The sequence below is a fragment of the Streptomyces lincolnensis genome (assembly GCF_021173675.1).
Taxonomy (GTDB): Bacteria; Actinomycetota; Actinomycetes; order Streptomycetales; family Streptomycetaceae; genus Streptomyces; species Streptomyces lincolnensis_B.
This window is the reverse complement of the sequence record NZ_JAIHON010000008.1, coordinates 505,910-561,883: the sequence shown is the minus strand read 5'-3', so window position 1 is coordinate 561,883 and position 55,974 is coordinate 505,910. Positions and strand designations below refer to the sequence as shown.

At 71.3% G+C, this 55,974-nt stretch carries 53 protein-coding genes (2 of these 53 only partly in view); 26 read left to right on the top strand and 27 right to left on the bottom strand.

The features are described 5' to 3' along the window. Both K4B79_RS26355 and K4B79_RS26350 read right to left on the bottom strand, forming a co-directional pair. Positions 1-999, bottom strand: the 5' portion of a protein-coding gene (locus K4B79_RS26355; RefSeq protein WP_232029387.1) for a sugar phosphate nucleotidyltransferase. Its footprint begins 84 nt before the window's first position; 999 of the gene's 1,083 nt are visible here — the first part of the coding sequence; its start codon is at positions 997-999; the stop codon falls past the left edge of the window. Positions 1,000-1,202: 203 nt separating this feature from the next. After that, a complete protein-coding gene (locus tag K4B79_RS26350) occupies positions 1,203-2,732 on the bottom strand; it encodes an N-acetylmuramoyl-L-alanine amidase (RefSeq protein ID WP_374208515.1) in 1,530 nt (509 codons plus the stop codon). Between the two features lie 121 nt (positions 2,733-2,853). Between K4B79_RS26350 and K4B79_RS26345 the strand changes: the two genes are divergently transcribed. The 5 genes from K4B79_RS26345 (at position 2,854) to K4B79_RS26325 (ending at position 11,101) form a co-directional block, all read left to right on the top strand. Then, entirely contained in the window at positions 2,854-3,609 is a 756-nt protein-coding gene (locus K4B79_RS26345; protein WP_232029385.1) for a TIGR03089 family protein, read from the top strand. Positions 3,610-4,154: 545 nt separating this feature from the next. Further along, complete coding sequence (locus tag K4B79_RS26340) at positions 4,155-5,471, top strand: LCP family protein (RefSeq protein WP_232029384.1); 1,317 nt, start codon at positions 4,155-4,157, stop codon at positions 5,469-5,471. A 228-nt stretch (positions 5,472-5,699) separates the two neighbouring features. Further along, complete coding sequence (locus K4B79_RS26335) at positions 5,700-7,466, top strand: LCP family protein (RefSeq protein ID WP_232029383.1); 1,767 nt, start codon at positions 5,700-5,702, stop codon at positions 7,464-7,466. Positions 7,467-7,542: 76 nt separating this feature from the next. Beyond that, positions 7,543-9,225, top strand: coding sequence for an LCP family protein (locus K4B79_RS26330; RefSeq protein WP_232029382.1), 1,683 nt, complete (start codon positions 7,543-7,545; stop codon positions 9,223-9,225). A gap of 151 nt (positions 9,226-9,376) precedes the next feature. Then, positions 9,377-11,101: an LCP family protein gene (locus K4B79_RS26325; RefSeq protein ID WP_232029381.1), complete on the top strand. Its 1,725-nt coding sequence runs from the start codon at positions 9,377-9,379 to the stop codon at positions 11,099-11,101. Positions 11,102-11,152: 51 nt separating this feature from the next. On the opposite strand, the gene K4B79_RS26320 is transcribed toward K4B79_RS26325, so the two are convergent. Next, positions 11,153-12,199, bottom strand: coding sequence for a glycosyltransferase family 2 protein (locus K4B79_RS26320; protein ID WP_232029380.1), 1,047 nt, complete (start codon positions 12,197-12,199; stop codon positions 11,153-11,155). Between the two features lie 139 nt (positions 12,200-12,338). Here K4B79_RS26320 and K4B79_RS26315 point away from each other — a divergent pair, with 139 nt between their 5' ends. Further along, entirely contained in the window at positions 12,339-13,790 is a 1,452-nt protein-coding gene (locus tag K4B79_RS26315) for an LCP family protein (protein ID WP_232029379.1), read from the top strand. Between the two features lie 22 nt (positions 13,791-13,812). Here K4B79_RS26315 and K4B79_RS26310 read toward each other — a convergent pair whose 3' ends face one another. Further along, entirely contained in the window at positions 13,813-14,370 is a 558-nt protein-coding gene (locus K4B79_RS26310; protein ID WP_232029378.1) for an acyl-CoA thioesterase, read from the bottom strand. Positions 14,371-14,489: 119 nt separating this feature from the next. On the opposite strand from K4B79_RS26310, the gene K4B79_RS26305 reads away from it, so the two are divergent. Both K4B79_RS26305 and K4B79_RS26300 read left to right on the top strand, forming a co-directional pair. Beyond that, positions 14,490-15,806 carry an LCP family protein gene (locus K4B79_RS26305; protein ID WP_232029377.1) on the top strand — a complete coding sequence of 439 codons (1,317 nt, stop codon included), beginning with the start codon at positions 14,490-14,492 and terminating at the stop codon, positions 15,804-15,806. Next, positions 15,799-16,476: an HAD-IA family hydrolase gene (locus K4B79_RS26300; RefSeq protein ID WP_232029376.1), complete on the top strand. Its 678-nt coding sequence runs from the start codon at positions 15,799-15,801 to the stop codon at positions 16,474-16,476. Before K4B79_RS26305 ends, K4B79_RS26300 begins: the two co-directional genes overlap by 8 nt. Here the strand turns inward: K4B79_RS26300 and K4B79_RS48680 are convergent. The 3 genes from K4B79_RS48680 to K4B79_RS26290 form a co-directional block, all read right to left on the bottom strand. Beyond that, positions 16,469-16,795, bottom strand: a complete 327-nt coding sequence (locus K4B79_RS48680; RefSeq protein ID WP_374208511.1) for a CbrC family protein — start codon at positions 16,793-16,795, stop codon at positions 16,469-16,471. The genes K4B79_RS26300 and K4B79_RS48680 overlap by 8 nt on opposite strands. Before the next feature lie 38 nt (positions 16,796-16,833). Beyond that, a complete protein-coding gene (locus K4B79_RS26295; RefSeq protein WP_232029375.1) occupies positions 16,834-17,196 on the bottom strand; it encodes a four-helix bundle copper-binding protein in 363 nt (120 codons plus the stop codon). A 191-nt stretch (positions 17,197-17,387) separates the two neighbouring features. Further along, the gene (locus K4B79_RS26290) at positions 17,388-18,545 is read right to left on the bottom strand and encodes an acyl-CoA dehydrogenase family protein (RefSeq protein WP_269463905.1); all 1,158 of its coding nucleotides are present in this window, start codon (positions 18,543-18,545) and stop codon (positions 17,388-17,390) included. Positions 18,546-18,735: 190 nt separating this feature from the next. Between K4B79_RS26290 and K4B79_RS26285 the strand changes: the two genes are divergently transcribed. The 6 genes from K4B79_RS26285 (at position 18,736) to K4B79_RS26260 (ending at position 24,876) form a co-directional block, all read left to right on the top strand. Beyond that, entirely contained in the window at positions 18,736-20,079 is a 1,344-nt protein-coding gene (locus K4B79_RS26285) for a UDP-glucose dehydrogenase family protein (protein ID WP_232029374.1), read from the top strand. 419 nt (positions 20,080-20,498) lie between these two features. Further along, a complete protein-coding gene (locus K4B79_RS26280) occupies positions 20,499-21,110 on the top strand; it encodes a hypothetical protein (protein ID WP_232029373.1) in 612 nt (203 codons plus the stop codon). Further along, the gene (locus K4B79_RS26275) at positions 21,107-22,441 is read left to right on the top strand and encodes a copper resistance CopC/CopD family protein (protein WP_232029372.1); all 1,335 of its coding nucleotides are present in this window, start codon (positions 21,107-21,109) and stop codon (positions 22,439-22,441) included. Before K4B79_RS26280 ends, K4B79_RS26275 begins: the two co-directional genes overlap by 4 nt. Before the next feature lie 27 nt (positions 22,442-22,468). Further along, on the top strand, positions 22,469-23,491 hold the full coding sequence (locus K4B79_RS26270; protein ID WP_232029371.1) for a cupredoxin domain-containing protein: 1,023 nt from the start codon (positions 22,469-22,471) through the stop codon (positions 23,489-23,491). Between the two features lie 120 nt (positions 23,492-23,611). After that, on the top strand, positions 23,612-24,163 hold the full coding sequence (locus tag K4B79_RS26265) for a hypothetical protein (protein ID WP_232029370.1): 552 nt from the start codon (positions 23,612-23,614) through the stop codon (positions 24,161-24,163). Next, the gene (locus K4B79_RS26260; RefSeq protein WP_232029369.1) at positions 24,160-24,876 is read left to right on the top strand and encodes a cupredoxin domain-containing protein; all 717 of its coding nucleotides are present in this window, start codon (positions 24,160-24,162) and stop codon (positions 24,874-24,876) included. The genes K4B79_RS26265 and K4B79_RS26260 overlap by 4 nt, the downstream gene beginning before the upstream one ends. Before the next feature lie 94 nt (positions 24,877-24,970). Here the strand turns inward: K4B79_RS26260 and K4B79_RS26255 are convergent, their stop codons facing one another. Continuing rightward, entirely contained in the window at positions 24,971-25,477 is a 507-nt protein-coding gene (locus K4B79_RS26255) for a CGNR zinc finger domain-containing protein (protein WP_232029368.1), read from the bottom strand. A 103-nt stretch (positions 25,478-25,580) separates the two neighbouring features. Between K4B79_RS26255 and K4B79_RS26250 the strand changes: the two genes are divergently transcribed. Both K4B79_RS26250 and K4B79_RS26245 read left to right on the top strand, forming a co-directional pair. After that, entirely contained in the window at positions 25,581-25,940 is a 360-nt protein-coding gene (locus K4B79_RS26250; RefSeq protein ID WP_232029367.1) for a VOC family protein, read from the top strand. A 15-nt stretch (positions 25,941-25,955) separates the two neighbouring features. Next, entirely contained in the window at positions 25,956-26,348 is a 393-nt protein-coding gene (locus tag K4B79_RS26245) for a VOC family protein (protein WP_232029366.1), read from the top strand. A gap of 31 nt (positions 26,349-26,379) precedes the next feature. Here the strand turns inward: K4B79_RS26245 and K4B79_RS26240 are convergent, their stop codons facing one another. Then, a complete protein-coding gene (locus K4B79_RS26240; RefSeq protein WP_232029365.1) occupies positions 26,380-27,558 on the bottom strand; it encodes a dipeptidase in 1,179 nt (392 codons plus the stop codon). Positions 27,559-27,689: 131 nt separating this feature from the next. Here K4B79_RS26240 and K4B79_RS48355 point away from each other — a divergent pair, with 131 nt between their 5' ends. After that, positions 27,690-28,382, top strand: a complete 693-nt coding sequence (locus K4B79_RS48355) for a response regulator transcription factor (RefSeq protein WP_232029364.1) — start codon at positions 27,690-27,692, stop codon at positions 28,380-28,382. 26 nt (positions 28,383-28,408) lie between these two features. Here the strand turns inward: K4B79_RS48355 and K4B79_RS26230 are convergent, their stop codons facing one another. Further along, positions 28,409-28,768, bottom strand: coding sequence for a MerR family transcriptional regulator (locus tag K4B79_RS26230; protein WP_232029430.1), 360 nt, complete (start codon positions 28,766-28,768; stop codon positions 28,409-28,411). A gap of 79 nt (positions 28,769-28,847) precedes the next feature. On the opposite strand from K4B79_RS26230, the gene K4B79_RS26225 reads away from it, so the two are divergent. Continuing rightward, complete coding sequence (locus tag K4B79_RS26225) at positions 28,848-29,990, top strand: alkene reductase (RefSeq protein WP_232029363.1); 1,143 nt, start codon at positions 28,848-28,850, stop codon at positions 29,988-29,990. Here the strand turns inward: K4B79_RS26225 and K4B79_RS26220 are convergent. From K4B79_RS26220 to K4B79_RS26210, 3 genes are read right to left on the bottom strand one after another with little or no spacing between them, the layout of a single operon-like run. Continuing rightward, complete coding sequence (locus tag K4B79_RS26220) at positions 29,939-31,135, bottom strand: dipeptidase (protein WP_232029362.1); 1,197 nt, start codon at positions 31,133-31,135, stop codon at positions 29,939-29,941. The genes K4B79_RS26225 and K4B79_RS26220 overlap by 52 nt on opposite strands. A gap of 5 nt (positions 31,136-31,140) precedes the next feature. Beyond that, complete coding sequence (purE, locus tag K4B79_RS26215) at positions 31,141-31,665, bottom strand: 5-(carboxyamino)imidazole ribonucleotide mutase (protein ID WP_232029361.1); 525 nt, start codon at positions 31,663-31,665, stop codon at positions 31,141-31,143. Then, a complete protein-coding gene (locus K4B79_RS26210; RefSeq protein WP_232029360.1) occupies positions 31,662-32,801 on the bottom strand; it encodes a 5-(carboxyamino)imidazole ribonucleotide synthase in 1,140 nt (379 codons plus the stop codon). Before K4B79_RS26210 ends, purE begins: the two co-directional genes overlap by 4 nt. Before the next feature lie 152 nt (positions 32,802-32,953). Between K4B79_RS26210 and K4B79_RS26205 the strand changes: the two genes are divergently transcribed. After that, positions 32,954-33,508, top strand: coding sequence for a GtrA family protein (locus K4B79_RS26205; protein WP_232029359.1), 555 nt, complete (start codon positions 32,954-32,956; stop codon positions 33,506-33,508). 56 nt (positions 33,509-33,564) lie between these two features. Here K4B79_RS26205 and K4B79_RS26200 read toward each other — a convergent pair whose 3' ends face one another. Together K4B79_RS26200 and K4B79_RS26195 are read right to left on the bottom strand one after the other, a co-directional pair. Next, a complete protein-coding gene (locus K4B79_RS26200; protein WP_232029358.1) occupies positions 33,565-34,842 on the bottom strand; it encodes an ATP-binding protein in 1,278 nt (425 codons plus the stop codon). Between the two features lie 107 nt (positions 34,843-34,949). Beyond that, entirely contained in the window at positions 34,950-35,627 is a 678-nt protein-coding gene (locus tag K4B79_RS26195; RefSeq protein WP_232029357.1) for a response regulator transcription factor, read from the bottom strand. Between the two features lie 298 nt (positions 35,628-35,925). Between K4B79_RS26195 and K4B79_RS26190 the strand changes: the two genes are divergently transcribed. After that, positions 35,926-37,464 carry a peptide MFS transporter gene (locus tag K4B79_RS26190; protein ID WP_232029356.1) on the top strand — a complete coding sequence of 513 codons (1,539 nt, stop codon included), beginning with the start codon at positions 35,926-35,928 and terminating at the stop codon, positions 37,462-37,464. 112 nt (positions 37,465-37,576) lie between these two features. Here the strand turns inward: K4B79_RS26190 and K4B79_RS26185 are convergent, their stop codons facing one another. From K4B79_RS26185 to K4B79_RS26160, 6 genes are all read right to left on the bottom strand, one after another. Then, positions 37,577-38,866 (bottom strand): hypothetical protein, encoded by a 1,290-nt coding sequence (locus K4B79_RS26185; protein ID WP_269463985.1) that lies wholly within the window; start codon positions 38,864-38,866, stop codon positions 37,577-37,579. Positions 38,867-38,868: 2 nt separating this feature from the next. Further along, on the bottom strand, positions 38,869-40,011 hold the full coding sequence (locus K4B79_RS26180) for a hypothetical protein (RefSeq protein WP_232029355.1): 1,143 nt from the start codon (positions 40,009-40,011) through the stop codon (positions 38,869-38,871). After that, the gene (locus K4B79_RS26175; protein WP_232029354.1) at positions 40,008-40,886 is read right to left on the bottom strand and encodes a hypothetical protein; all 879 of its coding nucleotides are present in this window, start codon (positions 40,884-40,886) and stop codon (positions 40,008-40,010) included. The genes K4B79_RS26180 and K4B79_RS26175 overlap by 4 nt, the downstream gene beginning before the upstream one ends. A gap of 33 nt (positions 40,887-40,919) precedes the next feature. Further along, positions 40,920-41,639: an LPXTG cell wall anchor domain-containing protein gene (locus K4B79_RS26170; RefSeq protein WP_232029353.1), complete on the bottom strand. Its 720-nt coding sequence runs from the start codon at positions 41,637-41,639 to the stop codon at positions 40,920-40,922. Positions 41,640-41,841: 202 nt separating this feature from the next. Continuing rightward, positions 41,842-42,378: an ATP-binding protein gene (locus tag K4B79_RS26165; RefSeq protein WP_232029352.1), complete on the bottom strand. Its 537-nt coding sequence runs from the start codon at positions 42,376-42,378 to the stop codon at positions 41,842-41,844. A gap of 224 nt (positions 42,379-42,602) precedes the next feature. Then, entirely contained in the window at positions 42,603-42,989 is a 387-nt protein-coding gene (locus tag K4B79_RS26160; RefSeq protein ID WP_232029351.1) for an STAS domain-containing protein, read from the bottom strand. Between the two features lie 238 nt (positions 42,990-43,227). Here K4B79_RS26160 and K4B79_RS26155 point away from each other — a divergent pair, with 238 nt between their 5' ends. Next, positions 43,228-44,157, top strand: a complete 930-nt coding sequence (locus tag K4B79_RS26155) for an RNA polymerase sigma factor SigF (RefSeq protein WP_232029350.1) — start codon at positions 43,228-43,230, stop codon at positions 44,155-44,157. A 208-nt stretch (positions 44,158-44,365) separates the two neighbouring features. Further along, positions 44,366-45,922 (top strand): RICIN domain-containing protein, encoded by a 1,557-nt coding sequence (locus K4B79_RS26150; RefSeq protein WP_232029349.1) that lies wholly within the window; start codon positions 44,366-44,368, stop codon positions 45,920-45,922. Between the two features lie 4 nt (positions 45,923-45,926). Here K4B79_RS26150 and K4B79_RS26145 read toward each other — a convergent pair whose 3' ends face one another. Both K4B79_RS26145 and K4B79_RS26140 read right to left on the bottom strand, forming a co-directional pair. Continuing rightward, entirely contained in the window at positions 45,927-46,829 is a 903-nt protein-coding gene (locus K4B79_RS26145) for a hypothetical protein (RefSeq protein WP_232029348.1), read from the bottom strand. A gap of 33 nt (positions 46,830-46,862) precedes the next feature. Continuing rightward, complete coding sequence (locus K4B79_RS26140; RefSeq protein WP_232029347.1) at positions 46,863-47,276, bottom strand: ATP-binding protein; 414 nt, start codon at positions 47,274-47,276, stop codon at positions 46,863-46,865. 179 nt (positions 47,277-47,455) lie between these two features. Between K4B79_RS26140 and K4B79_RS26135 the strand changes: the two genes are divergently transcribed. Both K4B79_RS26135 and K4B79_RS26130 read left to right on the top strand, forming a co-directional pair. Beyond that, the gene (locus tag K4B79_RS26135) at positions 47,456-48,307 is read left to right on the top strand and encodes a helix-turn-helix domain-containing protein (protein WP_232029346.1); all 852 of its coding nucleotides are present in this window, start codon (positions 47,456-47,458) and stop codon (positions 48,305-48,307) included. 8 nt (positions 48,308-48,315) lie between these two features. Then, positions 48,316-48,504: a DUF397 domain-containing protein gene (locus tag K4B79_RS26130; protein ID WP_232029345.1), complete on the top strand. Its 189-nt coding sequence runs from the start codon at positions 48,316-48,318 to the stop codon at positions 48,502-48,504. On the opposite strand, the gene hutI is transcribed toward K4B79_RS26130, so the two are convergent. The 4 genes from hutI to hutU are packed head-to-tail and all read right to left on the bottom strand — an operon-like array spanning position 48,490 to position 53,994. Beyond that, a complete protein-coding gene (hutI, locus tag K4B79_RS26125) occupies positions 48,490-49,785 on the bottom strand; it encodes an imidazolonepropionase (protein WP_232029344.1) in 1,296 nt (431 codons plus the stop codon). The two genes, K4B79_RS26130 and hutI, sit on opposite strands and share 15 nt — an antisense overlap. Beyond that, positions 49,782-51,119, bottom strand: a complete 1,338-nt coding sequence (locus K4B79_RS26120) for a formimidoylglutamate deiminase (protein ID WP_232029343.1) — start codon at positions 51,117-51,119, stop codon at positions 49,782-49,784. Before K4B79_RS26120 ends, hutI begins: the two co-directional genes overlap by 4 nt. Beyond that, the gene (locus K4B79_RS26115; RefSeq protein ID WP_232029342.1) at positions 51,116-52,333 is read right to left on the bottom strand and encodes an allantoate amidohydrolase; all 1,218 of its coding nucleotides are present in this window, start codon (positions 52,331-52,333) and stop codon (positions 51,116-51,118) included. The genes K4B79_RS26120 and K4B79_RS26115 overlap by 4 nt, the downstream gene beginning before the upstream one ends. Then, a complete protein-coding gene (gene hutU, locus K4B79_RS26110) occupies positions 52,330-53,994 on the bottom strand; it encodes a urocanate hydratase (protein WP_232029341.1) in 1,665 nt (554 codons plus the stop codon). The genes K4B79_RS26115 and hutU overlap by 4 nt, the downstream gene beginning before the upstream one ends. A gap of 154 nt (positions 53,995-54,148) precedes the next feature. On the opposite strand from hutU, the gene K4B79_RS26105 reads away from it, so the two are divergent. Then, positions 54,149-55,555, top strand: coding sequence for a diaminopimelate decarboxylase (locus K4B79_RS26105; protein ID WP_232029340.1), 1,407 nt, complete (start codon positions 54,149-54,151; stop codon positions 55,553-55,555). A gap of 169 nt (positions 55,556-55,724) precedes the next feature. Next, positions 55,725-55,974 carry the 5' portion of a hypothetical protein gene (locus K4B79_RS26100; RefSeq protein WP_232029339.1) on the top strand. 212 nt of this gene lie beyond the right edge of the window, so the window shows 250 of its 462 coding nt (coding positions 1-250); its start codon is at positions 55,725-55,727; its stop codon lies beyond the right edge, outside the window.

Sequence of the window (55,974 nt, the reverse complement as noted above, 5' to 3'; positions counted from 1 at the left end):
GGGGCCGATGACGGCGCCGTCGCCGATGACGGTGTTGGTGAGGACGGAGCGTTCGCCGACGCGGGCGCGGGTGCCGATGAGGGAGTCGGTGATGACGGCGCCGGGTTCGATGACGGCGCCGGGGAGGATCGTGGAGCCGAAGACACGGGCCCCCTCAGCGATGAAGGCGCCCTCGCCTACCACCGTGCCGCCGGTGAGCTTGGCGTCAGGGGCCACGCGGGCGGTGGGCAGGACCAGGCGGTCGCCGCAGCGGCCGGGGACCGCGGGGGACGGGGCGCGGCCCAGGACCAGGTCGGCCGAGCCGCGGACGAAGGCCGCCGGGGTGCCGAGGTCCAGCCAGTAGGTGGAGTCGACCATGCCTTGCAGGTGGGCTCCGGCCGCCAACAGGTCCGGGAACGTCTCGCGTTCCACCGAGACCGGGCGGCCCTGCGGGATCGTGTCGATGACCGAGCGACGGAAGACGTAGGCGCCCGCGTTGATCTGGTCGGTGACGATCTCCTCGGGGGTCTGGGGCTTTTCGAGGAACGCCAGGACCTTGCCCGTCTCGTCCGTGGGGACCAGGCCGTAGGCGCGGGGGTCGGTGACCTTGGTGAGGTGCAGCGACACGTCCGCGGAGGTGCGCTCGTGGGTGTCCACCAGGGCCCTGATGTCCAGGCCGGTCAGGATGTCGCCGTTGAAGATCAGGACCGGGTCGTCGGGAGCCGAGTGCAGGCGGGAGGCGACGTTGCGGATCGCGCCGCCGGTGCCGAGGGGCTCCTCCTCGGTGACGTACTCGATGTGCAGGCCCAGGGAGGAGCCGTCGCCGAAGTACGGCTCGAAGACCTCCGCCAGGTAGGAGGTGGCGAGGACGATGTGGTCCACGCCCGCCGCTCTCGCTCTGGCCAACTGGTGCGTGAGGAAGGGGACCCCGGCCGCGCGGACCATGGGTTTCGGCGTGTGCACCGTGAGGGGGCGCAGCCGGGTTCCCTTGCCGCCGACCAGGAGGATCGCTTCTGTCACGTCGTCTCCGCTTCCTGCCGGGACCGGCCGAACTGACTCCGAACTGACTTTCGGCCGGTCAGTGTATGCAGACCGTTGTGTGGCGCCTTCGTTGGCCGTGCGGCATTCAGCCTCTTGTCCCCCGACGGCGAAGAACGTACCCCCCGAACAGACTGTCCGGCGCCCCACACGGTTCCCGGATCACGGCCCCGACCTGGCCCGTTCTAGCGCCCCTGGAGACGGGCCGCCTTCGTGCGGGTCGTGTCGAGCTTCCGGTAGAGCTGCCAGCCGGGGCACTCCGTGGCGAAGCCGTCCCGGTGACCGGAGATCACGTTCAGTCGTACGTTCTTTCCCTTTCGGTAGAGATTGCCACCGCCGGACTTCAGATATGTCTTTCCGCGGGGATTGGCGCCGTGCAGTCCGAGCTTCCACGCGGTGAGCCGGGCGATGGCCTTCACGGTGGCGGCGGGCGGCTTGGTGGCTCCGTGGCTGCCGAGGACGGCGATCCCCATGCTGTTGGTGTTGAAACCGAGCGTGTGTGCGCCCAGAACCGGCTTCGCCACGCCCCCGGCCCGGCCCTCGTAGATGTTTCCGCACTTGTCGACGAGGAAGTTGTAGCCGATGTCACGCCAGCCCATGCTCTTGACGTGGTAGCGGTAGATACCGCGAATGACGGAGGGCGCCTGCGCGCAGCGGTATCCGTTGCCGGAGGCCGTGTGGTGGACGAAGGCGGCCTTGACCTTCTTCGTGTAGACGAACTTCCTCTCCCGCAGCTTCTCGTTCGCGCCCCAGCCGCGCCGCGTGACGATCCGCGGCCGTGGGCCGATGTACGGCTTCGCGCGCTGCGCCGGCGTCAACTGGCCGTCCCTCAGGGCGAGCAGTTCGCGTTCGGTCGTCCGCCGGTCGAGGGCGGGGATCTCGGTGGCGCCGAGCGGGGCCGACAGTTCGAGGTTGACGGCGGAGGCGTCGACGGCGGCGAGGGCCTCGGCCGGTTCGGCGGTCGGGGCGATGTGGTCGGGGGCCGCGATCGCGCGGGCCCGTTGGACCGAGGGGGGCTCGGCCGAGGGGGCCTCCACCGGGGGAGGCTCCACCGGGGTCTCCTCGCCCGGGTCGACCAGTTCGAGGCGGAGGCCTGCCGGGAGGGGGGTGACGGGGGTCGCCGTGCGGGGGCCGCGGGCCGTGTCCTCGGTCCGCGGTCCCGTCTCCGCGCGGACCCGTACCTCCACGCCGTCCGAATCGCCCACCCACAGGGGTGCGGTGGCGCCCCGGACGCGGCCCGAGGTGCGCTCGGCGGTGTCCGGGTCGGCCGCGTGGTCGGCGTTGTGGGTCTCGACGTCCTGCCAGCCGGACCAGACGTCCGTGCCGGCGGCGCGGGTACGGACCTGGACGCGGCCGTGCAGTTCGACGTCCGGGTCGTCCCAGATGACGCCGACGAGCGAGAAGTGCCGTACGTCCTGGCGGAACAGGCCCTGTTCGGTGGCGGGGCCGAGGGTGCGGTCGTGGGTGCGGGGGGCGAGGGGGAGCGACTGGGTGCCGCCTCGTACGTCCGGCGCCGATCCGTTCCGCGCCGGGTGTGCCGGGGCCGGTCTCGCCGCCGCGGTCGACGCCGGTCTCGCCGCCGTGGCCGACACGCTCGCCGGGACCGGGGCGTGCGCCGCGGTCGCCGGCGGGGTCAGCGGGAGGGCCAGAGCGGCCGCACAGGTGACACCGATCGAGGAAGCAAGAAGTCCACGCATGCCCCTGATCTTGGACATAGTCATACATATCTGTCCATCGGGGAACTGACGGGCCGTTGGGCGGCGTTCCGCCGAACCGGTGGCCGTGCGGGGGCTCGGGGCTCGATCCGGGGGCCGGGGCCCGCGTACGCTTCTGCGGGTGACTGCCACCGATCGCACCCCTGCCGACCTGCTGCGTTCCGCGCTCGCCGCGGATCCCGGACGTCCCCTGGTGACCTTCTACGACGACGCCACGGGCGAGCGGGTCGAATTGTCCGTCGCCACCTTCGCCAATTGGGTGGCCAAGACCTCGAACCTTCTCCAGTCGGACCTCGCGGCGGCGCCCGGGGATCGGGTGGCGCTGTTGCTGCCCGCGCATTGGCAGACGGCGGTGTGGTTGCTGGCGTGTTCGTCGGTGGGGGTGATCGCGGACGTCGGCGGGGACGCAGGGGCGGCGGATGTCGTGGTGAGCGGGCCCGACTCGCTCGACGCGGCTCGGGCCTGTTCCGGGGAGCGGGTGGCGTTGGCGTTGCGGCCGTTGGGCGGGCGGTTTCCGCAGACGCCGGACGGGTTCGTGGACTATGCCGTCGAGGTGCCGAGTCAGGGGGACCGGTTCGTGCCGTTCACTCCCGTGGATCCCGAGGAGCCCGCGTTGATCGTGGCCGGGCGGGAGTTCAGTGGGGCGGAGGTTGTGGAGCGGGCTCGGGCGGAGGCGGTGGGGCTGGGGCTCACGGGGCCGGGGTCGCGGTTGTTGTCGGGGTTGCCTTATGACACGTGGGAGGGGCTCAACGCGGGGTTGTTCGGGCCGCTGGCCACGGGTGGGTCCGTGGTGTTGTGCCGGCATCTGGAGCGGCTGGGCGAGGAGGCGTTGGCCAAGCGGATCGAGAGTGAGCGGGTGAGTGTTACCGCGCGGTAGGCTCCGCCGGTTGCGCGGGTGGGGTGGGTGGGGTGACCGTCCCTGGGGGCTGTGCCCCCAGACCCCCGGGCTTTTTCGCCCCCGCCGCCCCTACCCGTCCCATCACCAGGGGCTGCCGCCCCTTCGACCCCGCCCAGGGGGCTCCGCCCCCTGGACCCCCGATCGGCCCTGAAGGGGCCTCGTCCTCAAACGCCGGACGGGCTGGCAGTGCGGGCTTGTTCTCAAACGCCGGACGGGCTGACAGTGCGGGCTTGTTCTCAAACACCGGACGGGCCGGCAGTGCGGGACCGGCTGAAAGTGCGGGTGGGTGGGGGATCGGGACGGCGTCAGCTCGTCCTCGAACGCCGGACGGGCTGACAGCGCGGGCTGGTTCTCAAACACCGGACGGGCCGAGAGGGCCTGGACCGGGATTGAGATACGCCCCCGCCCACCGCCCCATCCACCCGTTCGGCCCAGCTCCACCCACCCCCCTCCCCCCGCCCACGGCATCGTCGTAGGAGGAGCCCGCACTGCACGCTCGTATGCCATGAGGGGTGGATTTCGACGTGAGCGAGACCGGAGGTGGTGGGGTCGGGCTCGGGCCCGGGGTGGGGGCGTCGGCCGGTGGGGGTGGGCTGAGGCGGCGGCGTCGGCGGCGGTGGGTGCGGGGTGGGGGGATCGCGGTGGTGGTGGTCGTGGTGGCGGCCGCCGGGGTGGGGTGGGGGGTCTACGCCAAGCTGGACGGGAACATCAGGTCGGACGACGCGGCCGCGACGGAGCTGGCGCGGTACGAGAAGGAGCGGCCGACGGCGCTGGTGCGGGGTGCGCAGAACATTCTGCTGATCGGGTCGGACTCGCGGTCGGGGGACGGGAACCGGCGCTACGGCAGGGATTCCGGGACCGAACGGTCGGACACGACGATCCTGTTGCACCTGGCGGCGGGGCGGCGCAGCGCCACCGCGGTGTCGTTGCCGCGGGACCTGATGGTGGACGTGCCGGGGTGCGCGCGGCCGGACGGCAGTCGTACCGAGCCGATGTTCGCGATGTTCAACCAGGCGTTCCAGGTCGGGGGTTCGGCGTGCACGATCCGGACCGTGGAGCGGTTGACGGACATCCGGGTGGATCACCACATGGTCGTCGACTTCCACGGGTTCAAGGACATGGTGGACGCGGTCGACGGGGTCGAGGTGTGTCTCGCGGAGCCGATTCGCGACAAGGCTGCGAAGCTGCGGCTGCCGGCGGGGCGGGTGAAGCTGAACGGGGAACAGGCGCTCGGGTACGTGCGGGCGCGGAAGTCGTTGGGCAACGGCAGTGACACCGACCGGATGGACCGGCAGCAGCGTTTTCTCGGGGCGCTCGTCAACAAGGTGCGCGGCAACGACGTCCTGCTGAATCCGGTGAAGCTCTATCCCGTGCTGGACGCGGCCACGTCGTCGCTGACGACCGACCCGGGACTGGCGAGCTTGCGTGGTTTGTACGAACTCGTGCGCGGCCTGCGTCACATCCCCACCGAACGTGTGCAATTCCTGACGGTGCCGCGGGAGTCGTATGTCTACAACGCCAATCGCGACCAACTCGTCGAGCCCGAGGCGGAAAGGTTGTTCGAACGATTGCGCGCGGACGCGCCGGTCGAGGTGACACGGAACACGTCCCGGGATTCGGCGACGGAGGACGGCCATGCGACCGACACAGAACGCGAAGGCGGAGAAAACGGGAGTTTGTGCGAGTGCTCCGACTACGGGGAGTACACCGATCGCGACCTGAGCGGTAGTTCGGGCGAGGACGGGAAGGCGGAAAACAAGCGGCCCGACGAGCCCGCCCCGATTCCGTCCCCGACGCCCACCTTCCGTGGAAACACCGCTGCCCAGGACTCCTGCGGGTAAAGCGTTCACCAAGGCGACGAACCACCGTCCGAGAGAATGGGCGAATTGCCCGGTTGTAGGGACGTGGAATGCGTCACCGGCGTCCCTCCGCGTCATAAACGGCGGTTAGTGTGAGCGATCCGGTGCAACCGGCCAGAGGTCCGTCCTGGGGTCGAGCACTGTGACCGAGACCCGGGCGCCCTGGAGGGGGAGGGTGCCGCGCTGCCCCGACGGAGGAATCGGACAATCGTGGACGCGCAAGGCCGTGGGCGGGCGGACGACATCGACCCCGCAGACCAGTGGGTGCTCAATCCGAACACCGGCGAATACGAACTGCGACTGACCCCATCCGCACCGCAGTCGGCGGTCCCCGGACCCCGCAGATCCCCCGTGCGTGGAGCGGGCGGCGCGGACGGCGTGATCGGCGGCAGGGCGGTCAACCGTACGGCGGCCCCCGGGCGCGCGGCTCCCGCGGCGCCCGGTCGTGACGTGCCGCCCCCGCGCAGGCGGCGCGGTGTGCCGGAGGAGCCGCTGCCCGGGCGGCGCGGACGCCGGCCGGTGAAGAAGAAGTCCAAGGGCAAGAAGGCCCTGCTGTGGACCGGCGGGACGATGGCGTTCCTGCTGGTGGCCGCGGCGGGCGGCGCCTACCTCTACATCGAGCACCTCAACGGCAACATCACCTCCGTCGCCGACGACGGCGCGAGCACCGGTGGCTTCCAGAAGGACAAGGCGATCAACATCCTGTTGATCGGCACGGACAAGCGCACGGGCTCCGGCAACGAGGGCTACGGCGACGCGGGCAGCGTCGGCCACGCGGACACCACGATCCTGCTGCACGTCTCCAAGGACCGGACGAACGCGACCGCGCTGAGCATCCCGCGCGACCTGATCACGGACATCCCGGACTGCCCGACCACGCAGGAGGACGGCACCCAGAAGGTCATCCCGGGCACCGAGGGCGTCCGTTTCAACACCAGCCTCGGCCAGGACGGCCGGACGCCGAGCTGCACCATGCGGACCGTCACCGAGCTGACGGGCGTCACTCCCGACAACTTCATGGTGGCCGACTTCAACGCCGTCAAGACGCTGACCACGGCGGTCGGCGGCGTCGACGTGTGCCTGGGCAAGGACATCGACGACCCGGACTCGCATCTGAACCTGAAGAAGGGGATGCAGCACATCTCGGGCGAGACGGCGCTCGCGTTCGTGCGCACCCGGCACGCGGTCGGGTTCGGCGGCGACCTGAGCCGGATCACGCTCCAGCAGAACTTCCTCAGCGCGCTGATGCGGAAGCTGAAGTCCAACGACACGCTCACCAGCCCCTCGAAGATGATCAAGCTGGCCGAGGCGGGCACCAAGGCGCTCACCGTGGACTCCCAGCTGGACAGCATCACCAAGCTCAAGGACCTGGGGATGGAGCTGGGCAAGCTCAACGTCAAGAACCTCACCTTCACCACGGTCCCGGTGATCGACAACCCGGCGGAGAAGGTCAAGGCGACCGTCGTCGTCAACCCGACGTCCGCTCCCCAGGTCTTCGACATGATCAAGAACGATGTGTCGTTCACCGAGGTCAAGGCGGAGAAGAAGAAGGAGGCGGCCGCCGTCGCCGCCCGTCTGAAGGGCACCAAGGCCGACGCCTCCGAGGTCCGGGTGCAGATCATGAACGGCGGTGCGGAGGCCGGCAGCGCGCAGGCGGAACTGGAGTACCTCCAGAACAGCGAGGGCGTGCTGAAGTCGGAGAACGCGGGCAACGCACCGGCGGAACTCACGAAGACCACCCTTGAGTACGCTCCCGACCAGGCCGACCAGGCCCGCCGTCTCGCGGACATCCTGGGGCTGTCCGGCTCGGCGATGAAGCCGGGCGAGAGCGTGACCAACTCCCAGGGTCTGCCGACGATGACCCTGACCCTGGGCAAGGACTTCAAGGGCGCCGGAGTGAAGCTCAACTCCTCGTCCGGGGCAACCCCCGAGGGGGTTCAGAAGTCCACTGCTGACAAGGTCGAGTGCGCCAAGTGACCTGACGGGCCTGTCGTACGTCTAACGGGACGTACTGGCAGGCCCGTTCGACGGCGCGAGGGTGGGGAGACAGGGGATGACGCACAGCAGTGTGCACGGGGAGGGGACCCGGCCGGACGTCCGGGAGAGCCGTCGTGGGGGCGACGGACCCGGCCGGGACGAGGACGGCGGCAGACCGGAGGGCTCCGGGAGCGACGGCGCCAAAAGCACCGGCGGTGGGCACGGCGGGCGGCGTGGCCGTCCCAAGGCCGGACGCAAGCACCGCGTGCTCCGCTGGTCCGCGACGACGCTCGCGGTGCTGATACTGGGGACGGCGGGCGCCGGTTACCTCTACTACCAGCACCTCAACGGCAACATCGAGAAGGGCGAGCGCAGCAGCGGCGACTCCAAGGCCCACAAGGCGGAGCCGAACGCGGCCGGGCAGACGCCGGTGAACATCCTGCTGCTCGGCTCCGACAGCCGTAACTCCGACGAGAACGTGGCGCTCGGCGGCAGCCGGGACAACCGCGGCAACCCGCCGCTGGCGGACGTGCAGATGCTCATCCACCTGTCCGCGGACCGCAAGAGCGCCGCGGTGGTGAGCATTCCGCGCGACACCCGCGTGGACATCCCCGCGTGCGAGGACCCGGAGACGGGTGAGAAGTTCCGGGCGACCAACCGGATCATCAACGAGTCGCTGGCCCGCGGCGGTGCCGGCTGCACGCTGGCCACCTGGGAGAACCTCACCGGCATCTACATCGACCACTGGATGACGATCGACTTCGCGGGCGTGGTGAGCATGGCGGACGCCATCGGCGGCGTCGAGGTCTGTGTGAACCAGAACGTGTGGGACCGCCCGCTGCCAGGCTCATCCGGCGGCTCCGGTCTGAAGATGAAGGCCGGCACGCGGAAGGTCGAGGGCAAGCAGGCGCTCCAGTGGCTGCGCACCCGGCACGCCTGGGGCAGCGACCCGCTGCGGGCGCGGGCCCAGCACATGTACATGAACTCGATGATCCGCACGCTGAAGGACCAGAACGTCTTCACCGACGGCGGCCGGCTGATGGACCTGGCCGAGGCGGCCACCGACTCGCTGAAGGTCTCCGAGGAACTCGGCTCGGTCAAGGAGCTCTACGACCTGGCGATGCAGCTCAAGACGGTGCCCACGGACCGCATCACCATGACGACGATGCCGACCGTCCAGGACCCCCAGGACATCAACCACCTGCTGCCGGCCACGGACGACGCCGAGAAGATGTGGGCGATGCTCCGCGACGACGTGCCCTTCGACGACAGGGGCACCGGCGACGCGAAGGCGAAGCCGCAGACACAGACACAGCGGACGGAGAGCGCCGACCCCTCCGCCGCGAAGGACGAGATCGGCGTCCTGGTGCAGAACGCCACCCGGACCTCCACGCTCGGCCCGGTCTCCGGCCGGGCCTCCGAGATCGCCGGGGAACTGGTGGACAAGGGCTACGCCCAGGCGGCCAGGGACACCGGGTCGGCGGCCTCGGAGGCGAAGACCGTGGTGCGCTATCCGAGCGCCGAACTGGAGGGCGACGCCCAGGAGGTCGCCACATCCCTAGGGATTCCGACGAGTTCCGTGAAGCGGTCGACGGATGTGTCCGGTGTCACCGTCGTCGTGGGCGCCGACTGGCGTACCGGGACGTCCTATCCGAAGCAGGCACCGCCGAAGGCCGGTGATCTGCCCAGCACGTCGGACGCCATCAACGGCTCGGACACCAAACAGTGCATGGATGTGTACCCGCCCTATCGCTGGTAGTCCCCGGGCGGTCGCCAACTGCCCCTGCTCGAACTCTCTTTCAAACAAAACCCGAGGAAAGTTCACTCGATGCCCGGGCGTGCGGATAGTGTGAGCGATTCAGTGGGGGTTGAAGGTGCCAGTGTGGCCCTGACGAAGGACTCGGACAACCTTGGACGCACCAGGCCGTGGGCGGGCGGAAGACATCGATCCCGCAGACCAGTGGGTACTCAATCCGAACACCGGCGAATACGAACTGCGACTGACTCCTTCCACACCGCAGTCGGCCGTTCCCGGACCTCGCAGAACCGCCGCCCCGCGCCCGGGGGCGGTCCGCACGCGTACGACGGCGCCCGCCGCCCCGGGCCGCCAGGTCCCGCCCCCGCGGCGGCGCCAGGAGCCGCCCGGGGCCGTGCCGCCCGGACGCCGCGGCCGTCGGCCGGTGAAGCAGAAGTCGAAGGCCAGGAAGGCCGTGCTGTGGACCGGCGGCGGCCTGGCGTTCGTCCTGGTCGCCACGGCCGGGGCCGGCTACTTCTACCTCCAGCACCTCGCGGGCAACATCGACACCACCGACGTCGGTGACGCGGGCGCCAGCAGCTTCAAGAAGGACGAGGCCTTCAACATCCTCGTCGTCGGCACCGACAAGCGCACCGGCGCGGGCAACGACGGCTACGGCGACAAGGGCAGCGTCGGCCACGCCGACACCACGATCCTGCTGCACGTCGCCAAGGACCGCTCGAACGCGACCGCGCTGAGCATCCCGCGCGATCTGATCACGGACATCCCGGACTGCCCGACCACACAGGAGGACGGCTCGGAGAAGATCGTGCCGGGGTTGCAGGGCGTCCGCTTCAACCGGAGCCTCGGGGAGAGCGGCCGGGACGCGGGCTGCACCATGCGGACGGTGAAGGAGGCCACCGGCATCCAGCCCCACCACTTCATGATGGCCGACTTCAACGCGGTCAAGACGCTGACCTCGGCGGTGGACGGCGTCGACGTGTGCGTGTCGAAGCCGGTCAACGACAAGCAGTCCAAGCTCGTCCTGCCCGCGGGTGAGTCCACGGTCGAGGGCGAGCAGGCCCTCGCCTTCCTGCGCACCCGCAAGAGCTTCGGCAACAGCGGCGACCTCGACCGCATCAAGGTGCAGCAGCAGTTCCTGGGCTCGCTGATGCGCAAGATGTCCTCCAGCGACACCCTGACCAACCCCAAGAAGCTGCTGAGCCTGGCCGAGGCCGCGACGAAGGCGCTGACCGTGGACTCCGCGATCGGCAAGGTCGGCACGCTGAAGGACGTGGCGCTGGAGCTGAAGAAGGTACCGCCGAAGAACATCACCTTCATGACGATCCCGGTGGTGGACAACCCGGCCGAGACGATCAAGGCGACGGTGGTCGTCGACGAGACCAAGGCACCCCAGATCTTCGAGATGATCAACAACGACATCTCGTTCACCGAGGTCAAGGCCCAGGAGAAGAAGGAGGCGGCCGCGGTCGCCGCCCGCCTCAAGGGCACCAAGTCCGCCGCCTCCGACGTGCGGGTGCGGATCCTCAACGGCGGCGCGGCCGCCGGCAGCGCGCAGAAGGAACTGGACTACCTCCAGAACACCGAGGGCGTGCTGAAGTCCGAGAACGCCGGCAACGCGGGCGCCGACCAGGCGAAGACCACCCTGGAGTACGCCCCCGACCAGGCCGACCAGGCCCGCCGTCTGGCCGACATCATGGGCCTGTCCGGCTCCGCGCTGAAGCCGGGCGAGAGCGAGCCCAACGCCCAGGGCCTGCCCACGATGACGCTGATCCTGGGCAAGGACTTCAAGGGCGCGGGCGTGAAGCTGAACGGCAGCTCGGGCAAGGCCCCGGACGTGGGGCAGTCCACGGCGGACCAGGTGAAGTGCGCGAACTGACCGGATGACGGCGGCGTCCGGGGCGAAGGGGTCGCCCCGGACGGCCGTGCGTCAGCTCGTGGTGGTCGCGTCCGCGTCCGCGTGGACCGCCGGGCGGCGCGAGGCGATGACCTTGCGGGCCAGCGAGCGCGGGCTCGTCAGGAAGCCCCAGCCCCAGGACATGTGCATGGTGGCCAGGGCCACCGGGATCTGGAGCCGGGCCTTCAGCGGCAGCCCCTTGCCGGCCGGGAGGGACCCGAGCACGATCGCCGCGAGGTAGCCGCCGGGGATCACGAAGCCCAACGGCGTGACCAGCGCGCCCACGACGATCCCGGCCGCGATCGCGCACAGGGCGGTCGGCGGGGCGAGGTAGCGCAGGTTGATCGAGCCCTCGTGGTAGCGGGCCACGACGTGACGCCAACGGCCGTAGTCCTTGTACTGCTTGGCGAGGGCCTTCATCGACGGCCGCGGGCGGTACGACACCTTCAGCTCCGGCGAGAACCAGATCAGGCCGCCCGCCTCACGGATCCGGAAGTTCAGCTCCCAGTCCTGGGCGCGGATGAACTCCTCGTTGTAGCCGCCCTGTTGCTCCAGGGCCGCGCGCCGGAAGACGCCGAGGTAGACGGTCTCGGCCGCCTGCGCCCCGCCACCGGTGTGGAAGACGGCGTTGCCCACGCCGATCTTCGAGGTCATGGCGGCGGCGACCGCGTGCTCCCAGTCGTTCTCGCCCTCGGCGTGCATGATGCCGCCGACGTTCTGCGCGCCGGTCTCCTCCAGGAGCCGTACGGCGGTGGCGATGTAGTTCGGCGAGAGCATGCCGTGGCCGTCGACGCGGACCACGATCGGGTGCCGGGAGGCCTTGATCGCGGCGTTGAGGGCGGCGGGGGTGCGGCCGGTGGGGTTCGGGACGGTGTGGACGCGGGGGTCGTTGCGTACGAGCTCGGCGGCGATCTCGTCCGTGCGGTCCGTGGACGGACCGAGGGCGATCACGACCTCCATCTCGCCGGCGTACTCCTGCGCGAGGATCGCTTGGACGGCTCCGCGCAGATGCCGCTCCTCGTCGAGGACGGGCATGATCACAGAAACGGCGGGGAGCTGCACGTCGGGCTTGGCGTTCATAGGGGGCTCACGTTACCGCGAACGGGGGACACCGGTGCGCGCCGCCCGGCCGGTGCGCGGGGTCGCAGATCGTATGGGCCTACGGTGCTCAAGATCCCCTGTTCGGCCTCAGTGCCCGCGCCCGCGGAGGTGTCCCCCCATGTCCACACCGCCCCGCCGCTCCCCCGCCGCCCGTCCTCCCCGCCGCCGGCCACGACCCCCCGTCCGGCGGAAGAAGCCGCGCTGGGCCATGCGGGCGGTGACCACGCTGTCCGTCGTGGTGCTGGCGTCCGCCGGGATCGGGCACGCGGTGGTGACGAGCATCGACGCGGACATCGAACGCGTGGACCCCTTCAAGGACATGAAGAACCGGCCGCGCGCCGGGCACGGGATGAACGTGCTGCTCGTCGGCACCGACGGCCGGGACAACATCACCGAGGCCGAGCGGCGCAGGTACCGGCTCGGCGGGGCGCCCTGCCACTGCACCGACACGATCATGATCGTGCACATCTCGGAGGACCGGGAGCGGGCGAGCGTGGTGAGCCTGCCGCGCGACTCCTACGCCATGACGCCCCCGCACGTCGACCGGACGACCGGGAAACGGCACCAGGGGCACCCCATCAAGCTCAACGCGGCGTACGCGGAGGGCGGGCCGAACCTGACCGTGCGGACGGTCGAGAAGATGACCCGGGTGAAGATCGACCACTACCTGGAGGTCGACTTCACCAGCTTCATGAAGACGGTGGACGTGCTCGGCGGCGTGAAGATCTGCACGATCGAACCGCTGAAGGACTCCTACACCGGCCTCGACCTGCCGGCCGGCGCGCACACCCTCCGGGGCGGCCAGGCGCTGCAGTACGTGCGCGCCCGGCACGTCGACGGCGCCTCCGACCTCGGCCGCATGCAGCGTCAGCAGCGCTTCCTGGCCGCTCTCATCGACCGGTCGACGTCCTCCGGGATCCTGCTCAACCCGATGAAGTTCCGGGACGTGACCCGGGCCGTGCTGGGCTCCGTCCGCGCCGACAAGGGCTTCGGCACCGACGAGCTGATCGACCTCGGCCGGGCGATGCGGAACTTCTCCCCCTCCTCCTCGGAGTTCACGACCGTGCCGATCGGGCAGATGGGCTACGCCGTGAAGGGCGTCGGTTCCACGCTGAAGTGGGACCCGAAGAAGTCCGAGCGGCTGTTCCGGACCCTGCGCGAGGACAAGCCGCTGAGCGCGCACAAGCCCCGGAGCAGGGCCGCGCGGGTGGCCGTGGCCCCGCAGCAGATCCGCGTCCAGGTGGAGAACGGGACGCCCACGGCCGGGCTCGGACAGCGGGTGGACGCGCAGCTGGCGGCGACCGGCTTCCGCACCACCCGGCAGCCGGTGAACTCCGCGAACCGTGCCGTCAAGCGCACGGTGGTCGCCTACGACCCCCGCTGGGACCGCTCGGCGCACTCGCTCGCGACGGCCCTGCCGGGCAGCGAGCTGCGGCCGGTGAAGGGGCTGGGGCCGACGCTGAAGGTGATCGCGGGGGCGGACTTCGAGCGGGTGCGGAAGGTCAGGGCCGACGATCCGTACCAGGGGGAGTTCGGGGTGATGACGGGGGACGAGGCCGGGTGTTCATGACACCCACGGACCCGGTGGGGGCTCAGTCCTCGATCCCCTCCGCCGCCCGCCGCTCCCGCAGTTCCATGATCGCGCGGCGGCGGGCGAGGCGGTGGGTGCGGCGGATCTGGGCCTCCTGGTTGCGGCGCTTGTCGCGCTCGGTCTCCGGGAGCACCGGCGGCACCCGGCGCGGCTTGCCGTCGGCGTCCACGGCGGCGAAGACGAGGTAGGCGGAACCGACCTGGGTGGCCGGGTTCGACTCGTTCCAGCGCTCGGCCAGGACCCGTACGCCGACCTCCATCGAGGTCCGGCCGGTCCAGTTGACCTGGGCCTTCACATGGACGAGGTCACCGACGCGGACGGGCTCCAGGAAGGCCATCTCGTCCATGGAGGCGGTGACCGCGGGTCCGCCGCTGTGCCGTCCGGCCACGGCACCCGCCGCGTCGTCGACGAGCTTCATGATCACGCCGCCGTGCACGGTGCCGAGCAGGTTCGTGTCGGCGTTGGTCATGATGTGGCTGAGCGTGGTCCGGGACGCGGAGGTCGGCTTGCCGGGGATATCCGGAGTTTCCGATTCCGTGGCGGAGGCCTGGTCTGTCATGGCCTCCACCTTATGACGAGCTGACATCCGGGGAATTTGTGTCAGCTTGGCAACAGGAGGGCCCTGATTTTCCGACGAACCTTGTAAGGCACACTGCCCTGCCCTGCACACTGGGGCGCATGAACGATTGGCCCGAGGGATGGCACGGCGACAACCGCGGCGACCGGTACGGACGCGGCAGCGCGAACGCGCAGCCCGAGAGCGCCCGTGTGATGCGGCAGGTCCGCCGTGGCCAGGCGGCTCCGCCGGGCCCCGGTGGCTACGGCCCCGGTCCCTCGGCCCAGCAGTACGGCGGCGGGGTGCCGCCGCAGCCGTCGTACGTCAACGGCGGTGACGACGGCGCCTACGGCAACGGCTACGACAGTGGCTACAACACGGGCCAGGTCTACGGCTCCCCCGGCGGCGGTGGCCACGGCGGCGGTCCCGGCGACTACGACCACGGTCCGCGCCCCGCGCCGAACTGGCGCAGGCGGATCAAGTGGACGGCGATCACCGTGGTGACCGTGTTGGTCGTCACGACCGTGGGCACCTACTTCTGGGCCGACTCCAAGCTCAACCGCGAGGTCGACCTGTCCAAGGTGATCGACCGCCCGGAGCAGGGCGAGGGCACGAACTACCTGATCGTCGGCTCCGACAGCCGCGCGGGCATGTCCGCCGAGGAGAAGAAGAAGCTGCACACCGGGTCCGCCGAGGGCAAGCGCACGGACTCGATGATGATCCTGCACACCGGGAGCAACGGCGACACGCTGATCTCGCTGCCGCGTGACTCGGACGTGGAGATCCCGACCTTCGTGGGTTCGGAGTCCGGCAAGACGTACAAGGGCACCGGCCGGCACGTGAAGCTGAACGCGGCCTACGCCGAGGACGGCCCCGAGCTGCTGGTGCGCACCGTCGAGTTCAACACCGGGCTGCGCATCGACCACTACGTCGAGATCGGCTTCGCCGGCTTCGCGAACATCGTGGACGCGGTGGGCGGGGTCGAGATCGACATCCCCAAGGGCGGCATGAAGGACACCAAGTCCGGCGCCGACTTCCCGGAGGGCAAGCAGACGCTGAACGGCGAGCAGTCCCTCGCCTTCGTCCGCACCCGGTACGCGCTCAAGGGCTCCGACCTGGACCGCACGAAGAACCAGCAGAAGTTCCTGAACGCGCTGGCCAACCAGGTCGCGACCCCGGGCACGATCCTGAACCCCTTCAAGCTCTACCCGACGATGGGCGCGGGCCTGGACTCGCTGATCGTCGACAAGGACATGGGCCTGTACGACCTGGGCAAGATGTTCTGGGCGATGAAGGGCGTCAACGGCGGCGACGGCACCTCGATGAACATGCCGATCGGCGGGTCCTCGGGCGGCAACCTCGTCTGGGACAAGGCCAAGGTGAAGCAGCTCGTCGAGGAGCTGAAGAACGACGAGAAGGTCACGGTCTCGGGTGAGTGATCCCACCGGCCCCGCCGCCGCCCCGGCCGACGGCGGGAGGGCCCCGTTCGACGCGGTGCTCTGCGATGTCGACAACGTGATCCGGTTCTACGACCCCTCCCGGCTGTACGCCCTGGAGCGGGCCGCCGGGCTGGCCGAGGGCACCACGATGAAGATCGCCTTCGCGCCGGAGCGGGATCTGCCGGTGCTGCTCGGCCGTATCGACGGCCGGGAGTGGGTGGAGCTGATCGCCAAGGGGCTGCTCGGGATGGTCCCCGAGCCGACGACCTGGGAGCTCGGCAGGGCCCTGCTGGAGTCCCCGTTCCACGCGAACGAGGAGGTGGTGGATCTGCTGCGCCGGGCCGGCACCCGGATCCCGCTGGTCCTCGTCAGCAACGCCACGCTCGCCCTGGAGGACGACCTCGCGACGCTGGGTCTGGCCGACCTCGCGGACCACGTCGTCAACAGCGCCCGCGTCGGCCTCGTCAAGCCGGACCCCCGCATCTACCACCACGCCGCCGCGCTGGCCGGTGTCCGCCCCGACCGCTGCCTCTTCGTGGACGACACCGAGGAGAACCTGACGGCCGCCGCGGCCCTGGGCATGTCCCCGGTCCACTTCCGCGAACCGGCGGACCTGGAGCGGGCGTTGCAGCCGCTGTTCGACCGGGACCGGCCGGTGCGGGTCAGGTGAAGTCGGCGTAGCGCTTCCAGCGCGACGAGCATCTCCAGGGCGTCCGGAGGGCCTCAGTGGCCCTTGCAACCAGTGGAGCCAGCCGCGTGGACGTTTCGGCAACGCGGCGAGGCGCCGTGCCAGACCGGCGACCCGGGCGGCCACAGTGCAGGACCTCGAACTCGCGGGCGCCCACCCGGCCGAAGGAGACGGCGGCGTCACCGCAGCGCGTGAGCCACCGGGACTGCTGCCAGGCGGGGAAGCCCGGCCTCGTAGCGGTCGGCCGCGCTGCCGTCGGCGCAGCCGCAGGGTCCGTACACGGGGCTGCAAGGGCACCCACGGGGGTGCCCTTGCAGGTGGGGCGGGTGGCGGTGGGTGTCACATCGCCATGCCCGCCATCGCGCGGCAGGTCTCCACGCAGCGGCGACACGCTTCCGCGCAGCGCATCATCTGGGCATCGTCCGGCATGGACATACACGCCTCGGCGCACATCTCGCAGGCCTTGGCGCACATGGCGCACATGTCGGCGTGGAGGGGCGAGCGGCGCATCATCATGTCCGCGCACATCCGGGTGGTCTCGGCGCAGTCGATGAGCGCGCGCATGATCTGCATCTGGGCCTGGCCGCCCTTCTGCATGCAGGCGCTCATGGTCTCCTCGCAGAGGCTGTGGCAGTTCATGCACGCCTCGACGCAGTCCTGCATCTCCTTGCTCATCACGGACATGCTCTCGGCCTGGGTCATGGCTCCTCCTGGGAGGTGCGGGAGCCCGGGGCGGGCCCCGTGCCCTTCCGTCCTACGCCCGCCGGGCGCCGGGCGCCATCCGGCGTACACGGGTAATCCCGGGCATCGGCCGGGCACCGCCTGAGGCCCGCCACGGCCGGCGCACGACAAAGGGCGCCCGGCGTCCGGGCGCCCTTCGACCGCGTGAGCCGTTACGGCAGGTTGCGGGCCATCACGATCCGCTGGACCTGGTTCGTGCCCTCGTAGATCTGCGTGATCTTGGCGTCGCGCATCATGCGCTCGACCGGGTAGTCACGGGTGTAGCCGTAGCCGCCCAGGAGCTGGACGGCGTCCGTGGTGACCTCCATGGCCACGTCCGAGGCGAAGCACTTGGCGGCGGCGCCCTGGAAGGTGAGGTCGCTGTCGACGCGCTCGGAGGCCGCCGCGGCCTGGTAGGTCAGGGCGCGGGCGGCGGCGATCTTCATGGCCATGTCGGCGAGCATGAACTGGATGCCCTGGAAGTCGGCGATCGCCTTGCCGAACTGCTTGCGCTCCCGGACGTAGCCCTTGGCGTAGTCCAGGGCGCCCTGGGCGACACCGAGGGCCTGGGCGGCGATGGTGATGCGGGTGTGGTCCAGGGTCTTCATCGCGGTGGCGAAGCCGGTGCCCTCCTCGCCGATCATGCGGTCGGCGGGGATGCGCACGTTGTCGAGGTAGACCTCGCGGGTCGGGGAGCCCTTGATGCCGAGCTTCTTCTCCGGGGCGCCGAAGGAGACACCCTCGTCGGACTTCTCGACCACGAAGGCCGAGATGCCCTTGGAACGCTTGGTGGGGTCCGTCACCGCCATCACCGTGTAGTACTCGGACTCGCCGGCGTTGGTGATCCAGCGCTTCACGCCGTTCAGGATCCAGTGGTCGCCGTCGCGGACCGCCTTGGTCTTCATGCCGGCCGCGTCGGAGCCGGCGTCCGGCTCGGAGAGCGCGTACGAGAACATCGCGTCGCCCTTGGCGAGCGGGCCGAGGTACTTCTTCTTCAGGTCCTCGGAACCGGAGAGGATCACCGGCAGCGAGCCCAGCTTGTTCACCGCGGGGATCAGGGAGGAGGAGACGCAGACCCGGGCGACCTCCTCGATCACGATAACGGTGGCCAGCGCGTCGGCGCCGCCCCCGCCGTACTCCTCGGGGACGTGCACGGCGTGCAGGTCGTTGGCGACCAGCGCGTCCAGCGCCTCCCGGGGGAAGCGGGCCTCCTCGTCCACCACCGCGGCGTACGGCGCGATCTTCGCCTCGGCCAGTGAACGGATCGCGTCACGGAGCATGTCGTGCTCCTCGGACGGGCGGTACAGGTCGAAGTCAGCCGTTCCGGCCAAGGTCTCTCACGCTCCAAAGACGCTGCGGTGCTGGCGCTAATTACCGTTAAGTAACTCAAATTTTAGGGGCCTGCCCACGCCAGTGATACGTGAGCTTGGCGACAGCGGGAAAGTTGCCCGCTGAAGGCTGTCCGCACACCCGGACTATGCTCTTCCACCGCACCCCACGGCCCTCCCACCTGGAGCACCCATGAGCCTCAAGATCACCGTGATCGGCACCGGCTACCTCGGCGCCACCCACGCCGCGGCCATGGCCGAGCTCGGGTTCGAGGTACTGGGCCTCGACGTGGTCCCCGAGAAGATCGAGATGCTCCGGCGGGGCGAGGTCCCCATGTACGAGCCGGGCCTCGACACCCTGCTGCGCAAGCACGTCGCCGGGATCGAGGGGTCGACCGGCCGGCTGCGGTTCACCATGGACTTCGCCGAGGCGGCGGCCTTCGGGGACGTGCACTTCGTGTGCGTGAACACCCCGCAGCGGCACGGCGAGTACGCCTGCGACATGTCGTACGTGGACTCCGCCTTCGCCTCGCTCGCCCCGCATCTGACCCGTCCCGCGCTCGTCGTCGGCAAGTCGACCGTGCCCGTCGGGTCCGCCGACCGGCTCGCCGCCTATCTCGCGGCGAACGCCCCGGCGGGCGAGGACGCCGAGCTGGCCTGGAACCCGGAGTTCCTGCGCGAGGGCCTCGCGGTCCAGGACACCCTGCGCCCGGACCGGATCGTGGTCGGTGTGCGCAGCGAGCGGGCCGAGAAGCTGCTGCGGGAGGTGTACGCGACGCCGGTCGCCGAGGGCTCCCCCTTCGTCGTCACCGACTTCCCGACCGCCGAGCTCGTGAAGACCTCCGCGAACTCCTTCCTGGCCACCAAGATCTCCTTCATCAACGCCATGGCGGAGATGTGCGAGGCCTCCGGCGGCGACGTGGCCAAGCTGGCCGAGGCCATCGGCTACGACGACCGGATCGGGAAGAAGTTCCTGCGGGCCGGGATCGGCTTCGGCGGCGGCTGTCTGCCGAAGGACATCCGGGCGTTCATGGCGCGCGCCGGTGAGCTGGGCGCGGACCAGGCGCTGACGTTCCTGCGCGAGATCGACTCGATCAACATGCGCCAGCGCGGGCAGATGGTGGAGCTGGCCCGGCAGGCGCTGGGCGGCGGATCGTTCCTGGGCAAGCGGGTCGCGGTGCTCGGCGCCACCTTCAAGCCCGACTCGGACGACGTCCGCGACTCGCCCGCGCTGAACGTCGCCGGGCAGATCCACCTCCAGGGCGGCCAGGTGACGGTCTACGACCCCAAGGGCATGGACAACGCCCGCCGTATCTTCCCGACCCTCGGCTACGCCGACACCGCGGTCGACGCCGTGCGGGGCGCCGATGTCGTCCTCCACCTCACGGAGTGGCGGGAGTTCCGTGAGCTGGACCCGGCGGCGCTCGGTGAGGCCGCGGCGACCCGGCTGATCCTCGACGGGCGCAACGCCCTCGACCCCCAGCTGTGGCGCAAGGCCGGCTGGACGTACCGGGCGATGGGGCGGCCGAAGGCCTGAGAGCCGGGGCCCGATGTGAGTTCCACGAATTCCTGGCGGATATCCGGGACGTTCGGGAATTCACGTAAGGCGAGTGAAGAACTGGGCGCACCTGTGGGGATTCCGGGTGCGCCCCACGCCGTCCCGCCCTCTTTCCGAAGGCTCGGCACCCCAAGTACGGCAAGGGCGGAGGGCCTCCCCGCGGGGGGCATATGCGGGCGCACCCGAAATCATCAACACAGGTTCGAATCGAATTCGAGCAGCATGCGGAATCGACCGTTCTCACAGACCAAGCCCCCGCAAAAGAGAGCTAGGTAATGATCGGTTAACAGACGCGTAGTCGCGCGGAATCCGCACTCCACTCCACTGGTCGTCATTCGCCCCACCCTTCTCTGGGGTTGTTCTGACCATGCCAGGCCTGACCATGCCAGGAGTGAGACATGCGTGACGAAGCGGTGGCGGGAGCGCTCGTCGGCGCCGTCGTGATCGTGCTGGGCTACGCCTCGGGCATCGGCGCCCCCGCCGCCTCCCAGGACACCGCGACGCCCGCGACGACACCGCCCCCCGCGGCCACGGCACCGGCGACGCCCACGCCCACCACCCCCGGGACCGGCGGGGGCCAGTACCCCGTCGGCACCGGTGAGCTGCCGTCGTACGGCGGTGTGGGCGGGGGCTTCGGCTACGGCGGCGGGGGCGTGGCCGGGGGCACGGGCGGTACGGGTGGCTCGGGAGGGTCCGGGCACTCCGGCCACCATCCGACCTCCCCGCCGGCCGGCCCGGGCTCCCCGGCCCCCTCCCCCACGCCGACCGCGCCGGGCTCCTCCGCACCTCCCGAGGGCGACACCTGCGGGACAGGCGAGGTCAGCCTCGTGAAACCCCTCCTGACCGGGCTGACCACCCCTGTGTTCGGGCTGCTCGGCGGCGGGGCCACGAGCCCGGAACCGACGCCGACACCGACGCCGACCCCGACTCCCTGTGTCGGCCTCACCCCCGTCTCCGTCCCCGGCCTGCTCGGCATCGACGCCTCCCCGCTGCCGGAGGCGACGCCATGACACCGACCGTCCGGCCCGTCAGCCGCGCCCTGCTCCTGCTCGTCCTCACCCCGCTCCTCTACGCCCTCGTCGGCGCCTCGGGGACCGCCGCCGCCCACACCGAGCTGGTCTCCTCCTCCCCCAAGGACGGCGCGGCCCTGAAGAAGGCCCCCGACCACCTCACCCTCGCCTTCGACGAGGCCGTCGACCCGGCCGACGTACGCGTCCTGACCATGGACGGCGACCGGCTGCCGGTCTCCCGCACCGGAGCGGACTCCGTGCGGGTGTCCCTGGCGGCACCCGAGCAGGGCCGGATCGCGGTGGTCTGGTCGGTGGTCGACGAGGAGGACGGCCACGCCTCCTCCGGCCGGCTCGCCTTCTCCATCGCCACGACCGGCACGACGGCCACCACGACCGGCGGCGACGAGGCCTCCGTCCCCGCTCCCGCACCCTCCCCCTCGGTGCGGAAGGGCCTCGTCGCCGCCCGCTGGGCCGGCTATCTGTCCCTCGCCCTGTTCGTCGGCGGGCTCGCCTTCGTCGCGCTGCTGTGGCCGCGCGGGGCGTACGAGCCCCGGGCCCGCGCACTGCTCGGGCCGGCCTGGGCGGGCGGGCTGCTCGCCACCGTGGCGGCGACCGGACTCCAGGGCGCCTACACGAGCTTCGGCGGCCTGCGGGACGCCCTGCGCCCGGCGACCTACGCGGACGTCCTGGCCACCGAACCCGGCCTCGCGCTCGCCGCACGCGGGCTGATGTGGGTGCTCGCGGCCGTGGTCCTCGGCGCCCTGCTCCAAGGAGCCGCCCGCTCGACGGGGTGGCGGGTGGGGGCGATCGCGGTGACCTTCGGACTGCTGCGCACCACCGGCATGCGCGGCCACAACGCCGAGGGCAGTGAGCCCGCGTGGGGCGCGATCGCCGACTTCGTCCACCTGCTCGGCGCCTCGCTGTGGATCGGCGGGCTGGCCATGCTCACGATCGCCGTCCTGCCCCGTCGCCGGGCCGGGGAGCTGGCCGCGGTGGTGCCGGGCTACTCACGGGTCGCGGCCGTCAGTGTCACGGCCATCGTCCTCGCGGGACTGGTGCTCACCTGGCAGGTGGTGGGGTCGTACGACGCCCTGCTGCACACCTCGTACGGGCAGCTGCTGCTGGTCAAGACGGCCGTTCTCGGGGGCGTCCTGGTGGCCGCGTACGCGAGCCGCCAGTGGGTGCGCACCCGCCTCGATCTCGCCGTGCTGCTGCGCGGCGACGCCGCCACCGTGCGGTCCTTCGGCTACTCGGTCGCGGCCGAGACGGGGCTCGTCCTCGTCGTGCTCGCCGTGACGAGTCTGCTGGTCACGGCCGATCCCGGCCGCTGAACTTCCCCACAGTACAAAGGAGTTGACGTGAAACCATCCGAACGGACCGAGCGGACCGAGGTGTCCGGCGACCGGCGGCACAAGCCGCCGGCCGGCAACCGGGCCCTGCTGGTCGCCGGGCTCGGGGCGGCCCTGGCCGCGGTCCTCAGTCTCGGACTGCTGAGCGCGGTCACGGGTTCCACCAAGGCCTCGCAGCAGGCCGCGGGCGCGGCTCAGGCGCCCGCGGCGGCCGCGGCCGAGATGCGGCCCGCCGCCGCGGCCGCCCCCGACCACCAGGTCGACATCATGGGGTACAAGTTCGGCGACGGTAAGCAGCTCGTCGTCGAGGTCGGCGAGACCGTCCAGTGGACCAACCACGACAGCGCGCCGCACACGGTCACCACCACCAAGGCGCCGGTGTCCTTCGACTCGGGGACGCTGGAGCAGGGCGACTCGTGGTCGTACACCTTCACCAAGGTGGGGACGTACGAGTACTACTGCGCGGTGCACCCGGACATGGTCGCGTCGGTGAAGGTCGTGGCGGCGGACGGCGGTGGCGGTTCCACCCCGGCGCCCACGCCGACTCCGACGCCCACGACACCTCCCGGGACGCCGGCACCGACGCCGACGCCCACCACTCCGCCGACGACCGGCCCCACGCCCACCCCGACCCCGTCGGGCGGCACGGGTGGCGGCTCGGGCGGTGGCTCCGACGAGCAGTGCACCAGCATGAAGAACGTGCTGATGCCGATCCTCCAGCACCTGTACTCGGCGCACCTGGAGCAGTCCCCGGGTCAGCAGGTGAAGGACGCGCTGGCGCTCGACTCGTACATCAAGATGCACACGGTGTGGATCGAGAGCATCCTCAAGCCGGCCGTCGAGGGCGGCGGGACGGTGGCCGACAGCACGCTCGGCACGCTGCTCCAGCACATCTACGCCGCGCATCTGAACGAGTCGCTCGGACAGCAGGTCACCGATCTGCTGAACGTGGACAGCTACGTGAAGATGCACACCGTCTGGGCCGGGCAGCTGCTCACACCCACCACGGACTTCATCACCGACAACTGCTGACGCGGTCCGCGATACGGGTGGACGCCGCTCCGGCCGAGGCTCAGTCGGCCGGAGCGGCGTCCACTCCCCATTCTCCACGCCCCCACCACACTTCGGGAACCGCTTCCAAGGAGACCCGGGATGACGACCGTCACCCTGCCCACCGTCCCGCCCCCGCCCGAGTCGCAGAACTTGGCCTCTCCCCTCCCCCTGCCCGGCCGGTACACCGTGCCCCCCGGCCGCTCGCTCGTCGAACTCACCGCCTGGTACGGGCCGCTGCCGACACTGCGGCGCCGGGTGCGGCTGACCGGGGCGTCGCTCGACGTGCCCGACGACGGCCTCGACCACCCCGCGTTCCGCTTCGAGTTCGGCGGACGCCCGCTCGCCGCGACGCTCGTCTCCGAGCGGGTGGAGTGGGACGAGCGGGCCGAGCCGGCCGACGGGGGGCTCCGGCTGGCCGGTGACCTCGATCTGGACGGCACGGCCTTCCCCGTCCTGCTGCGGCTGCGGGTGGTCCGCCGCACCGACGACCTGCTGCTCGTCGTGGGCACGTCCCGGCTGCCGTACCGGCTGCTGCGCCGCGCCACCGGATTCCGGCTGCCGTGGCGCCGGCCGGCCACGCGGGTGCGGCTGCTGGTGGCGGCGGAGTTCACGGCGGAGTGCACGACCGAGGTCACGGCGGAGTCCTCGTGAGGGCGCCCCGGAAGGCGGCCGTGGCCGCCGTGCTCGCCCTCCTCGCCCTGCCGTTGCTCCCGGCCTCGCAGGCGTCGGCGGCCACGTACCGGGTGACGATGAAGGGGTACGCCTTCTCGCCCGCGTCGCTGACCGTCCCGGCCGGCTCCACGGTGACCTGGACCAACCAGGACACGGCCCCGCACGACGTGAAGACCACCTCCGGCCCGGCCTCGATCCACTCGCCCATGCTCGACAAGGGGCAGAGCTGGAGCTTCACGTTCACCGCGGCCGGGTCCTACGGCTACTACTGCACCGTCCACCCGGACATGACGGCCGGGATCACGGTCAGCGCGCCGGCGCCCACGCATCACCACACGGAAGACCCGGGCACCTCCGGCTCCGGCTCCTCGCACACCACGCCCGAGCACCACGCGCCCACGCCGAGCCGGCCCGCGATGAGCCGCATGCCGTCACCGACCAGGCCGTCGACCGCGCAGGCGTCGCCCACGGCCACGTCCCCCGGGGCGGCCGCGCCCCAGCCCTCGCAGCCACCCGCCGGGTCACCGCAGCCCGCCCAACAGCCCCAGACCGTGACGACCGCCTCGACGGCCCGCCCGCTCGACCCCCTGCTTCTGCTGGCCGGCCTCGTCGCCGGCGTCGCGGTGATGTGCCTGCTCCTGGTGGGCTCGCGGGCGGCGGCAGCGGCGGCCCGGGACGAGGAGGACGCGTAGGAGCCACCGAGGAGGACGCGTAGGAGCCACCGAGGAGGACGTGAAGGGGCCTCCCGGCGGCCGGCCCCGTCCTCGGGCTCGCTCGGCCCCGCGCTCAGTCCTTCGCCGCCCGGTAGCGGCGCATCTTGGCGCGGGCTCCGCAGACCTGCATGGAGCACCAGCGGCCGCGGCCGGCCGGGCTGCGGTCGTAGTAGGCCCAGTGGCAGGTGGTGGCCTCGCAGGCCTTGAGGCGGGTCCAGGTGCCGTCGACGAGGGACTGGGCGACGGCTGCCGCCACCCGGGAGAGCAGGGGCCCCGTGTCGGAGGGGGCGAGGGCGGCCGAGCCGTCGGACGGGTGGACCGTGACGACGAGGGGGGCCCGCGCGAGCAGCTCGCCGAGCGGGGTCACCGGGCGGTGCGGCGGGTGGCCGGCGTGGGCGAGGAGGGCGGCGCGCAGGGACTCGCGCAGTTCGCGCGCGCCCGGCAGCTCCTCCTCCGTGAGCCCGAGACGCGCCCGTTCCTCCGCGGTGTCCAGCGCGTCGGCGCCCGCCTCGATGTCCAGCGTGTTCACCAGGGACTCGATCAGGGCGAGTCCTCCGGGCGCGGGCGATCTCTCACTCATGCTTGCCACGTTACCGCCAATGGGGCAGCATGCAGTAACCGTTACTGGTTGCCCGCTTCAATAGGTAACAGTGACCACGCGCGATGACCTCAAGGAGGAAGTCATGGCTCTCGCCGAACTCGGTGCCGTCGTCCTGGACTGTCCCGACCCGCGCGCCCTCGCCGGTTTCTACGCCGACGTGCTCGGCGGCACCGTCGAGGGCGAGGGGGAATGGGTGGACCTGAAGCTGCCCGACGGACGGTCGCTGGCGTTCCAGGCCGCCCCCGGATTCGTACCGCCGCGATGGCCCGCGGCCGACCACTCGCAGCAGTTCCATCTGGACCTGACCGTCGAGGACCTGGACGCGGCGGAGAAGGAGGTCCTGGCGCTCGGCGCGAAGCCGCTGGACGCGGAGGACCACACGCGGACCTTCCGGGTTTACGCGGATCCCGCCGGGCACCCGTTCTGCCTCTGCGCCTGCTGAGTCAGGAGGACGCTCATGGAACCGGCCGCCCGTTTCCGCACCGTCGTGATCGACTGCCCCGACCCGCCCGCGCTCGCCGCCTTCTACGCTCAGGTCGGCGGCGGTACGCCCGAGGCCGCGGACGAGGACTGGGTCGTCCTGAGGATCCCCGGCGGCCCCCGGCTGAGCTTCCAGCGGGCGCCGGACCTCACCCCGCCGGAGTGGCCGCGCTCCGACCGCAACGCGCAGCAGTTCCACCTCGACTTCGACGGCGGGACCACCTGGGAGGAGATCGACGCCGCCGAGGAGAAGGTGCTGGCACTGGGGGCGCGGGTGCTGGACCGGGAGGACTACGAGAAGAAGGACTTCCGGGTGTACGCCGATCCGGCGGGGCATCCCTTCTGCCTCTGCCGGATCGACCCGGTCTGAGACCCGGTCCGAGACCCGGTCCGAGAAGAACTCACCCGTCCAGCTCCGCGATCTTCGCCGTGGACGGCTCGCGCCGCTGCTGGGCCGCCCGGGCGGTGAAGTCCGCGCCGCGCAGGACGCGTTGGACGTTGCCCCAGGTCAGCAGGGCGACGTCGTCGTCGGTCCAGCCGCGGCGGAGCAACTCGGCGATGAGGTGCGGGTAGCAGGAGGCGTCGGCGAGTTCCTGCGGGTGGGCGGTGCCGGCGTCGTACGTACCGGACAGGCCCACGCACTCGGCGCCGGCCACCGTCCGCACGTGGTCGAGGTGGTCGGCGACGTCACGGACGGTCGCGCCGGTCTGCTCGGCGGTCAGCGGCACCATGCACAGGCCCTTGGCGGCGCCCAGCTCGGCGAGCAGGTCGTCGGGCAGGTTGGCGGGGTGCGGGCGCAGGGCGCGGGCGGCGGAACGGGTGCACAGGACCGGCGACTTGGAGACCGCGATGGCCCGGCGGACGGTCTCCTCGGAGGCGCCGGAGAGGTCGGCGAGGACACCGAGGCGGTTCATCTCGCGCAGCACCTCCTCGCCGAACCGGGTGAGTCCGGCCTCGCTCGCCCAGGACACCCCGGACAGGGTGAGGGCGCGCAGGCCGAGGGCGTGCAGGGAGCGCAGGATGCCGAGCGAGTCGCCGAGGGCGGCGGCGCCGGCGGGGCCGAGCAGGACGGCGATCCGGCCGCAGTGGCGCACGTCCGTGGTCTGTCCGGCGGTGTAGGCGAGGCGCAGGCCCTCGGGGTGGGCGCGCACCACCGTCCTGACCAGGTCCAGCTGCTCCAGGGTGGCGCCGACGGCCCGGTCGCCGTCGAGGCCCTCGGGCAGGTGCAGCGACCACAGCAGCGCGCCGACATGGCCCTCGCGCAGGCGTGGCACGTCCGTGTCGACGGCGCTCTCACCGAGTTCCAGGTCGAACCAGGGCAGATGCCGGAGGGCCCACGGCAGGCCGCTGTAGCCGTCGGCCACGGGGTGCGTGTCGAGAAGCGCGCGGGCCCGCTCCAGCGGGGTGGCGCCCGGATCGGCGACGGCGGTGCGGGCCGCCCCGACGGCATCGGAGAGGGACTCCGGCAGGTCGTCCGGGTCGGGAAGGGACGGGGGAAGGGACGCGGGAAGGGACGGGGGCAGGTCGTCGAGCGCGCCCACCTCGGTCGTGGTGTGCAGTTCGTCCTGGAGGTCTGCCATGACGGGCTCCGTACGTCGTGATCACCGTAGGGTCACCGTGCCACGGAGCCGGGGGGCCTTCCTGGTGGGCGGGGCGTTCGGGGTATGCGGCCGCCGGGCACCTTCAGCGGCCCTTCTTCGTATGTAAGTACGTGAACCTTCAAAAACCCCCCACCCCGGCCCGCGTCCTCGTGGTGGACGCCGACCACCGCACCAGACCCCTGATCGCCGCCCTCAACGAGCTGGACTTCGACGTGTTCGCCGCCAACCGCGGCCGCTTCGCGATACCCATCGGCCGTTCCGTCCGACCCGACCTGGTCGTCCTGGACACGGCCCTGCCCGACGGCGACACCTTCGAGACCTACGACCAGCTGCGCGCCGCCGGTGTCCAGGCGCCGGTGCTGTTCCTGACCTCCCCGGGCGACCGGGAGGCCGGGGCCGCGGTGCGCCGGGTGATGTCGGACGCCGACGGCCACCTCACCAAGCCGCTCGCGGTCCCCGAGGCGGTGGCCCGCGCCCAGGAACTGCTGGAGCGCGACCGGGCCGACGAGAGCCGGCTGCTGCGCAACGGCGCCCTCTCCGTGGACGCGGGCCGCCGCGCCGTCTGGCGGAACGGCGCCCGCGTCGACCTGTCGGACCGCGAGTTCGAGCTGCTCGCCTACCTCATGGACAATGCCGGCCAGGTCGTGTCCAAACAGCAGATCCTGGAGCGGGTCTGGGGCGCGCCCTTCCGCTCCGGGACCGTCGAGACGTACGTCTACTACCTGCGCCGCAAGCTCGGCGACGACGACCAGTCCCTGATCAGGACGGTACGCGGCGTCGGCTACACCATGACCCGCGGCTGATCCCCGCCCACGGCCCGGCGCCCGCCTCAGCGCCCGCGTGCCGCGTCGATCACCTCGTCGAGCGTGTCCCGGGACCGGACCAGGTCGGCGATCATCCGGTCGATGCGCTCGCGCTCCTCGGTGAGGTCGGCGACGAGTTTCGGCGTGGCGACGACGGAGGGACCACCGTCGGCGTCCCGCATGCAGGGCAGCAACCGCGCGATCCTGGAACTGTTCAGCCCGGCGGCGTACAGCTCCTGGATCCGGATGACCCGGTCGACGGCCACCTCGGCATAGTCCCGGTGGCCGCCGGCCGTACGCCCCGCCGTCAGCAGCCCCTGCTGCTCGTAGTAGCGCAGGGACCGCTCGCTCACGCCGGTGCGCCGGGCGAGTTCACCGATCCGCACGATCGCCTCCCCTGCCTCCCTGACGGACGTGAATCCGGCACTTGAATCTGACACCTGTGTCAGGTTCTACCGTGCGTCCATGACGCGCACAACAGCTCCCACGGACCTTTTCTCTCCCACTCGGCTGGGCCCTCTGACCCTCCCCAACCGCCTGGTCATGGCCCCGCTGACGCGCAACCGGGCCGCGGCCGACGGCACCCCGACCCCGCTCATGGCCACCTACTACGCCCAGCGGGCCTCGGCCGGCCTGATCGTCGCCGAGGCCTCGACCCCCAACGCGGTCGGGCAGACGTACCCCAACATCACGGCGATCCACACCCCGGCGCACGTGGCGGGCTGGCGGCGCGTGACGGACGCGGTGCGCGCGGCCGGCGGGGGCCCGATGGTGCTCCAGCTCCAGCACGGCGGCCGGGTCGGCCACCCGGCGACCAGTGGACACACCCCGGTCGCGCCCTCCCCCGTCCCGCTCCCGGAGACGATCTTCACGCCCGGGGGCCACCGGGAGTCCGTCGTCCCCCGCGAGATGACCCTCGCCGACATCCGTTCCACGGCCGCCGACTTCGCCCGCGCCGCCCGCAACGCGCTCGACGCCGGCTTCGGGGGCGTCGAGGTGCACTCCGCGAACGGCCACCTCCTGCACCAGTTCCTGGCGGGCAACACCAACCGCCGCACGGACGCCTACGGCGGCTCGGTCCCCCACCGGATCCGCTTCACGACGGAGGTCACCGAGGCCGTAGCCGCCGAGATCGGCGCCGACCGGGTGGGCCTGCGCATCTCCCCCGGCCACACCGTCAACGGCATCACCGAGGACGACACGGAGACCCTCTACCCAGCCCTCGTCAAGCGCCTCGCCGGCCTGGGCCTCGCCTACCTGCACATCGTGTACGCCGACCCGGCCTCCCCCGTCTACCACCGCATCCGCGCCGACTGGCCAGGCATCCTCATCGCCAACCCGGTCCTCCCGGAGATCACCACGGAGGCCGTCACCCAGGCCTCCGCCCGACTCCTCACCTCCGGCGCCGACCTGATCGCCCTCGGCCGCCCCTTCCTCGCCAACCCCGACCTGACCACCCGCCTCCACCTCGGCGCCCCCCTCAACCCGGTACGGGACCGCTACCTGATGTACGTGGGCGGAGCGACCGGCTACACGGACTACCCCGCCCTCGGCGATCAGCCGTCCAGTGCGCCGATGGTGGCGTTGGACGGGCCGCGCGTGGCCTGAAGATCCCGCGCCACGTCCTCCGCCGCGCCCAGCACCCGGACCGCGTTCTGCCAGGTGAGCTTGGCGAGGTCGGTGGTGGACCAGCCTCGGTCGAGGAGTTCGGTGATGAGGTTGGGGTAGCCGGAGACGTCGTCGAGGCCGTCGGGGGTGAAGGCGGTGCCGTCGTAGTCGCCGCCGATGCCGAGGTGGTCGATGCCGGCGGCCTCGCGCATGTGGTCGAGGTGGTCGGCGACCGTGGAGACCGTCGCGACGGGGCGCGGGTGGTGTTCCTCGAAGGCGCGGTGGACCTTCATCGCCTCCGGGGTGGTGGCGAGGTGGTGGAAGCCGTGGGCGCGCATGTTGTCGTCGGCGGCGGCCGTCCAGTCGACGGCGGCCTGGAGGACGAACTTCGGGACGAAGGTGACCATCGCCATGCCGCCGTTGGCGGGGAGGCGTTCCAGTACGTCGTCGGGGATGTTGCGGGGGTGGTCGCAGACGGCGCGGGAGGAGGAGTGGGAGAAGATCACCGGGGCCGCGGACGTGTCCAGGGCGTCTCTCATCGTCGTCGCCGCCACGTGGGAGAGGTCGACGAGCATGCCCTCGCGGTTCATCTCCCGCACCACCGCCCGGCCGAAGGCCGTCAGGCCGCCGGCGCGCGGCTCGTCGGTGGCCGAGTCCGCCCAGTCGTTGTTGTCGTTGTGCGTGAGGGTCATGTAGCGCACGCCCAGCGCGTACAGCGCCCGCAGGGTGGCGAGGGAGTTGGCGATCGAGTGGCCGCCCTCGGCGCCCATGAGCGAGGCGATACGGCCTTCCGCGCGCGCCGCCTCCATGTCGGCGGCGGTGTGCGCGGCCCGCAGGTCGGCCGGGTGCCGCGCGATCAACTGCCGTACGCAGTCGATCTGTTCCAGCGTCGCGGGCACCGCGTCGGGCAGGTCCGAGCGGACGTACACCGACCAGTACTGCGCGCCGACCCCGCCCGCCCGCAGCCGGGCCAGGTCGGTGTGCAGGTGGGCGCTCTGGTCGGTGGCGATGTCCCGGGCGTCGAGGTCGTAGCGGACCTGCTCGCGCAGTGCCCAGGGCAGGTCGTTGTGCCCGTCGACGACCGGGAACGCGCGCAGGAGTTCCCGGGCCGCCTCCGCCGAGGGCGAGGGGGAGGGAGAGGCCACGGCGGTCACTTGCCGAAACCGAAGCCGCCGCCCGCCCCGTCGACCTTGGCCCGCAGCCGCTTGCCCTTCTCGGTGGCCTGGTCGTTCAGCTCCTGCTGGAAGTCCCGCATGCGGCCGAGGAGTTCCTCGTCGTGGGTGGCGAGGATCCGGGCCGCGAGCAGGCCCGCGTTGCGGGCACCGGCGACGGAGACGGTGGCGACCGGGACACCGGCCGGCATCTGCACGATCGACAGCAGCGAGTCCATGCCGTCGAGGTACTTCAGCGGCACGGGCACGCCGATCACGGGGAGCGGGGTGACGGAGGCGAGCATGCCGGGCAGATGGGCCGCACCGCCCGCGCCCGCGATGATCACCTTGAGCCCGCGGTCGGCCGCCTGCTCACCGTAGGCCACCATCTCGCGCGGCATCCGGTGCGCGGAGACGACGTCGACCTCGTAGGCGATCTCGAACTCGTCCAGGGCCTTGGCGGCGGCCTCCATGACGGGCCAGTCGCTGTCCGACCCCATGACGATGCCAACAACGGGGCTCATTCTGTGATCGTGCCTCTCAGGTAGCCGGCTGCGTGACGGGCGCGCTCCAGCACGTCGTCCAGGTCGTCGCCGTAGGTGTTGACGTGGCCGACCTTGCGGCCGGGCTTCACGTCCTTGCCGTACATGTGGATCTTGAGCTGGGGGTCGCGGGCCATGCAGTGCAGGTACGCGGAGTACATGTCCGGGTAGTCACCGCCGAGGACGTTGACCATCACGGTCCACTTCGCGCGCGGGCGCGGGTCGCCGAGGGGGAGGTCCAGGACCGCGCGGACGTGGTTGGCGAACTGGCTGGTGATCGCGCCGTCCATCGACCAGTGGCCGGAGTTGTGCGGGCGCATCGCGAGTTCGTTGACGAGGATGCGGCCGTCGCGGGTCTGGAACAGCTCGACGGCGAGGTGGCCGACGACGTCCAGTTCCTTGGCGATCGACAGGGCCATCTCCTCGGCCCGCAGGGCGAGCGTCTCGTCCAGGTCGGGTGCCGGGGCGATCACCGTGTCGCAGACGCCGTTCACCTGCTGCGACTCGACCACCGGGTAGGCGACCGCCTGGCCGTGCGGCGACCGTACGACGTTGGCGGCGAGCTCGCGGACGAAGTCGACCTTCTCCTCGGCGAGGACGGGGACGCCGGCCCGGAAGGGGTCCGCGGCCTCCTCCGCCGAATCGACGACCCACACGCCCTTGCCGTCGTAGCCGCCGCGGACGGTCTTGAGGACGACCGGGAAGCCGTCGCCCTCGGCCGCGAACGCGACCACGTCCGCCGGGTCGCTCACGATCCGGTGCCGCGGACACGGCACCCCGATCGCGTCGAGCCGCGCCCGCATCACGCCCTTGTCCTGGGCGTGCACGAGCGCGTCCGGGCCGGGGCGGACGGGGATGCCGTCCGCCTCCAGGGCCCGCAGATGCTCGGTGGGGACGTGTTCGTGATCGAAAGTGATCACATCGCAGCCCCGCGCGAACTCGCGCAGCGTGTCGAGGTCGCGATAGTCACCGACGACTACATCGCTCACCACCTGCGCCGCGGAATCCTGAGGGGTGTCACTGAGGAGCTTGAATTTGATGCCGAGCGGGATGCCTGCTTCGTGTGTCATACGAGCGAGCTGGCCCCCGCCGACCATGCCGACTACCGGGAACGTCACGCCCCCAGGGTATCGGCCGCGCCACGGTGGCCGAATTCCTGCCCACCTGAGCATGTTCTTACCGATCCGTGAGCCGACGCACAAGCGATCACGAAGGGGGGTGGTTAGCATGGCTGAGTTGACGAAATCTACGGACGGGGGCCTCACAAGCCATGGGACGTGGTTCCTCGGGGCTCCGTACGGGGCCTCCGGCTCCCCGCAGCGCGGCGCGGCAACGCCTGGACCGGCTGGTCCGTGAGGCGGTCAAGTTCGGCGCGGTGGGCGGGGCCGGAGTGCTGGTCAACCTCCTCGTCTTCAACCTGGTGCGGCACGGCACCGAGCTCCAGGTCGTGCGGGCCAGTGTCATCGCCACCGTCGTCGCGATCGTCTTCAACTACATAGGGTTCCGGTACTTCACCTACCGGGACCGCGACAAGAGCGGCCGTACCAAGGAACTCACCCTGTTCCTGCTGTTCAGCGCCGTCGGCCTGGTCATCGAGAACGGCGTGCTCTACGCGGCCACCTACGGCTTCGGCTGGGACAGCCCGCTCCAGAGCAACATCTTCAAGTTCGTCGGCATCGGTATCGCCACGCTGTTCCGCTTCTGGTCCTACCGCACCTGGGTGTTCAAGGCCCTGCCCGCCAAGGAGGCGGTCGCGAGCGCGGAGTCGTTCCTGGCGACGGCCACGGAGGTCAAGAAGCCGCGACCGACGCAGCGCGTGCCGTAGCCGGTCCGCGCCTGCCGTAGCCGGTTGCGCCCTACGACAGCCCCGGCCCCGGCCCGTCAGCGGACCGTCTGGTCCGCCGTCTCCTCCGCCGCCGGCTTCTTCAGGTGCGTGCGGGACAGGAAGAGTCCGAAGACCGGCGGCTGGGTCTGGAGCATCTCCAGGCGTCCCCCGTCGGCCTCCGCGAGGTCGCGGGCCACGGCGAGGCCGATGCCCGTGGAGTTGCGGCCGCTGATCGCCCGCTCGAAGATCCGCGCCCCGAGGTCGGCGGGCACGCCGGGCCCCTCGTCGGTGACCTCGATCACGGACTGGTTGCCGGTGACGCGGGTGCGCAGCGCCACCGTGCCGCCCCCGTGCATGAGGGAGTTCTCGATCAGCGCGGCCAGCACCTGCGCCACCGCCCCCGGCGTACCGACCGCCGTCAGGTGCCGCTTGCCGGAGCTGACGATGGCCCGGCCCGCGCTGCGGTAGGCGGGGCGCCACTCGGCGAGTTGCTGCTGGATGACCTCGTCGAGGTCGAAGGTGACGGCGGAGCCGGTGCGCGGGTCGCGGGAGTTGGTGAGCAGCCGCTCCACCACGTCCGTCAGCCGCTCCACCTGCGTCAGCGCGATGGTGGCCTCCTCCTTCACCGTGTCCGGGTCGTCGGTGAGGGTGATCTCCTCCAGCCGCATGGAGAGCGCCGTCAGCGGTGTCCGCAGCTGGTGGGAGGCGTCGGCGGCGAGCCGGCGTTCCGCGGTGAGCATGCGGGCGATGCGCTCGGCGGAGGAGTCCAGCACATCGGCGACCCGGTCCAGCTCGGGGACGCCGTACCGCTTGTGCCGGGGGCGGGGGTCGCCGGAGCCGAGCCGCTCGGCGGTCTCCGCGAGGTCGGTGAGCGGGGAGGCGAGTTTGTTGGCCTGGCGGATCGCCAGCAACACCGCGGCGACCACCGCGAGCAGCGCCACCAGCCCGATGATCAGCAGTGTCCGGCCCACCTCGCGGGTCACCGACGAGCGGGGCTCCTGGACGATGACGGTCTCGCCCTCCTCGCCCTTGGCCTTGCCCTCGATGACGTCACCGGCCGCCCGCGTGCCGACCTCGATGTCCGGCTTCCCGGGCATCCGGATCACGGCGTACCGTTCCTGCGCCACCTGGTCCCGGAGCACCTTCGCGTCGACGGTTCCGGCGGCCAGCAGCCTGCTGTCCACGATGCTCGCCAGCCGCTGCGCCTCGGAGTCCACCTTCTCCTGCGCACTGGTGGAGATGGTCCGCGTCTCCACGATGACGAGCGACACCCCGAACACGCCGATGACGACGAGCACCACGGCGAGGGTGGACTGGATGAGACGGCGACGCACGGGGCCCCTCCGGAACAGTGATTTTCGACCAAGGGCGAGGGCAGCCCCCTAGGGGCGCGGGGAACTGCGCGACCAGCCACAGGGGACCCGCACCCGACGACGTACCTCTAGCTCTTTTCGAACCGGAACCCGACACCGCGGACCGTGGCGATGTACCGAGGATTCGCTGCGTCGTCCCCGAGCTTCTTGCGAAGCCACGAGATGTGCATGTCCAGCGTCTTGGTCGACGACCACCACGTCGTGTCCCAGACCTCCCGCATCAGCTGGTCCCGGGTCACCACCCGGCCCGCGTCCCGCACGAGGACGCGCAGCAGGTCGAACTCCTTCGCCGTGAGCTGGAGCTCCTCGTCCCCCATCCACGCGCGGTGCGACTCGACGTCGATCCGCACGCCGTGGGTGGCCGGCGGCTGCGCCGGCTCCGCGGCACCGCGCCGCAGCAGGGCCCGCACCCGGGCGAGCAGTTCGGCCAGCCGGAAGGGCTTGGTGACGTAGTCGTCGGCGCCCGCGTCCAGACCGACGACGGTGTCCACCTCGTCGGCGCGCGCGGTCAGGATGAGGATGGGCACGGTGTGGCCCTCGGCACGCAGTCGGCGGGCCACTTCGAGGCCGTCCATGCCGGGCAGACCCAGGTCGAGCACGACCAGGTCGATACCGCCCTGGAGTCCGGCGTCGACCGCGGTGGGTCCGTCCTCACGCACCTCGACCTCGTACCCTTCCCGGCGCAAAGCACGGGCCAGCGGCTCCGAGATGGACGCATCGTCCTCGGCGAGCAGTACACGGGTCATGACCTGATGGTAGACCGCTCTTGACCGAACCTGGGGTGTGACCGTGGGCCCGTGATTCTTACCTTTGGCGGAACTGGGGCGAACCTGTGGGTGTGGGGTGCGAACTGTGAAGGGACCTTAGAAACAGGGTGTACGGTTCCCGGGTTGCCTGTGATCCGTGTCTCAAGCCCTTCCATTTTCGGCCACATCCTGCCGTATGGTGAAAAGATCGCCTGTAGCACCGCGGGGACCTTTGGCGATGTTGTGACGCTGAAGGTCTCTTTTGTGTGCGGAAAACCCCCACCAGCAAGGATCGACCATGGCGTCCAGCCTGACGAAGGACTCGGTCTCCCCCGGCACCCCCGGGTCCGAGAAGACCTTCTTCGGCCACCCCCGCGGACTGGCCACTCTCTTCATGACCGAGATGTGGGAGCGGTTCTCCTACTACGGCATGAAGGCCCTGCTCACCGTCTATCTGCTCTCCGGCGGCCCCGACGCCGGCAAGGGCAGCATGGGCGGCGGCCTCGCCATGGACGTGGCGACCACCACCGTGATCGTCTCCGTCTACTCGGCGATGGTGTACCTGCTCGCCATGCCCGGCGGCTGGCTCGGTGACCGTGTCTGGGGCCCGCGCAAGACGGTGGCCATCGCGGCCGTCACCATCATGGCCGGCCACCTCACCCTGGCGCTGCCGGGCGGTCAGGCCCCGTTCTTCGCGGGGCTCGCGCTGGTCGCGGCCGGTTCCGGTCTGCTCAAGGCCAACATCTCCACGATGGTGGGCCACCTGTACGACGGCCCCGAGGACCCGCGCCGCGACGGCGGCTTCACGATCTTCTACATGGGCATCAACGCGGGCGCGTTCTTCGCCCCGCTGGCCATCGGCACCGTCGGCCAGGAGGTCAACTGGCACCTCGGCTTCGGCATGGCCGCGGTCGGCATGGCGATCGGCCTGATCGCCTTCCTGCTCGGCACCCGCCACCTGAGCCCGCAGAGCAGCCTCGTCCCGAAGCCGCTGTCCGTCGAGGAGCGCCGCTCCTGGCTGACCAAGGGCCTGACCTGGGTGATCGTCGCGGCCGTCTTCTACGGCGTGGTCGGCTTCACCGGTCACTTCACGCTGAACTGGGCGATGATCCCGCTCACGGTCATCGGCCTGGTCGTCCCGGCGGGCGTGCTGCTGCGCATCAAGCGGGACAAGGAACTGACGGCCACCGAGCAGTCGAAGATGACCGGCTACATCTGGTTCTTCGTCGCGGCCGCCGTGTTCTGGATGATCTACGACCAGGGCGCGTCCACGGTCCAGGCGTTCGGCGAGGGCAAGGCGGCGGGCTCGCTGCTCGGCTTCGACTTCCCGTCCTCCTGGTACCAGTCGCTGAACCCGCTGTTCATCATGGCGCTGGCGCCGGTCTTCGCCTTCGTGTGGGTGTGGCTGAACCGCCGGGGCAAGGAGCCCAGCACCATCGTGAAGTTCTCGATGGGTCTGATCCTGGTCGGCGTCTCGTTCTTCTTCTTCCTGATCCCGCTCGGCATGGCCGCCAACGGCACGGCCGTCAGCCCGATGTGGCTGGTCGGCATCTACTTCATCCAGACCGTGGGCGAGCTGTGCCTGTCGCCGGTGGGTCTGTCGGTGACGACGAAGATGGCTCCCGCGAAGTACGCCTCGCAGATGATGGGCGTCTGGTTCCTCGCGGTGACCGCGGGCGACTCGATCACGAGCCTGCTGTCCAACCCGGCGATCGCCGGGGTCGATCTGAGCGGGACGCCCGCGGTGTTCGGTGAGGCGGCGCTTGCGGCTCTCGCCGGGTTCGCGGTGTGGATGTACCGGCGGAAGGTGAAGTCTTTGATGGGGGACGTTCACTGAACCGACGAGGCCGCCGCACTCACGTGGGTGCGGCGGCCTCGTCTGTTTCGGCCAGGTGCGCCCACGCGGCGGAGCCGCATAATGATGCAGCCTCGCGCCCCTGGAGGCCCGACTACCGCGTCCTGCGTCCTGGCAGGAACGTGAAGACTGCCGCGCCGAGCAGGACCGCCGTTCCCGCCACCAGGCCCAGGGCCTTCAGGCCGCTGTCGTCCTCGGCGCCTGTCGCGGCCAGGCCGCCGCTCGTAGATCCGGACGATGACGAATCGCCGGAGGACGACGAGCCGCCCGACGCGCCGCCCTCCTGCTCCTGCGTGGTCAGGGTCAGGGAGACGTCCGTCCGGTCCGGCCTGCACGTCGTGGTCGTGCCCAGCGCCTCGATCGTCAGGACACCCGGTGACAGGGTCGACTCACCCGTCGCGCCCGGCTTGTACGCGCCCGTCATGTCGGAGATCTCCATCGGGTCGCCCGCCTTGATCGCCTCGGAATTGGTGGGGCCCTCGACGTGGACCGAGCCCTTGTCGTCGCCGCCGAGAACCACCTCCATGGACGGCTTGACCGAGTCCGCGGGGATGTCGGCGGGGCTGTCCATCGGGGAGTTCTTGAACCGCACGGTGAGGCCGTAACCGCCGCCGTCCTTCTTGGCGTTGATCTGGATCGTGGAGGTCGCCTTCTTCTCACCGATGGGCGACTGGCAGGTGTAGGGGATGTCGACCTCCTTGCCGGTGAAGTCGGTCTGCGTCCCGGTGGGTGTGGAGGTCGGAGCCGGAGTCGGTGTGGAGGTCGGGGTCGGAGAGGGTGTGGAGGTCGGGGTCGGTGTCGGAGTCGAACTCCCCTCCCCCGCCGTCACGTCGATCGTCGCCGCCGCCTTCACGGCCTCCGTGGGCGCGCACTTGGTGTCCGTCGACATGGCGTTGACGACGTACGCGTCCGGAGTCAGCGTCACCCGCCCGGCCGTCGTCGGCTTGAACGTGCCCTTCATGGCGGACAGCACCATGTCCCCGCCCTTGGGAATCGCGGGGTTCTGGCGCGGCCCCCGCATCGCGATGTCCGCGGTCTGGGCGCCGGCGGCCTTCAAGGTGCCGGACGGCTGGACCGAGTCGGCGGGCAGGTCGATGATGTCGGGGTTCTTCGAGGCGGCCCGGACGAACCTCCACACCACCTCGACCTCCTGGCCCACCCGAGCGGTGGCCGGTGCGGTGATCTCCACCTCGGTGGTGCCCTCGACCGGGTCGAGCCCGACGCCCGCGGGCGGGACGCAGCGCGTCGCGTACGCCACCTCCGCCGCCTGAGCGGTCCCCGCGGCCACGCCGAGCAGGGCGCCGGCCCCGCCGAGCACCAGCGCGACCGCGGCCGCGCCCGCTCTTCTCCTCTTCGTCCCGGCCGGTGCGGCTCTCCTTCGCATGCTCACGTGGGTCCCTTCGTGGTGGGAGTCGTCGGACTCGACGTACTCGACTTACTCGGCGGGCTCGACGTACTGGATGGACTCGTCGGGCTGTCGCCGTGCGGTGCGGAGAGCCGCCCGGCCGTGCCCGGATCCTCGTCCGGGGTGAACCACGGCAGGGTCGGAGAAGAGGGGACCGCCCGGTGTGCGGCCCGGGAGGGCTTCACCCCCGGGAGGTGCAGGGCCAGTTCGGGCAGGCGCAGCCCGCGGTGCCGGACACCGCCCGCGCGGCGCGGCCGGACCCGGTCGACCACCGCCATCCCGACACGGAAGAGGGCCGCCGGTACGACCAGGCAGACCAGGATCCAGAACAGGGTCACGCCCCAGGGCCGCCCCACGTCCCAGGGCTGCTCGGCGAGGACCTTGCCGCCGTACTTGAGCGAGACGGTGTAGTCGCCGTGCGCCCCGCCGGGCAGCTCGACGGGTAGTTCGATGCGCGCCTTCCGGCCCGGCTGGACGGTGCCGCGCCAGCGCTGTTCCTGCCACTCGGGGGCGAACACCCCGTGGGAGGTGCCGACTTGGAAGACGGGGTCCTTGACGGCGGAGGTGCCGACGTTGCCGACGGTGAGCACGATCGTCCGGGCGGGTGCCGCCCCGAACCAGGTGAGCAGCCCGCCGGAGCCCTCCAGCCGGGTGTCCGTGAGCACCGACAGCCGTCCCCCGGCCGTGTCGGCGGGCAGCGGCTCGACGGCGTGCCCGGCGACCTGGAAGATCGCGTCGGCCTCGGCCTTCGCGCCCGTCACCGTCGCCACGTGCACCACACAGGGGCACGGCACCGGCGGTTCGGCGACCGGCAACTTCCGGCTGAAACGTCCTTCGGCGTCGGTGGTGGCGGCCCTGCCGTCCGCGTTGGCACAGGAGTTGGTGCCGCCGACCACGCCCCGCGAGGGCACGGACTGCCCGCAGATCAGGATCATCAGCAGGGTCCGGGCCCGCCATCCCTCACCGGTGACGGTGATCGAACCCCCGGTCCCCGCCTGCGTCTTGGACAGCTTCACACGCGGCCCGTCCGCCGCCACCGCCGACGTGCCCACCAAGGGCAGCACGAGCAGCGCGAACACCGCCGCCAGCACCACCGGCACCGCGGTCCGCACCTTGCCGCTCACGTCATCGCTCCCGTCAACTCGACGTCCGTACCTGGGGATTCGGGCCCGCGCCCGCTCCTACGGCGCCTTCGTCGTCGTACGGCGAGGAAGGCGCCGGCCGAGAGGGCCGCGCCCCCGGCTCCGGCGGCCGTGCCCCAGGGCACGAACCGCGCCGATGTGCGTGCCGTGTCGCGGGCCCCGCCCGCCGCCGTCACCGTCAGCCGTACGTCGACCGCGTCCAGCGCGGGCCGGTCGGGCCACGGCTCGGTGAGCCTCAGCCGGCGGCCCGGGGGCAGCTCGACGGGCAGGGTACGCGGGGCGCGCTCCAGGACCGGGCCGAGCAGGCCGTCCACGCGCACCGCGAGTCTCGGCGCGAGGGTGGTCGTACCGCGGTTGACCAGCTCGTACGCGATACCGTCGGGGCGTAGGGACAGGTGCTCGACGGTCAGCGCGGACAGGTCGGGAACGGCCGAGCGCAGGTGCAGCGGGACGCGTCCGGTGCGCCCCGCGGTGTCGCGCGCGACGATCGCGCCGGTCCGGTCGCGGTCCGGGACGGTCACCGTGAACGGGACGTCGGCGCGGGTGCGGGCCGGCACGCGGACGGTGCCCTGCGCGAAGGCGGCGCCGGAGAGCCGTACCGTGACCGGTTCCGTGCCCCGGTTCGTCACGGACAGCGTGTCCTGGAGGACCGTCCCGGGGGCGCCCTCGGCGTAGAAGGCGGGCCGGCCGCCGCCGGAGGGCGCGACGGACCACCCGTCGGCGGCGGATACGGCGACAGCCGACGGGACGGGTCCGACGAGGACGACCAGCAGCGACAGGCCGGCCAGAGAGAAGCCGGACAGAGACAGACCGGACAGAGACAGGCGGGACAGGGCACGGGTGGCGGCTGACAGCATCGGCGGCTCCAGCTGTCGTCAGGCACGACGGGATCAGCGGCGGACGCGGGCCGCCTGGTTCCTCCGGGTCAGCCACAGCGCTCCCGCCGCGCCCACCAGCAGCACCGTGCCGCCGAGCGTGCCGAGGGCGATCGCGGAGTCCTCGGGCCCGGTCTGCGGAAGCTCGTCGCCCGCGCCGCTGTTGTTCTGCGTGCCGTCGGAACCCGAGCCGGATCCGGACCCCGAACCCGATCCCGATCCGCCCGCCGCCGTCACGTCCAGGCTCAGCGACGGGCCCGGACTGTTGGTCGGCGTGCACGTGGTCGTCGTACCGAGCGCCTTGATGGTGAGCACACCCGCGGTGAAGGTGACCTTGCCGGTCTTCTTCGGGGTGTACGTACCGCTCAGGTCGTTGATCTTTATGGGGGTGTTGGCGGGGACCGTCGCCTGGTTGGCGGGACCGGTCACGTTCAGGGTGCCGCTGTCGGCACCGCCCAGCTTGATGGTGGCGCTCGGGTTCATCGCGCCCTTGCCGAGGTCGACCGGGCTGGAGGAGACGCCCTTCTGCCAGGACATGGTGATCTTGTAACCAGCGCCGTCCTCGACGCCCTCGATGTCGATGGGCGAGACGGCCGTCTTCACTCCGATCGGCGTCTCACAGCGGTAGTTGACGTTCACGACCTCGGCGTTGGCTGCGGGGGCGGCCATCAGCACCACCGAGCCGGCCAGGGCCGCGACGGACGCGAGCGCGGCGGTTCGTTTCGGGTACGACACGGTTCCGCTCCCCTTACTCGTTCCTGACGGCACATCAGATCGGCCGTCAAGGTACGCCGGGGCACGTAAGGAGGGAAGACAAAGGGATGACAAAGGCGCCCCGATAGGGGCGCGGGGCTGTATCGATTTGCGGCTCCGCCGCGTGGGCGCGACAAGCCACAGCGACGCCGCAGCCGCCAGACAAAGGGACGCACCCACCCCCTTAGGCAGGCGCCCCCAACTCAGCCCACACCGTCTTCCCGGCCACCCCAGGAGTCCGCACAACCCCCCAGTCCAGACAAAGCCGCTGCACGATGAACATCCCGTGCCCCCCCGGCCGCCCCGCCCGGTGAGGGCTACGCGGCGCCGGCTGCCCCGTCCCCTTGTCCGAGACCTCGACCCGGATCACCTTCCGGTCGCAGGCGATCCACAGCTCGTCCGGCCCCTCGGCATGCAGGCACGCGTTGGTCACCAGCTCGGAGACGACGAGGAGCACATCCTCCGCCGCCGCCCGCTGATCCGCGGTAGCGGCCGGCAGCCATCCCCACGCGTACAACGCCTGGCGGGTGAAGTCACGGGCGAGCGGGACGACACCGCTCTGCCCGTCGAAGCTCAGCCTGCGGGCCTGGCTGCCCCCCGACGACCCGTCTGCGCCCCCGTCGGACGCCCCGGTCGTGGGCACGCCCCCCTCGGACGCCCCGGAAGCGCCGCTCGGCTCCGGGCCGCGGTCGCCCGGCGGGTAAGGCCGGGTGGTGCTCATCAGCGCTTCACCTCACCGATTCACCGGTTCACGATTCAAAAGGTCACTGCACGGTCGGTGCGGCCGACCCGTCCCCGTGTCGGCCGCCGCACAGTCAGTACGGATGTCTCCTGCCCGACCGGACCGGACGAACACCCCCGTATTCGGCACGAAAAGGCGTGACACCCGAAAACGCCGATCGCAGGGGGGACGGGTGGGACAGCACCCCGGGCCGGTCACGCGGATCAGCCGGTCTCGCCCGACTCGCCGGCCAGGGCGGCCTCAAGGGTGTCATGCACGGTGAAGACCGCATCCGCCCCCGTGATCTCGAACACACGCGAGACCACCGGCTGCATGCCGGCGAGATGCACACCACCCCCGGCGGCCTCAGCCTTGAGCCGCGCGCCCAGCAGTACGTTCAGTCCGGTCGAGTCACAGAACTCCAGACGTGCGCAGTCGACCACCAGTCGACTGAATCCCTTCGCGAGGCAGTCCTCGAGTGGCTCACGCAACAGATCGGCGGTGTGGTGATCCAACTCACCCGCCGGGGTCACGACAGCACTGGAGCCCTCTTCGCGCACTTCAACCAGAAGCCGGCCCGACTGTGCGCTGCCGACCGTCCCGCGGTCCATGCGTCTCTCTCTCCCGACGTCCTGACTGCTGACTGACGCCCTCGAACACTACGCCTTCTCCACACCCTCTGACACCCGAACAACCGCCCACAAACGGACATAACCACACATAACGCACTTGCGGCGGGCTCGGGAAAGCGGGTAGGGCTAGTAGAGACACGTACCCGACACGGCCGGCTTTGGAGGCGCCGCACACCGCAGTGCACGAATTGGCTTCGGCAGCCATATGCCGAGAACGATGGAGGACATCATGTCACCCCGGCTCGACGCATCGCATACCCATGAGGCGACGTCGACATCCCCCCCGGAACATCTGGATCCCATCGAGCAGGACAGCGACGTACGTCACGAAGTCGACGACGTGCTCGCCGGGCTTCCGGAGATCCCACCGTACGACGAGGTGGGGCCGGTGGACGCACGGGCCCTGTCCAAGACCCTCTTCGCGCGGCTGGAGTCGCTCGAGGAAGGCACCCACGAATACTCGTACGTCCGCAACACGCTCGTCGAACTGAACCTCGCCCTGGTCAAGTTCGCCGCCTCCCGCTTCCGCTCACGCAGTGAGCCGATGGAGGACATCATCCAGGTGGGCACGATCGGTCTGATCAAGGCGATCGACCGCTTCGAGCTCAGCCGAGGGGTGGAGTTCCCCACCTTCGCGATGCCAACCATCGTCGGGGAGATCAAGCGTTTCTTCCGCGACACCTCGTGGTCCGTGCGCGTCCCTCGCCGGCTCCAGGAGCTGCGGCTCGACCTGGCCAAGGCCGGCGACGAACTGGCCCAGAAGCTGGACCGGGCCCCGACCGTCGGCGAACTCGCCGAGCGCCTCGGCCTGTCCAAGGACGAGGTCGTCGAGGGCATGGCCGCGTCGAACGCGTACACCGCCTCCTCGCTGGACGCCCAGCCGGAGGAGGACGACGCGGAGGGCGCCCTCGCCGACCGCATCGGCTACGAGGACCACGGGCTCGAAGGCATCGAGTACGTCGAGTCCCTGAAGCCGCTGATCGCCGAACTTCCCTCCCGGGACCGGAAGATCCTCTCCCTGCGCTTCGTCGCGGGCATGACCCAGTCCGAGATCGGCGACGAACTCGGCATCTCGCAGATGCATGTGTCCCGGCTGCTGTCGCGGACGCTGGTGCGGCTGCGGAAGGGGCTGACGGTCGAGGAGTGACGGCGGCCGCGTCCGCCGGGGTCGCGCATCCGCCACGGGCAGCCCGGCCCTTCGGGGGCCGGGTTGCTGTGTGGCTTGTTGCGCGGCGGCTCAAAAGTTTCTGTTACCCGGGGGAACCTCTTTTCTCTCCGGGCCCCCTCGACCACTATGGGCACCCTTCACAGACTGACCGGTCCGTCAGGGACGGAGCTGGCGGGGAGGGTGGGTCATGGCTCGGGCCGACGGGACCGGCGAGGTCGGGGGCGGTGCGTTCGGGCGTGCGTACGGCGATGCCTCCGACACGCGCCTGACCGACCTGCTGCGCGCGGACTCGGCCACCGCCTACCAGGCCCTCCAGGAACTCCGCGCCCGCCACCACCCGTCCGTCCTGGCCTACGCCCGCCTGTGCGCCACCGGCGAGACACCGGCCCGGCAGCTCGCGGCGCAGGCCTTCACACTGGCCGCCCGCGAGACGGCACGCGGCATCGATCCCGGCGTCCCGTGGCGGCACCGGCTCCTGCTGCTGACGGTCCGGGAGGCGGCGACCTGGGCGGCGGACGCCCGCGCGGCCGGCCTGGACCCGACGCTCCTCCTGGTCCTGAACTCCACAGCCACCGACGATCCGCCGCTCCCACCCCTCCTCGCCCCGTTCCAGTCCCTGCCGCCCCGCGCGCAGGGCCTGCTCTGGTACGGCGTGGTGGAGCAGGAGCCGCCCGGTCGCACGGCCGCGTACACCGGCCTCTCCCCCGAGGACGCGGCCCACGACACCGACCGCGCCCTCCAGGCCCTCTCCCAGGCCTGCCTCCGCTCCCGCCTCGCCGCCTCCACCGATCCCCACTGCGCCGACTTCCGCCGCCTCATCTCCGAATCCGTACGCCCGGACAGCCCGCGCGAGAGCGCCGACCTGCGGTCCCACATGGCGCACTGCGTCCACTGCACGACAGCCCACGAGGAACTGTCCGCCCTGCGGGACGCTCCGCCCGGGGCGCTGGTGGAGGGTTTGTTGCCGTGGGCGGGGACGTCGTACGGCAACCGCAACCGCGACCGCGGCAAGGACGTGCCGGAGGTCGGCACAGGCCCCCGTACCGCTCCGACGCGCCCTCGGCAGCCGCCGCCCCGTCGCCTGCTGCTGACGTCCGCGGCGCTGGGGGTGGCGCTGGCGCCCCTGCTGGCCTTCCTGCTGACGCAGGGGGACTCTGCGTCGCCGCGGGAGTCGACGGGGGCGACGGGAGCGGCGGTGAGCACACCACCGGCCCCGCCCCCGGTGACGGTGACGGTCTCGCCACCCCCGACGACGGCGTCGGCCTCCCCTTCCCCGACTCCTTCGAGGACACCCTCCAAGCGCCCTACGAAGCCCCCGTCCGCCGCGCCCACACCGCCGCCCGGCACGGCCTACGCGCAGGTCGTCAACGTCTCCTCGGGCCGCTGCCTGGACATCCGCGACGCCGACCTCTCCAAGGGCACGGACGTCATCACGTCCCCCTGCTCCACCTCCCCCACCCAACGCTGGCGCGTCGACTCCACCCGCGGCGCCCTCCAGTCCTACGCCGACCCCGACTTCTGCCTCGACAGCCGCGGCGCCACGGACGACGGCGTCGGCATCTGGGAGTGCGCCTCCCTGGAGGGCCGCAACGCCCAGAACCTCCGCTTCGCCGTCGACGCGGCGGGGGTGATCCGCCCGGCGGTGGCCCCGGACTTCGCGGTGACGCCCGGCGGGGGCGGCTCGGTATCCCTGGTGAGGGAGACGGGCCGGGCGGATCAGCGGTGGCGGGCGGGGGCGGGCTGACGGCTCAGGAGCCGCCGCCGTTGAACAGCTCCCAGGCGTCGTCCACCTGGTAGGAGCGTTCGAGCCAGGTGCCGAGCTCGTCCATGTCGGTGGAGGTGAACACGCGGTCACGGACGGCCTCTGGGACGTCGATCCCACGCCACTGCAGCGTACGCAGCACGCTCTCCGCCCGCTCCTGAGCCCGGCCCTCCTCGCGCCCCTCCTCGCGCCCCTCCTCGCGGACCTGCTCCGCCAACGGGTGCCGCCAGAAGTAGTTGATCGCCGTCATCAGGTCCCTCCACATCTGCTGCGCCTGGGGGTCGGCCAGGCAGGAATCGACGAACTGCACGAAGGCCGCGGCACTCTCCGCGTCGATGGTCCGCAGGGCGGCTGCCAGGGATTCCAGTATGGCGGCGGCCATCGGCCCCCGGCCATGTGTCATCGCCGAAAGCACCGCGAGAGGTACGTCCCGTTCGGCCTCCCGCTCGTCGGCGATGACCGGCACATTGTCCGGGCCGAGCACGAGCGGGCGCACCGTCAGGGACGGACAGCCCCGTACCCCGAGATGAATCGGCTCGGCAGCCCAGCGGGCCGTGGCACTGTTCTGGGTGATGACGATGAGCACGGGGTCGCACTGGTACTTCGCGTGCAGATAGCTCAGGTAGTACGGCCAGCTGCGCCGCTTGCCCTCGTCCTTCTTCCCCTGTGACTCGACGACCAGGAGGTAGACACCCTCGTCGGTTTCCGCTCGCAGCAACGTGTCCACCCGCCGCTCGACCGGCTCGATCTCGGTGAGGTCCACATTCATCGCGGCGAATTCACGCGGCTCGGGGAACGGGATTCCTAAGACATGTTGCAAGGCGCGGGTGAGCAGCGCGGGATCCTTCTGGAAGATCCGGTGCAGCGCCTCGTGCGACGAGCTGACCATCAGCTCTCCCTTCTGTCCGATGTGATCAACGATCTAGGCGGCGACGAGGTCACACCACACGTACTTGCCGCGGCTGCCGTACCTCGACAGCGGCTGCCAGCCCCAGACGTCGGCACAGGCTCGGATCAGGGCGAGACCTCTGCCCGCCTCGGCGTCCACGAGGCTCGTCAACTCGCCCGGCGGTTCGGGGGGTTCGGGATCCGCGTCCCACGCGCCGATGCGCAGGACGCCGGGCGACCAGCGGACGCGGAGGGTGGCGGGGCCCTCGGTGTGCAGTACGGCGTTGGCGACCAGCTCGGTCGCGAGGAGTTCGGCTGTGTCGGCGAGGCGGATCAGGCCGTGCATCGTGAGGATCAGGCGGAGGGTGCGGCGACAGACGGTGACGGCTCGGGGGTCGTTGGGGATGGAGAGGGAGTACTCCCAGGGTTCGGCGTCGTTTTCGGGCATGCGTCAGCTCCAAGAGGGTGGGGAGAGGTCGGGTGAGGGCGGTGGCATTGCCGCAGCCGTCGTGGCAGGACGGAGCGGTGCGCTTCCGCAGCGTGAAGTTCGCGTCACTGACGGTAGAGCAAAAATTTTTCCTCGCGCAAGCCGATGCCGTAATCTGACGCCCGAACGAGGAGGGACGCATGGCGCCAAGGAGCCAGCCAACGGCACGACAGGTGCGCCTGGGCACCGAGTTGCGCCGCCTGCGGGAGGCGGCTGGCCTGAAGGCCCGTGAGGTGGCAGGGCTGTTGAACTCGACGTCGGCCCAGATCAGCCAGGTGGAGGCCGGGCTGGCCGGTGTGAGCGCGGAACGCGTACGCCGACTGGCAGCCCACTACGCCTGCACGGACGAGGCGTTGATCGACGCCTTGGTGGCGATGGCGACCGATCGCACGCGGGGTTGGTGGGAAGACTTCCGAGGCGTCCTGCCAACGCCGTTCCTCGACGTCGCCGAGCTGGAGCACCACGCGACGTTCCTGCACGACGTGGTCATCATCCACGTGCCGGGGATGCTCCAGACTCCGGACTACGCCCGCGCGGTGTTCTCGTACATGAATCCGGGCCTGCCGCCGAGCGAGCTGGAACCACGGGTCGAACACCGGATGCGGCGCCGCACGGTCCTGGAGGGAGACAAGCCCACCCCTTACGAGGCGATCGTCCACGAGTTCGCTCTGCGCATCCGCGTCTCCGACCGCCGCGTCGCTCACGCGCAGCTCAAGCAACTGCTCGATCTGAGCGAGCGGGACCACGTCACCGTACGCGTCATCCCCGTCGACCAGGACGACTTCGCCGGCGGTGGAGCCGCGATGATGTACCTCGGGGGCCCGGTGCCAAGACTGGACACCGGACTCCGGGACGCTCCCGTGAACAAGGGCCCCATCGATGCCGAAGCTCAGCTGCAACGGCTTCGGACCCTGCTCCTTAAGGTGAGCAAGGCGTCACTCGCCCCCGCGCAGTCGCGGGATTTCATCCACCGGGTGGCGAAGGAACTGTGAGGACCCGCATGGCCCAGGCAAGGCACTGGCAGAAGTCCAGCTTCTCCGACGGGAGCGACGGAGACACCTGCGTAGAAGTGGCCGCCACCCCCACCACCCTCCACCTCCGCGAAAGCGACACCCCGGACACCGAACTCACCACCACCACCGCACCGTTGGCCCACCTCATACGCGCCCTGAAGTCAGAGCTGGCGTAGCCCCCGCCGCCACACGCCCGCAACCAGCGGAACCCCCGGCCGATACGCCAGATGCACATGGCTGGGCGCGTCCAACAGGATCAGGTCGGCGTACGCGCCCGGCGTCACGCGGCCGACGTCCTCGCGCCGCAGGGCCGCCGCGCCGCCCGCCGTCGCGGACCAGACCGCCTCGTCCGGGGTCATCCCCATGTCGCGGACGGCGAGGGCGACGCAGAAGGGGACCGAGGACGTGAAGGACGAGCCCGGGTTGCAGTCGGTGGACAGGGCGACCGTGACGCCCGCGTCGAGGAGGCGGCGGGCGTTCGGCCACTCGGCGCGGGTGGAGAACTCGGCGCCGGGGAGGAGGGTGGCGACCGTACGACTGCTGGCCAGCGCGTCCACGTCCGCGTCCGTCAGGTGCGTGCAGTGGTCGGCGCTCGCCGCATCCAGCTCCACAGCCAACTGCACGCCGGGGCCGTAGGACAACTGGTTGGCGTGGATGCGCGGGTGCAGCCCCTTCGCCTTGCCCGCCGTGAGGATCGCGCGGGCCTGGTCGCCGTCGAAGGCGCCCTTTTCGCAGAAGACGTCGATCCAGCGGGCGTAGGGCGCACAGGCGTCGAGCATCTCGCCGGTGACGAGGGAGACGTAGGCGGCGGGGTCGTCGGCGTGGTCGGGGGAGACGATGTGGGCGCCGAGGTACGTGACCTCGTCGGTGTGCGCGGACGCGATGCGCAGGGCTCGGGACTCGTCGGCGACCGTGAGGCCGTAGCCGGACTTGGTCTCGAAGGTGGTCGTGCCCTGGCGGAGGGCCTCGGTGAGGTAGCGGGTGAGGTTGGCTTCGAGTTCGGCGTCGGTCGCCGCGCGGGTCGCGGCGACCGTCGTGCGGATGCCGCCCGCGCTGTAGGGCCGCCCGGACATACGGGCGTTGAACTCCTGGGTGCGGTCGCCCGCGAAGACGAGGTGGGAGTGGGAGTCGACGAAGCCGGGGAGGACGGCCCGGCCGCCGGCGTCGACCCGATTGTCAGTGGCGGGTGCTTTGCTTTGATCACCGGTCCACGCGATGCGGTCGCCTTCGATGACGACGGCCGCGTCCTGGATCAGTCCAAGGGGGGATTTGTCACCGGAGGAGGGGTCGTTGGTGACCAGGGCGGCGATGTTGGTGATGAGCGTGCTCGCGGTGCTCGCGGAGTGGGCGGGGCTGACGGTCGTCGCGTTGCTCATGGCGTCCTCGGTGGCCTGGGCGGCGGTGGGGTGGGGGTCGGGGTCTGAGAAGGGCCGCGCGAGTGGGCGGCCCGGCGTCATCCGCGCAGGGCTGACACCGCGTCCGCGAGGGCCTTCGGTACATCCGGTACGAGGGCGTGTGCCCCGTCCCGTACGACGTGCCGACCTCCCACCACCGTGTGCGACACGTCTGCTGCCGACGCGGCGAATACGGCCGTCTCGGCTCCGAGCCGCGGAAGCGGCCCTGCCGTCCTGACCGAGTCCAGGGCGATGGTGGTGAAGTCGGCGAGCGCGCCCGGCTCCAGGGTGCCCGCGCCGTCCCAGCCGAGGGCCGCGTGGCCGTCGGCCGAGGCCGCCCGCAGGAGGGCCGCCGCCGTCCAGTGACCTCGGGTACGGGTGCGCAGGCGCTCGTTGAGCTCCATGGCGCGTGCCTCTTCGAGCAGGTCGATGACGGCGTGGCTGTCGGAGCCGAGGGAGAGGGGTGAGCCCGCCTTCTGGAGGTCGGCGGCGGGGCCGATGCCGTCCGCCAGGTCCCGTTCGGTGGTCGGGCACATGCAGGTGCCGGTGCCTGAGCCGCCGATCAGGGCGATGTCCTCGGCGGTGAGGTGGGTGTTGTGGACGCCGGTGGTGCGCGGGCCGAGGACCCCGTGGTCGGCGAGGAGCTGGGTGGGGGTGCGGCCGTGGGCGTCCCGGCAGGCGTCGTTCTCGGCGGTCTGCTCGGACAGGTGCACATGGAGCGGGGCGCCCCGCTCCTCGGCCCAGCGGGCCACGGTCGCCAACTGGTCGGCGGGCACGGCCCGTACGGAGTGGACGGCGGCACCGATCCGCGCGTGATCCCGTTCCTTGAGAACTGAACAGCGTTCGGCCCAGGCGTCCGCGCTGCCGTCGGAGAAGCGGAGCTGGTGGCTGGTGGGCGGCTGTCCGAAGCCGGAGGAAAGGTAGGCGGTGTCGAGGAGGGTGATGCGGACACCGGCGTCGGCGGCGGCCGCGATCAGGGCCTCGCCCATCGCGTTGGGGTCGGCGTACGGGGTGCCGCCCGGGGCGTGGTGCACGTAGTGGAACTCGCCGACGGCCGTGATGCCGGCCAGCGCCATCTCCGCGTACACCGCCCGGGCGAGCGCGTGGTAGGTCTCCGGGGTGAGCCGGTCGGCCGTGGTGTACATGACCTCGCGCCAGGTCCAGAAGGTGCCGGATCCGACCTGGACGGTGGAGCGCAGGGCGCGGTGGAAGGCGTGCGAGTGGGCGTTGGCCAGGCCGGGGAGGGTGAGGCCGCGCAGGATCTCGGCGCCCGGGGGCGGGGTCTCCACGTCCGTGCGGACGGCGGTGATGCGGCCGTCCGCGACCTCCAGGGCGACGCCCGGCTCGACGTGGGTGTCGAGCCAGGCGTGCTCCAGCCAGTACGTCTTCGAGGTCACCTGCACGCCAGTCCTTCCAGTACGTCGGCGAGGGCGAGCACCCCGGCCACGCAGTCGTCCTCGGCCGCGAACTCGGCCGGGGAGTGCGAGACGCCGGTGGGGTTGCGCACGAACAGCATGGCGGTCGGGACGCTCCCGGACAGGATCCCGGCGTCGTGTCCGGCGCCGGTGCCGAGCACGGGCACCTTCAGCTCGGTGCCGGTGCCCAGGATGCGGGCGAGTTCGTCGCGCAGGGCGTGGTCGAACTCGACGACGGGCGTGAAGGACTCCCGGACGATGTCGAGGTCGATCCCGTGGGCGTCGGCGTAGGCGCGGGCCGCCTTCTCGATGCCGCCGAGGACGGCGTCGAGGCTCTCCTGGTCGGCGGCGCGGGAGTCGAGCCAGCCGCGCACCAGGGAGGGGATGGCGTTGACGCCGTTGGGCTCGACGGCGATCTTGCCGAAGGTGGCGACGGCACCGGCGAGTTCGGCCTCCCGGCGGGCGGCGAGCACGGTCTCGGCGTACGACAGCATCGGGTCGCGCCGGTCCACCAGCCGGGTGGTGCCCGCGTGGTTGGCCTCGCCGCGGAAGTCGAACCGCCAGCGTCCGTGCGGCCAGATGGCGCTGGCGATGCCGACCCGGTCGCCGGACAGGTCCAGCGCGCGGCCCTGCTCGACGTGCAGTTCGACGAAGGCGCCGATGCGGGCGAGCCGCTCGGGGTCGGGGCCGAGGGTGTCCGGGTCGTAGCCGGCGGTCTGCATGGCCTGCGGGAGGGTGATGCCCTCGGCGTCGGTCAGCTTGTGCGCCTGCTCGACGGTGAGCTGTCCGGCGGTGAGCCGGGAGCCGACGCAGGCGAGCCCGAAGCGGGCGCCCTCCTCGTCGCCGAAGTTGACGATGGCGAGGGGCCTGGTGAACTCCGCTCCCCTGGCCCGCAGTTCGTCCAGGGCGGCGAAGGAGGACACGACCCCGAGGGGCCCGTCGAAGGCCCCGCCGTCGGGCACGGAGTCGAGGTGCGACCCCGTGACGACGGCGTCCCCGGCCGCGGGATCCCCGAGCCAGGCCCACTGGTTGCCGTTGCGGTCCACCTCGTGGGTGAGCCCGCGGGTCTCGGCCTGCTCCTGGAACCAGGCCCGGCAGTCGAGGTCGGCGCCGGTCCAGGCGTAGCGGCGGTAGCCGCCGGAGGTGGAGCTGCGGCCCAGCGGCAGCAGCTCCGCCCACATGCTGTGGAAGGTCACGCGTCGTCACCTTCACGCATCGGGACGCGCACGCCCCGCTCGTCGGCGACGGACTTCGCGATGTCGTACCCGGCGTCGACGTGCCGGATGACGCCCATCCCGGGGTCGTTGGTCAGCACCCGGCGGATCTTCTCGCCGCCCAGCTTGGTGCCGTCGGCCACCGTGACCTGCCCGGCGTGGATGGACCGGCCCATGCCGACGCCGCCGCCGTGGTGGAGGGAGACCCAGGAGGCACCGGAGGCCACGTTGACCATGGCGTTCAGCAGCGGCCAGTCGGCGATCGCGTCGGAGCCGTCGAGCATGGCCTCGGTCTCGCGGTAGGGGGAGGCCACCGAACCGGAGTCGAGGTGGTCGCGGCCGATGGCGAGGGGGGCCGCCAGTTCGCCGCTCGCGACCATGTCGTTGAACCGCTCGCCGGCCTTGTCCCGCTCGCCGTAGCCGAGCCAGCAGATACGGGCGGGCAGGCCCTGGAAGTGGACGCGCTCGCCGGCCATCCGGATCCAGCGGGCGAGGGACTCGTTCTCCGGGAACAGCTCCAGGATCGCCTTGTCGGTCTTGGCGATGTCGGAGGCCTCACCGGACAGGGCGGCCCAGCGGAAGGGGCCCTTGCCCTCGCTGAACAGTGGCCGGATGTAGGCGGGCACGAAGCCGGGGAAGGCGAAGGCCCGCTCGTAACCGGCGAGTTGGGCCTCGCCGCGGATGGAGTTGCCGTAGTCGAAGACCTCGGCGCCGGCGTCCATGAAGCCGACCATGGCCTCCACATGGCGGGCCATGGACTCCCGGGCACGCTCGGTGAAGCCGGCCGGGTCCTTGGCGGCCGCGTCGGCCATGTCCTCGAAGGCCACGCCCACCGGCAGGTAGGCCAGCGGGTCGTGGGCAGAGGTCTGGTCGGTGACGATGTCGATGGGCGCGCCCTCGGCGAGCATGCGCGGCAGCAGTTCGGCGGCGTTGCCCAGCAGGCCGATGGAGAGCGGCCGGCGGGCGTCACGGGCCTCGACGGCGAGCTGGAGCGCGTGCTCCAGGTTGTCGGCCCGCACGTCCAGGTACCGGTGCTCGATCCGCCGCTCGATCGCGCGCGGGTCGCAGTCGACGCAGATCGCGACGCCGTCGTTCATGGTGACGGCGAGGGGCTGGGCGCCGCCCATGCCGCCGAGGCCGGCGGTGAGGGTGATGGTCCCGGCGAGGGTGCCGCCGAACTTCTTGGCGGCGACGGCGGAGAAGGTCTCGTAGGTGCCCTGGAGGATGCCCTGGGTGCCGATGTAGATCCAGGAACCGGCGGTCATCTGGCCGTACATGGTGAGGCCGAGGGCCTCCAGGCGGCGGAACTCCTCCCAGTTGGCCCAGTCGCCGACGAGGTTGGAGTTGGCGATCAGGACGCGCGGGGCCCACTCGTGGGTCTGCATGACGCCGACGGGGCGGCCGGACTGGACGAGCATGGTCTCGTCCTGCTTGAGGGTCCTCAGGGTGCGGACCATCGCGTCGAAGGAGCGCCAGTCGCGGGCCGCCTTGCCGGTGCCGCCGTACACGACGAGCTTGTCGGGGTGCTCGGCGACCTCGGGGTCGAGGTTGTTCTGCAGCATCCGCAGGGCGGCTTCCTGCTGCCATCCCAGGGCGCTCAGTTCCGTTCCTCGCGGGGCTCGGACGGGGCGGGGTCCTGACATGGGCTGCCTCCTGGGGACTGGTGCCGGCGCGGCGGACTGTTGCTGTCGTTATTCACATCCTGACTTCATGAATAGAACTAGTCAATACGTTCTCGCGTCAGGCTCGGTGGGGAACGGATGTTTCACCGGCCGGGTGAGCGTGGAGGACGGGGACATGATGAACGGGAACGGGAACGGGCACAGCGGCATCGCACAGGGCCGGGACGACAGCGACGCGGCGCGGGCCGTGCGCCGTGACGAGGCGGTGCGGGCCGCGGTCGAGCAGGGTCTGCTCGGGCAGGACACCCCGATCGTCGGCCTGCTCGACGTCACCGGGATCCGGGAGTCGGCGGCGCTGCTGCGCGCGGCCTTCGACGAGGTCACCGCGCCGGGCACACCCGTGCTGCACGCCTTCGCGGTGAAGGCGACCCCACTGGTGCCGGTGTTGCGACTGCTGCGGGACGAGGGGATCGGCGCGGAGGTGGCGAGTCCGGGCGAACTGGCGCTGGCGCGGGCGGCGGGGGTGGCGCCGGGCCGGACGGTCCTGGACTCGCCCGCGAAGACGCCGGCCGAGCTGCGGGAGGCGCTGGCGCTGGGGATCGCGGTCAACGCCGACAATCCGCAGGAGCTGGACCGTATCGACGCCCTGATGCGGTCCGCGCCCAGCCGCTCGCCGCTCGGCATCCGGGTCAATCCGCAGGTCGGCGGGGGTTCCATCGAGGCGACGTCGACGGCCACGGCGACCTCGAAGTTCGGGGTGGCGCTGCGCGACGAGGGGGCGCGCGAGTGGGTGGTGCGGGCGTACGCGGAGCGGCCGTGGCTGTCCCGGCTGCACGCGCACACCGGTTCGCAGGGCATCCCGCTCGCCCTGCTCGTCCAGGGCGTCGCGGAGACCTACGCGCTCGCCGAGGAGATCAACCGGCGGATCGGGCGGCCCCAGATCGACACGATCGACATCGGCGGGGGGCTGCCGGTGAACTTCGCCTCGGACGTGACGACACCGACGTACGCGGACTACGCGCGGGCGCTGAAGGAGGCGGTGCCGGGGCTGTTCGACGGGCGGTACGGGCTGGTCACCGAGTTCGGGCGGTCGCTGCTGGCCAAGCACGGCACGGTGGTGGCCCGCGTCGAGTACGCCAAGAGCGCGGGCGGACGGCCGGTCGCGGTGACCCACGCGGGCGTGCAGGTGGCGACCCGGACGGTATACGCGCCCGGGGCGTGGCCGCTGAGGATCGCCGCCTACGACGGCAAGGGGCGGCCGAAGGAGGGGCCCGACGTGGTCCAGGACGTGGCGGGGCCGGCATGCTTCGCCGGCGACCTGCTCGCCCGGGAACGCCCGCTGCCGCTGCTCCAGCAGGGCGACTACGCGGCGGCGCTGGACACGGGGGCGTACTACTTCGCGCACCACTACGCGTACAACTCCCTGGCCCGGCCCGGGATCTACGGCTACGCGCCGGACGGGGACGGCGGTGTCGTGTTCGCGACCGTGCGGGAGCCGCAGACAGTCCAGGAGATCGTGGCCGAGTCCGGAGGGGCGCACGCCGGGTCACTCACCACTCTTCGCGCACCCGGAAGCGACTGACGTGCGCCGGTGGCCCCGCTGATCAACTGGCCTGAAAATGAGGACAGTTGACCCACATTAGCCCCCGGGAGCATGTTCCACCGGAAAATGCCAGAACCCTCACCCCTCCCGCACACGGTGCGTAGCTTCGTCGTCACTCGGCCGAAGCCCACGCAGGAGGGGAGCCACGGTGCCCGGAATCGACGAGTGCCTGCTGGAGGCCATGCGACTGCCCGGTGCCCGGGGCGCCGCGTTGGTCGACTGGACCAGCGGGCTGGCCCTGGGCACCGTCGGGGAGTCCCCGGGCGGTGACCAGGAGGCGGCCGCGGTGGAGACCGCCGAGCTGGCCCGGCTCGCCGCCGAACAGCACGCCTTCGCGCCCGGCGCCGACGGGGGAACCCACGAAGGCGGCACCCACAAAGTCGGCATCCACGAAGGCG

What these genes read in the sequence shown, in the direction of transcription:
- K4B79_RS26330 (WP_232029382.1), top strand. Translation starts at nt 7,543, where the DNA reads ATGACGCACAGCAGTGTGCACGGGGAGGGGACCCGGCCGGACGTCCGG.
- K4B79_RS26105 (WP_232029340.1), top strand. Translation starts at nt 54,149, where the DNA reads ATGATGAACGGGAACGGGAACGGGCACAGCGGCATCGCACAGGGCCGG.
- K4B79_RS26245 (WP_232029366.1), top strand. Translation starts at nt 25,956, where the DNA reads ATGGAACCGGCCGCCCGTTTCCGCACCGTCGTGATCGACTGCCCCGAC.
- K4B79_RS26255 (WP_232029368.1), bottom strand. Translation starts at nt 25,477, where the DNA reads ATGAGTGAGAGATCGCCCGCGCCCGGAGGACTCGCCCTGATCGAGTCC.
- K4B79_RS26350 (WP_374208515.1), bottom strand. Translation starts at nt 2,732, where the DNA reads ATGTCCAAGATCAGGGGCATGCGTGGACTTCTTGCTTCCTCGATCGGT.
- K4B79_RS26145 (WP_232029348.1), bottom strand. Translation starts at nt 46,829, where the DNA reads ATGGTCAGCTCGTCGCACGAGGCGCTGCACCGGATCTTCCAGAAGGAT.
- hutU (WP_232029341.1), bottom strand. Translation starts at nt 53,994, where the DNA reads ATGTCAGGACCCCGCCCCGTCCGAGCCCCGCGAGGAACGGAACTGAGC.
- K4B79_RS26250 (WP_232029367.1), top strand. Translation starts at nt 25,581, where the DNA reads ATGGCTCTCGCCGAACTCGGTGCCGTCGTCCTGGACTGTCCCGACCCG.
- K4B79_RS26225 (WP_232029363.1), top strand. Translation starts at nt 28,848, where the DNA reads ATGACGCGCACAACAGCTCCCACGGACCTTTTCTCTCCCACTCGGCTG.
- K4B79_RS26195 (WP_232029357.1), bottom strand. Translation starts at nt 35,627, where the DNA reads ATGACCCGTGTACTGCTCGCCGAGGACGATGCGTCCATCTCGGAGCCG.
- K4B79_RS26265 (WP_232029370.1), top strand. Translation starts at nt 23,612, where the DNA reads ATGACGACCGTCACCCTGCCCACCGTCCCGCCCCCGCCCGAGTCGCAG.
- K4B79_RS26150 (WP_232029349.1), top strand. Translation starts at nt 44,366, where the DNA reads ATGGCTCGGGCCGACGGGACCGGCGAGGTCGGGGGCGGTGCGTTCGGG.
- K4B79_RS26175 (WP_232029354.1), bottom strand. Translation starts at nt 40,886, where the DNA reads ATGCTGTCAGCCGCCACCCGTGCCCTGTCCCGCCTGTCTCTGTCCGGT.
- K4B79_RS26320 (WP_232029380.1), bottom strand. Translation starts at nt 12,199, where the DNA reads ATGAACGCCAAGCCCGACGTGCAGCTCCCCGCCGTTTCTGTGATCATG.
- K4B79_RS26155 (WP_232029350.1), top strand. Translation starts at nt 43,228, where the DNA reads ATGGAGGACATCATGTCACCCCGGCTCGACGCATCGCATACCCATGAG.
- K4B79_RS26135 (WP_232029346.1), top strand. Translation starts at nt 47,456, where the DNA reads ATGGCGCCAAGGAGCCAGCCAACGGCACGACAGGTGCGCCTGGGCACC.
- K4B79_RS26285 (WP_232029374.1), top strand. Translation starts at nt 18,736, where the DNA reads ATGAGCCTCAAGATCACCGTGATCGGCACCGGCTACCTCGGCGCCACC.
- K4B79_RS26160 (WP_232029351.1), bottom strand. Translation starts at nt 42,989, where the DNA reads ATGGACCGCGGGACGGTCGGCAGCGCACAGTCGGGCCGGCTTCTGGTT.
- K4B79_RS26165 (WP_232029352.1), bottom strand. Translation starts at nt 42,378, where the DNA reads ATGAGCACCACCCGGCCTTACCCGCCGGGCGACCGCGGCCCGGAGCCG.
- K4B79_RS26305 (WP_232029377.1), top strand. Translation starts at nt 14,490, where the DNA reads ATGAACGATTGGCCCGAGGGATGGCACGGCGACAACCGCGGCGACCGG.
- K4B79_RS26240 (WP_232029365.1), bottom strand. Translation starts at nt 27,558, where the DNA reads ATGGCAGACCTCCAGGACGAACTGCACACCACGACCGAGGTGGGCGCG.
- purE (WP_232029361.1), bottom strand. Translation starts at nt 31,665, where the DNA reads ATGAGCCCCGTTGTTGGCATCGTCATGGGGTCGGACAGCGACTGGCCC.
- K4B79_RS26205 (WP_232029359.1), top strand. Translation starts at nt 32,954, where the DNA reads ATGGGACGTGGTTCCTCGGGGCTCCGTACGGGGCCTCCGGCTCCCCGC.
- hutI (WP_232029344.1), bottom strand. Translation starts at nt 49,785, where the DNA reads ATGACGCCGGGCCGCCCACTCGCGCGGCCCTTCTCAGACCCCGACCCC.
- K4B79_RS26295 (WP_232029375.1), bottom strand. Translation starts at nt 17,196, where the DNA reads ATGACCCAGGCCGAGAGCATGTCCGTGATGAGCAAGGAGATGCAGGAC.
- K4B79_RS26130 (WP_232029345.1), top strand. Translation starts at nt 48,316, where the DNA reads ATGGCCCAGGCAAGGCACTGGCAGAAGTCCAGCTTCTCCGACGGGAGC.
- K4B79_RS26275 (WP_232029372.1), top strand. Translation starts at nt 21,107, where the DNA reads ATGACACCGACCGTCCGGCCCGTCAGCCGCGCCCTGCTCCTGCTCGTC.
- K4B79_RS26140 (WP_232029347.1), bottom strand. Translation starts at nt 47,276, where the DNA reads ATGCCCGAAAACGACGCCGAACCCTGGGAGTACTCCCTCTCCATCCCC.
- K4B79_RS26315 (WP_232029379.1), top strand. Translation starts at nt 12,339, where the DNA reads ATGTCCACACCGCCCCGCCGCTCCCCCGCCGCCCGTCCTCCCCGCCGC.
- K4B79_RS26310 (WP_232029378.1), bottom strand. Translation starts at nt 14,370, where the DNA reads ATGACAGACCAGGCCTCCGCCACGGAATCGGAAACTCCGGATATCCCC.
- K4B79_RS26185 (WP_269463985.1), bottom strand. Translation starts at nt 38,866, where the DNA reads ATGCGAAGGAGAGCCGCACCGGCCGGGACGAAGAGGAGAAGAGCGGGC.
- K4B79_RS26280 (WP_232029373.1), top strand. Translation starts at nt 20,499, where the DNA reads ATGCGTGACGAAGCGGTGGCGGGAGCGCTCGTCGGCGCCGTCGTGATC.
- K4B79_RS26190 (WP_232029356.1), top strand. Translation starts at nt 35,926, where the DNA reads ATGGCGTCCAGCCTGACGAAGGACTCGGTCTCCCCCGGCACCCCCGGG.